Genomic DNA, 56588 nt, shown 5'->3' on the forward strand with positions numbered 1-56588 from the left:
GCTCATGACGTTCGGGAATATGTGCTGCAGGATGATACGCCGGTCGGTGGCCCCGATCGCCATCGCTGCTCGCACGTAGTCGATCCTTGCCAATGCCAGCGTCTTGCCGCGAACCTCGCGTGACATCTGTGCCCAGCCGAGTGCAGACATGACGATGATGACGAAGGCAAGGAAGACATTGGTCGGCGCTGTCACGGGGATCAGCGAAGTCAAGGCCAGATAAAGCGGCACTTGCGGGAAGGCGAGAACGACCTCGACAAAGCGCTGGATCCAGGTATCGAGGACACCCCCGAAGTAGCCTGAGATCATGCCGATCGTGGTGCCGACGATGGTCACGATGGCAACGACCGTCAGGGCGATCATCAGCGAGATACGCGAGCCGTAGATGGCGCGCGACAACACGTCTCGGCCGAACTTGTCCGTGCCGAGGAAATGAACCGGGCCGCCGTCAGTCGCACCGAAGAGATGCCGATTACCGGGGATCAGGCCGAACATGTAATAGGGGTCGCCTTTGACGAAGAGGCCGAGCAGGCGCGGGTGATCGTAATCCGGCCCGACGATCGGTTGGAAGGTGACCGGGTCGAGATCGGTGGTCTCGACGAGCGCGTAGACTCTAGGCAGGAAGACGAGATTGCCGTCCTTGTCGTGAAAGCTGATGACCTGCGGCGGCGCGAAGCCGGTGTCGGTCGCCTTGGGATCAAGCGGCGCGACGAATTCGGCAAAGACCGCCATAAGCAGAAGCAGGATGACGAGGACAAGGCCGCTCATACCCGTCCAGGAACGCTTCAGGCGTCGCCAGACCAGTGCGACGTAGCTTTCGCTGCCGCCTTTGTGCTTGATCTTTTCTTCCGGTGGGGGCGGGGAGTTGCTGAAGGCGAGCATTAGTGGATCCCTCCCTGTTGACGCACGCGCGGATCGAGCAGCGCAAGCAACATGTCGGCGATGATGTTGCCGATGATGAGGGTTGCCGAAAGCACCATCATGAAGGTTGCCGTGACATAGACGTCGCCGACGGCCATGGAGCCGACGATAGCCGGCCCGACTGTGGGCAGCGAGAAGATGATTGCGGTCTCGATTTCACCGGTCAGCATGTAGGGAAGCACGACGCCCTGATACATGATCAGCGGATGCAGCGCATTCGGCACGGCATGGCGCATGACGACCGCGCCGCCGGAAAGACCTTTCGCCCGTGCAGTCTCCACATATTGGGCATTCAGCGTATCGAGAAGATTGCCGCGCATGACGCGCATATTGTAGGCAAGGCCGCCGAAGGTGGCGATCGCAACGACCGGCCAGACATGCTTGACCAGATCGACGAACTTGGCCCATGACCAGGGGGCGCCACCATATTGCGGCGAGAAGAAGCTGCCTATCTCCGAGACATTAAGCTGGAAGACGAGGATATAGACGATGATCAGCGCCATCAGGAAGCGCGGCACGGTCATGCCGAGGAAGGATATGCCGGCAAGCAGATTGTCGATCCAGCTATATTGCCGTGTTGCCGCCCAAATGCCGAAACCGATGCCGAGGATGGAGGCCAGGATGTGGCACACCAGCGCCAAGGCCAGGGTTCGAGGCAGACGCTCGCCGACGACATCGGCGACAGGCTTGTTATAGACCATGCTATATCCGAAATCACCTCTGGTGACGATGCCGCCGACCCAGTTGAAATACTGGACGATCATCGGCTTATCGAGACCATGTTCGCGGCGGTAGGCCTGCGCCTGAGCATCTGCCTGTTCGAAGGACGCGCCGCCCTGGTTCATCAATTGCGAGCGGATGTAATCGGCATAGTCGCCCGGCGGTGCCTGAATGATAGCGAACGTCACCACGCTCAGGATGAAGAGCACTGGAATGGCGGAGGCTATGCGAACGAGCAGGAATCGTAACATCGGACGGTTCGCTTCTCTTGATGCTGTCAGCAGTCTCATTCCATCAGGACGATATGCGTCAGCGGTTCATTCTTGTCCGGCGACAGCGAGTCGCTGGGATGCTTCAGGTTCCCTGCCAGCCGACCTCATGCCGGCTGGCAGGGGAGCTTCATATGGCCCTATTTGATCGGGCCGGCGCTGCCCGGGGCACCCGGAAGCTGATCGGGGAACAGCTCGTATTTGCCCTGCTTGTCCGCAGCCACCCAGAGACGTTCGCGCAAGACGGAGTCTTCTGCCCAGTTGAACAGGAAGATCGGCGTGCCTGGAGGAACGTTGGAGAAGCGCTTGTTGATGATCAGCGCGCCCGGATATTCGGTCAGGCCGATATTGTAGAGGTTCTCGGTCGAGATCTTCTGGAACTTCTTCATCAGAGCCACGCGTTCGTCACTGTTCTGCGACTGCGTGAACTTGTTGACGATATCGACCATCTCCTTTTCGAACGGCATCAGATCGACCTTGCCGTCCGAGCCGGCGCGATGGTTCCAGCTCGTTCGCGGACCGACCGGCGCGAGCTGCTCGGTGTTCTGCACGACCGAGGCGAGCTCCGTGGTGTTGCGCCGAACCATCCAGTCGAAGCGACCGCTGTAGTTGGCGTCGTCACGCTGGTTGCCGTCGAGCGCATTGATGACGACGCGCAGGCCGAGCTTCTCCATCTGGGCGATCACACCTTCGGCCAGGCTCTTGTCCGTGGTGTAGCTGTTGTTGACCAGAAGAGTGAGTTCCACGTCCTTGCCGCCATTGACGCCAGCGGGGAAGTTGACGATGCCGTCGCCGTCCGTGTCCTTGAGGCCGGCCTTCGCAAGCTCGGCTTTGGCGGCGGTGAGATCGAACGGATAATAGACGGTCGAATTGCGGTCGTAAAAACTGCTGCCGGAGGAGAGGCCACCCGGATAGATCGCCGTGAACGGTCCCTTGACCAGCGACTCACCGATTGCCTTGCGATCCAGCGCCATGCTGACGGCCTTGCGAAAGTGCTCGTTGCGGTTCAGCTCGCGTACCGCCTGAGCGCGTGCGTCCGGATTGCCCCAGCCATTGGCGGAGAAATTCATCTGCAGGTTATAGCCGATGAGGCGGGGGCCAAAGGCGAGACGGGCTGGAGCTTCGGGTTGTGCGGCGCGCTTCAGCGAGGCAACGAAGTTTTCCGGCTGTTCGAGGTTCGAAAAGTCCCCGGAGCCGGCAACCGCCTGCACGTCGCGGTCTGCCCAGGTCGAGAGCTTGTAGTGCAGCTCGTTGAGGTAAGGCAGCTGATTGCCCTTCTCGTCGACCTTCCAGTAGTAAGGGTTGCGGCGCATCACGATGATGTCGTCGGAACGGTATTCGACCGGCACCCAGGCGCCCATGACAGGCATGTTCATGAATTCCGGCGGGAACGCATTCTTGAACTGCTCGTAAGTGTTCTTCGAATATTTCGGATGCTGCGGCTTCAGGATATGCGACGGACCGGGGCAGAAGGTGCCGTACGCCATGGCGTAGAGATATTGTCTCGGGAACGCATCCTTGAAGGTCCACTCGACGGTGTAATCGTCGATTTTCTTCAGCGTCGTGCCGGCCCCGAACGTTTCCGGGCTAGCGCCGTTCAGCGGCGAGACGTTATGATCGTTGACCTCGTCTTCCCAGTAGAACATCAGGTCGTCGGCGTTGAAGGGCACCCCGTCGGACCATTTCGCGCCTTCGACCAGATGCATGGTGAGCTTGTGGCCATCCGTCGACCATTCCCAGCCCTTGGCGAGGTTGGGCAGGGGTTCGGTATCCTTGGCTTCGACCTGGAAGAGTGGCGCGGTGCGCGTCAGGCATTCGGAAAGGCCGATGTCGATGCCGCCCCAACCCTGTGTCTGGCCGCCGCCATAGTTCCAGCCCTCCGGCCGGCCACCAATGACGTGTCGCAGCGTGTCGCCGTAGACGCCGATGCCGTCGGGCATGTTGCCGGTCTTAAAGACGAGCGGCTCCTTCGGCAGGCGGTCTTTCACGGGCGGCAGCTTGCCGCTCTTGACGAATTTGTCCGTAACCCAGGCCGGCTCGTGATAGTCCGGTAGCGCCTTGAACTCCAGGATCGAGCTGCGCTCGACATATTTGATCTTTCCTTCCGCCGGGAAGACCGCTGGAACCGGTGGCACTGTCGGTTCGGCCGCATAGGCGCTGATGGCGATCGCCGATGTGGCAATCGTCAACGCGGCTAGAAGGCCGATCGGTCGAAAATGTCTCATCTTTTTCTCTCTCCCTCTTTTGCGTGCGCTCTGTTCGAGGCGCCGCGCTCCTCCAGTACAGGGGAAATAGTCGATTTGCGGCGGTGGATCTCCGCTGAAATCCCCGCCGCATTCTCATTTCCCGAACTCTGCCTGCATCAACCAGCTTGTTTCAGGGCGGCTTTTTCTGCCCGCAATTCCTCGATCGAGCGGACATTGCGGCTTGCCGCGCCCTTCCAGTCGCGCGTCTTGACCTTGCTGCGCGACAGCCGGTCCTTGGCCCCATCAACCGCATGTGCATATTGCGGCAGCCAGCGAGCTTCGGCGACGACCATCTCGTCGACCATCTGCCAGACCTCCTCCGGCGTGGCGATGGCACCGACCAACGGGTCGTGCAGAACGGCAAGCTTCAACAGGTCGATATCGCCACTGATGGCGGCGTGCACCGACATGCGCTGGACATTGATGGACGACATGCAGGTTGCCGCGCATGCCTCGGGCAAGGTGATGCCCGCCACCATGTTGATACCGAAACGATCGACGAAGCCAGGGGATTCGATGATGGCATCATCAGGTAGATTGGTGATGACGCCATTGTTCTTGACGTTGAAATGGCCGCGGTAGACACGGTTGGTTTCAAGCGCCTCAAGGATATGGCTGGCATGCTCGTTGGAGCGCCTGCTAACATCGATCGGCTGCGAGGCGCCGTCGAGGATCTGCTGGAATTCCGTCTCGAACCAGTTGCGCGTCTCGGTGGAGTAGCGCAGATAACCGCCGGTTTCGCCATGGATCCAGTCGGACATATCGATCCACTTGTTGATCTCGTCCGGCCGCTTGCGATACCAGGGCAGGTATTCGGACAGGTGACCGTTGCTCTCCGTCGAATAGACGCCGAACCGCTTAAGCACGTCGATGCGTAGCTTTTCCTGCTGCGAAAAGACCGGATGCGCCTCGAAGGCGGCGATCAATTCGTCCTTGCCGATCTTGCGGCCGTTGAGGCGCAGATCGACGAACCAGGTCTGGTGGTTGATGCCCGAGCAGATATAGTCGAGCTCACTCTTGTCCTTCGCGCCGAGCACTTCGGCGATCTGTTCGGCACCATGCTGGACGCCATGGCAAAGACCGATCGTGTCGACCTTGCCGTATTCGATCGCCGCCCAGGTGTTCATCGCCATCGGGTTGGCATAGTTCAGGAATTTGGCGCCGCTCTCGGCAACGTCGCGGATATCTTTGCAGAAATCGAGAATGACCGGAATGTTGCGCTGACCATAGAGAATGCCACCGGCGCAAATGGTATCGCCGACGCACTGGTCGATGCCGTACTTCAGCGGAATGCGGATATCCTCGGCATAGGCCTCGAGGCCACCGACCCGCACGCAGCTGATGATATAGCGCGCGCCTGCGATCGCCGCGCGGCGATCCGTGGTCGCGGTGACGCGGGTCGGCAGCTTGTTGGCCTCGACGATCCGGTCGAGGATCGCCTTGATCATCGTCAGATTGTGCTCACTGAGATCGGTCAGCGCGAATTCGACGTCGCGGAATTCCGGCACGCACAGAATGTCGGTAAACAGCTTTTTCGTGAAGCCGACGCTGCCTGCGCCGATAATAGCGATTTTGAAACTCATGATCCTCACCTTCAAGTCGGTCGAACAATCAGCGGCGGGGGAGCCGGCAGCATCTCTGCCCTATGATCGTATCGGTTACGAAACGGGCCGAAATTGCGGTTTTTTCTCCAATCGCCGGTCCTCGTCGGCGGTCAAGCGCTGTTTTCTGACGGGATTATGCCTATAATTACGGAGGCGAACAGAGAACTATTATGCTTTCAGGGGTAATTTTGTGCTGCAGGAATTGATCGACAATGGACAGGTCATGCGGACGGTTTCCTTACCGCGCGGACGCCACCGGCTGCATGCCATGCCGACGAGCGCCGGCTATGAGATCCGGCGGGACGAATCCTATGATTGGGATGGGCGCCGACGCGGCCAGACGCCGTTTACCGTGCTTCAGCACACGATCAGCGGCACCGGCCGGCTGCGCTATGAGGGCCGCAACTATCGTGTGAATACCGGCGAGACGCTGCTCGTTCTCGTGCCGCACAATCATCGCTACTGGTTGGAGAAGGGCGAGCGCTGGGAGTATTTTTGGATATCGATGAACGGCGAAGAAGCGTTGCGCATCCATCGTCTGATTCTTGCTGCGGCCGGTCCGGTGTTGAAGCTGCAGCAGGCAACCATCGATCATCTTGCCGATTGCAGCCTGCGGCTCGTCAAGGGCGCTCAGACGCCTGCCTCTGCCTCGGCTGTCGCCTATGAGGCGGCGATGGCGCTCTATGACGATGTCTTCGGTTCGCATGCCTTTGCCGCCGATCGCTCTGCCATGCAGATCGTCATCGACCATATCGATGCCAATCTCGACAAGCCGCTTCCTGTCGATGAGCTTGCCAAGGTGAGCGGCCTCAGCCGCGCCCATTTTTCTCGCGTTTTTGCCGAGAGCGAGGGCGTGCCGCCGGCGGAATTCGTGCTGCAGCAGCGCATGCAGCGCGCCGCGAAACTGCTGACGAAGGCTGCCTTCATTCCGGTCAAGGAAGTAGCGATCATGTCGGGCTTCGATGATGCCAACTATTTCTCCAAGGTATTTCGCCGTATCTACGGCATCAATCCGACGGAATTCCGCACGACCGGCATGTATGCCGCGGTGCGCAATCCGGTCGAGGAGGGGAAGAACGGCCGAAACCGATAGGCGGCGGCAAGGAGGCCACAGTCGCTATCGCTTACCCGGAAAGGAGAAATCCGCCAAACGGTCGCATTGCGCGTCGGCGACGAGGCAGTATAGATATCGCCCCGCGGTATCATGCCTGCCTTGCCGCGCCTGATTTCCAGTCACCATCTGTTCGCCACCCGATGCGACGGGCTTAATCGATAGGATTGAATATGCGTTCTGTTGTCGCCTTCAACGAATCCTGGACGTTTCAAGAGGGGTTTTCGCCCGCGTCTGCCGGCCGACCGCAGGATGGGCAGCGTGTCACGCTTCCGCATACCGCTGTCGAACTGCCCTTCAACTATTTCGACGAGAAATCCTATCAGCGCGCCTTCACCTATCAGAAAATAGTGAACTGGGACGAGACGTTTGCCGGGCGCGAGATATCGCTGATCTTCGATGCGGCCATGGCCGATGCCGTCGTCTATCTGAACGGCGACGAGATCGCGGCACACAAGGACGGCTACACGCCGTTCGAGGCGCGCTTGACCGGCCGTCTGCGTCACGGCGAGAACCTCGTCACGGTCAAGATCGATGGCAGCGAGAACCCCGAGATCCCGCCTTTCGGTGGCCGGATCGATTATCTTACCTATGCCGGGATTTACCGCGATGTCTGGCTGAAGCTGACCGATCCCGTATCGATCGCCAACATCAAAGTCGAGACGGGCGATGTTCTTTCCGATCTCAAATCCGCGACCGTGCGCTGCGATATCTCCAATCCGCAAAATCTTGCTTTTAAGGGAAGGGTGACCGTTACCCTGCGGTCCGCTGATGGCGTGGCCATCGCTTCGGGGCAGGCTAACACCTCCGGCGAGAGCGTGACGCTCGGCTTCGATCGCCTCTCGGGCCTTTCGCTTTGGGATCTCGACAATCCCGTCCTCTATTCGGCCGAAGTGGAGCTTGCGAGCGATCAGGGGGCGGATCGGCACGCCGCGACCTTCGGTTTCCGCATCGCGAGCTTTACCGCCGAAGGTTTTCTGCTGAACGGCAAGGCGCTGAAACTGCGCGGGCTCAACCGCCATCAGGCTTTCCCTTATGTTGGCTATGCGATGGGGCGCTCGGCCCAGGAGCGCGATGCCGAGATCATGAAGCGCACGCTGAAATGCAACATCGTCCGCACCTCGCATTATCCTCAGTCGAAGTGGTTCCTGGATCATTGCGACCGTATCGGCCTTCTCGTCTTCGAGGAAATCCCCGGTTGGCAGCACATCGGTGACGAGGAATGGCAGCAGGAATCGATCCGCAACGTGCGCCGCATGATCGAACGCGACTGGAACCATCCCTCGATCGTCATCTGGGGCGTGCGCATCAACGAATCCCAGGATTCTCACGATTTCTACGCCGAGACGAACCGGCTGGCGCGTGAACTCGATCCGACGCGCCAGACCGGCGGCGTTCGCTACATCACCGAGAGCGAGATGCTCGAGGACGTCTACACGATGAATGATTTCATCCTCGGCAATGAGGAACTGCCTGGCGCCAACCGGCCGCGCACGCCGCTCCGGCCGCAGCAGGAAAACACCGGCCTTTCCAAGGACGTCCCCTATCTGATCACAGAATTCGGCGGCCATATGTATCCGACGAAAATTTATGATCAGGAGCAGCGGCAGGCCGAGCATGTGCGCCGGCATCTGGAAGTCCTGAATGCCGCCTATAGCGATCCGTCGATCTCGGGCGCCATCGGCTGGTGCATGTTCGACTACAATACGCATAGCGATTTCGGCTCGGGTGACCGCATTTGCTACCACGGCGTCACGGACATGTTCCGCGAGCCGAAATTTGCCGCCTACGTCTATGCCAGCCAGTGCGAGCCTTCCGAAGAGGCCGTCATGAAGCCGGTGACGATCTGGGCGCGCGGCGAGCGCAATATCGGCGGCGCCCTGCCGCTTATCGTTCTGACCAATTGCGATGAGGTCGAGCTGCGTTACGGTTCGCTGACCAAGCGTCTCGCTTCGGACAGGGAGACTTTTCCGCATCTGCCGCATCCGCCTGTTGTCTTCGATCACCGTTCCTTCACGCCGGACGAGCTTGGCGTATGGGGTATGGAATGGGAGGATGTGCATTTCACCGGCTACATCGGCGGCAAGCAGGTGGCGGAGCTGCATATGGTCGCAAATCCACTGCCGACCTCGCTTCAGATCGAAGCCGATGCCGATACCATGCGCGCAGGCGAACGCGATACGGTGCGCGTCATCGTGCGCGCGCTCGATCAGGCTGGCTCGCGGCTTCCCTTCCTGAATGATGTCGTCACCATCAAGGTCGATGGCCCGGCCAAGGTTATCGGGCCGGAAACGGTAGCATTCCAGGGTGGAACCACGGGTTTCTGGTTGCAGGCAACGGGAGAGGCTGGCGCCATCAAGCTCGAGGTCGCCTCGCCGCGTTTTGCCAGCCAAAGTTTGAGCCTCGCTGCAAAATAAAGCGCCGAAACGGGCGATTGCAGATAGTCCTGTGATTGCCCTGTCCCATCGCGGACTGGGATCGGATACGCCGATGTTCGCAGTCAGGCAGCTGAGCCGGCTGTTTCTCCGGTGGTTTGCGGAATCGACTGCAATAGTGTCTGTCTTGCCGAGGCAAGATGCGTGCGGCAAGCGGCGTCGATCCGTTGCGGATCGCGCGATTGCAGCGCTGCGATGTAGTCGAGATGTTCGGCCACGGCGCGGGCATTGCGCTCGCGGGCGAAGGCCTTGTTCCATTGAAAGTGATAGTGGAAGACGATGGCGATGACATCATAGAAATCGGCAATGAAGCGATTGCTCGAGGCGCGGTGGATGAGGAGGTGAAACTTCTCATCAAGGCGCGAAAAATCGCGGTAATGCGCGTCGAAATCCTTGAGCAGTTCACGATGTTCCCGCTCGATCGCCTTGAGATCATCCCAGGCGCGATGATTGGCAGGCAGACGGCCGAACTCGGCCGCCGAATGGAGTTCGAACATTTCCCGCACGTCGGCGAGTTCGAGCGCGAATTCGCTGGTGAAGCCCTTCAGGATCCAATGGCTGTTCGGCCGCTTCTCGATCAGCCCGAAGCGGCTGAAGCGAATGAGAAATTCGCGCACGACGGAGGTGCCGGTGCCGATTTCGCGTGCCAGTTCCAGTTCGTTGATCTGCATGCCGGGCTGGGCTTCGTCGGACATGATGCGCATCATGAAGCTGCGCTCGATGATGTCGTGCAGTGAATCGGTTTCCTCCTTCGGGAAGAAATCTGCCTGGTTCGGCAGGCGCAGAACCGTCTTTTGCCGCTTGTTCCAGAGAATGATGCCGGCGTCGCTGAGACGCATGAGGATTGCCCGCGCCGTGCTGCGGCTGACGCCGAGTTCGGCTGCGATTTCTGGTTCGCTCGGCAGCTCAGTGCCGAGCTTCAGGCGTGCTGCGTAGCGATTATACGCCTCCTTGAAGAGCGTGTTTTGCCTTGCCATTTCCCCCTCGCTTGTCGCCGCCGCTCTTTGCCGGCGGCGCTGTCTGAACCATGATCGAATGGCAGTCAATTGCAGGAGTGTTATGCCGGAACCGTGCGGACCGCTTTCCTCCGGGGCGGTGACGATTTCCTCGTTGACACCAAAATGTTTATTGTAGATAAAAAACAAAATCAATTGGCGCCGGACGTCGGAATGTCCGATAAGGTCGATGAGGGAGGAATTGAACATGGTGACGCGTGAAGCCCGCGACCCGAGCGCAATTCACTCATGCCAGCGATAAGTAAATCCGCAAATTGACGATAGTTGTCCGTCAAGCCATAGGCGGCGAGCATTGAAATGACCGTCATCACAAGGGAGAGGTGATGAAGACGAGAACAATCGGCAGGACGGGCCTTGAGGTCACCGAGATCAGCTTCGGCGCTGCTGCGCTGGGCGGCCTCTATCGTGCCTGTCCGCGCGACCAGGCGATGGAGACCCTACAGGCTGCCTGGGATAGCGGCATCCGCTATTTCGATGTTGCGCCCTGGTATGGCTTTGGCCTTGGCGAGCGCCGCGTCGGTGATTTCCTGCGCGATCAGCCTGAGGACAGCTATGTGTTGTCGACCAAGGTCGGCCGCCTTATGCGCCCGGTACCGACAGACAAGGTGCCCAATTACGGCTACGTTGACCCGCTGCCTTTCGATGCCGACTATGATTACTCCTATGACGGTATCATGCGCTCGGTCGAGTTCAGCTATGCGCGCCTTGGGCTCAATCGCATCGATATTCTCTATGTCCACGACATAGGCGGCTATACTCACGGCAAGGCCCTCAACGAGCATCACCTCGGCCAGCTCCTGGGATCCGGGTTGAAGGCGCTGGAGCAGCTGAAGTCGTCAGGCGCGATCAAGGCCTATGGCCTCGGCGTCAACGAGGTGCCAGTCTGCCTGGACGTGATGCGTGCGGCCGATATCGACTGCATTCTCATGGCGGGGCGCTATACTCTGCTGGACCGTTCCGCCGTTGCCGAGTTGCTGCCGCTCTGCGAGAAGACGGGAACGTCGCTGGTGGTGGGCGGCGTCTTCAATTCCGGTATTCTGGCGACAGGCCCGGTGCCTGGCGCACATTTCGACTATCTGCCGGCAACGCCGGATATTTTGGCCAAGGTAGGGGCGATGGAAGAGATCGCTCGCAAGCATGGCGTGCCGCTCGCCCAGCCGGTGATTCAGTTCCCGCTGCGCAGTTCTTGCGTGGCCTCGGTCCTGCTCGGCACGGCGAAGCCGGAAAGTCTTATCCGCAATATGCAGCTCGTAGAGCCCCGGCTCCCCGACAGCTTCTATGCGGAATTCGAAGCACTGACCCTCGTCGCGCCTCCGCTGGGAGACGAGGCGGTCCGGGTCTAGAGCAATTCCCGGAAAACTGCGCAGCGGTTTTCCCGGAATTGCGTGAAACAGCAGATGGAGCGGTTTTGCGATTCCGTGAGACGCTGAACCGCTTCAACAGAGAGCTATCGGGCCGTCGCAAAAGGCGGCATCGAAGAGGAGGAAAGCCTGTTTTGGCGTCGGTGGCCTTTCCGCCGCGCGATGCGTGACGCCTCAAGGCGTTGCGGTACCGAGCCGTAAGCGTTCAGCGGCCGGTGTGCAGGAAGCAGAGCGCGTTGAGAGGAGAAGCAGATGAAAATTACCAAGTCACTTCTGTCCCGCCGCACCTTTGCCGGCCTTGCCGGCGCTGCCATTATCGCAATGGCGATGCCCGTGCAGTCCTTCGCAGCCGACGTGACCATTCCGATCATCGTCAAGGACACGACATCCTTCTACTGGCAGATCGTTCTCGCCGGCGCCCGCCAGGCGGGCAAGGATCTCGGCGTCAAGGTGCCGGAACTCGGCGCACAGTCGGAATCCGACATCAACGGCCAAATCAGCATTCTGGAAAACGCTGTAGCCGGCAAGCCGGCTGCCGTGGTCATTTCGCCGACCGAGTTCAAGGCGCTCGGCAAGCCCGTGGATGAAGCCGCCAAGTCCGTGCCGGTCGTCGGCATCGACTCTGGCGCCGATTCCAAGTCCTTCATCTCGTTCCTGACCACCGACAACGTCCAGGGCGGCCGCATCGCCGCTGACGGTCTTGCCGCTGCAATCAAAGGCATGACCGGCAAGGAAGAGGGGGAGGTCGCGATTATCACCAGCCTTCCCGGTGTCGGTTCTCTCGACCAGCGTCGTCAGGGTTTCCTGGAAGAGGTCAAGAGCAAGTATCCGGGCCTCAAGGTCGTTGCCGATAAATATGCGGACGGCCAGGCCACCACCGGCCTCAACATCATGACCGACCTGATCACGGCCAATCCGAAGCTCGTCGGCGTCTTCGCCTCCAACCTGATCATGGCCCAGGGCGTCGGCCAGGCCATCGCCGAAAACAAGCTCGGCGACAAGATCAAGGTCATCGGCTTCGACAATGACGACAAGACCGTCGGCTTCCTGAAGTCCGGCGTTCTTGCCGGCCTCGTTGTGCAGGACCCCTATCGCATGGGTTATGACGGCATCAAGACGGCGCTCGCCGCTTCCAAGAAGGAAAAGGTTGCCGCCAATGTCGATACCGGCGCCAACCTCGTCACCAAGGCGAATATGAGCGATCCGAAGATCGACGCCCTGTTGAACCCGAAGGTCAAGTAAGGCTTGAGGCCGCGCCCGCGAGATTGGGCGCGGCCTTTCCGTCTGACCGCCTCCTTGAGGCGGCCGCGCGGCCATGCGAGAGGGAGGAGACCTCATGACGAGCCTTGAAGAAATCAGCCATCGGCACGACGACACCGTTAAAACGGAAGCCAGTCGCATTCCAGCTGGCTCGCCCATTCTCGAACTCAAGGGGCTGCAGAAGCGCTATGGCTATGTCGAGGCGCTGAAGCCGGCGACTGTCACGTTTCTGGCCGGAGAGATTCATGCGATTGTCGGCGAAAACGGTGCCGGCAAGTCGACGCTTATCAAGCTCCTGACCGGCGTGATCACAAGGACGGCCGGCGAAATCTTCTGGTGCGGCCATCCGGTGGCGCTTGCAACGCCCAATGAGGCAATTGCCCGCGGTATCAATGCCGTGCATCAGGAAGTGGTGCTTTGCCCGCATCTGACGGTCGCAGCCAATCTCTTCCTGGGCGATGAAGTCAATCGTTTCGGCCTGATGCGCAAGAAGCAGATGGTGACGATGGCGCAGACGGTGCTCGACGATCTCGGCTTCGGATTGCCGGCCGGCGAACTCCTCAGTTCTCTCACAATCGGTCAGCAGCAGCTGGTCGCAACTGCAAGAGCCGCGATGCGCGGCACGCAGTTTCTGATTTTCGACGAGCCGACCGCCTATCTCACCCGTCAGGAATCGGCGCAATTGTTCAAGCTGATCCGCCGCCTGCAGGGCGAGGGTGTGACGATCGTCTATATCAGTCATCGCATGGAAGAGGTGTTCGAGCTGGCCGATCGCGTCTCCGTGTTGCGCGACGGCACACATGTCGGCACCCGCGCCATCGCCGAAACCAACGACGACGAGCTGATCAAGCTGATGATCAATCGTTCCATCGAGCAGATCTACCATAAGGAGGAGATTCCGCTCGGCGACACCATCCTCGAGGCGCGCGGCCTTTCCGGCCCTGGCTTCGAGAATGTTTCGATGAGCGTTCGTGCCGGCGAAATAGTCGGCCTTTATGGCCTGATCGGCGCCGGCCGCAGCGAATTCGCTCTCGGTCTTTATGGGCGCCAACCGCTCTCCGCCGGGGAAATCCACTGGCAGGGACGCAAGGTCGACATCCGCAACGAGCGCGATGCGATGGAACTCGGCATTGCGCTGGCGCCGGAAAGCCGGCGCGATCAGGGGCTCTGCCTCAACCTGCCCATCGGGCTGAACATCAATCTGCCCGTCTTCAGACGGCTGAGCCGTGGTCCGATCATCAACAACAAGAGCGAGGCAGTTAACGCCGACAAGCAGATCCGCGACCTCAGCATCAAGACGCCGAGCCGACGGGTTCTGGTCTCCGCCATGTCCGGCGGCAATCAGCAGAAAGTGGTCATCGGCAAATGGCTGAGCCACGGCGCCAAGCTCTTCATCTTCGATGAGCCGACCGTGGGCGTCGATGTCGGGACGAAGGCCGAGATCTATCGGCTGTTTGCCAAGCTGCTTCGCGGTGGTGCCGGCATTATCGTCATCTCGTCCTATCTGCCAGAGGTCTACGAGCTCGCCGATCGTCTGCACGTCTTCCGCCACGGCCAGCTGGTCGCCAGCCATGATTTCCATGCTGCAACGCATGAGGAAGTCCTCGGCGAGGCGATCGGCGTCTGAACAACAAACAAGTCGAAAGAGGAGAACAAAAATGGCCGCGAATACGACAGAAGGCCCGACCGTTGCGCCGCGGCGAAAGATGAACATCCTCTTCAGCTTGACGCTGATCCTGCTGCTTCTCGCACTCTGGGTTGTTCTCGGCTTCTGGACCGACAAGTTCTGGACGCCACTCAACATCACCAACCTGATGCGTCAGGGCTCGATGACGGCCATTCTTGCGCTCGGCCAGACCTTTGTCATCATCACGGCGGGCATCGATCTTTCCGTCGGCGCGATCGTCGGCTTCTGCACCGTCATCGTCGCCTGGTTACTCCACGCCGGGTTTCCGGTTTGGGCCGCTATCCTGATAACCCTGATGTTCGGAGTGTTGATTGGCGCATTCCATGGATTCGGCATCGTGCGCATGGGTCTGCCACCCTTCATCATCACGCTGGCGACGCTGACGTCTCTGCGCGGCATCGGCCTGCTGATTACCAACGGTGCGACGATCAATATCGTCAATGACGATTTCACCAATTTCGCCGTCTCGGACGTCTTTGGGATCCCGAGCCTGTTCTGGATGGTGATCCTGGTGGCGATCCCGGCCGTCATCTTCCTGCATCTGAGCCGCTGGGGCCGCTATCTTTTCGCCGTCGGCTCCAATCGCGAGGCTGCCCGCCTTTCTGGCGTCAACGTCAATTGGATGATCTATCTCGCCTACATCCTGTCGGGAACCTGTGCCGCCTTCGTCGGCGTTTTGCTCGCATCGCGCATCGCCATCGGCAATGCCACCCAGGCCGATGGCTGGGAGCTGCAGGCGATCGCCTCGTCGGTCATCGGCGGAACCAGCCTGTTCGGCGCGGTCGGCTCCGTCTACGGTCCGCTGATCGGCGCCTTCATCCTGGCGACCATCAACAACGGCGCCAACCTGCTGAACCTGAATTCCTTCTGGCAGCGCATCATCACCGGCGTCCTGATCATCGTGATCGTCTATTTCGACCAGCTGCGGCGCCGGCGGCTTTAGTCCGTCCCCCGGTTGGGGCGCCGGTCCGTTCTCACGCTGGCGAGGGGCGAGCCCTTCGCCAGCTGAAGTTCCGCAACAGATTGCGCAGCGGCTTTTCGACCAGCTCGTAGGCAAAGACGCCGAGCAGGGTTCCCAATATCAGGCTGATAAAAGCGACGACATCGGAAGGGATCGGTGTCCTCGCCACGAGCTTTAGGATCACCGAGATTGCCAGCGTATGCCATAGGTAGATGGAGTAGGAGGCGTTGCCTAAATAGGTGAGCGGCGGAATCTCCTGCAGCCTGCCGCTGCGCTCTACCGAGACCATGCCCAGCACCAGCGCTATGGCGAGCGGCCCGCACGTCAGCTCGTTGAATTCGAGACCGAGAATCTCGATAGCGGCGAAACCGGCAATCGAGGCAACCATGAGAGCAAGACCCAATCCAAATCCGGGAATGGTCCCTTTCAGCCAGAGCTGTCCTAGAACCGCACCTGCGACGAATTCGAGAATGATCGGCCTGGTATAGGTGACAAGCAGCGGCGATTCCGGGTGGGTGATGGCGCCGACGATGACGAAGGCGGCAAAGACGCCGATCAGGCTGCCAAGGCGCAGGCGCCGCGGCAGGAACAGGCAGGCCGCAAAGATGACGTAGAAGAACATCTCGAAGTTCAGCGTCCATCCCTGCACCAGAATCGGCCATATTTCTCCATTGCTTGCGCTTGGCGAGCGAACGGGAATGAACAGCAGCGAGCCGAAAATATGGCTTGCCGTCAGCTTCATGCTCGGAAACAGGCCGACAACTGCGCCGCCGATCATGATGGCCGTCACGATCCAGTAGGACGGCGCGATGCGTTGCAGCCGGTCGAGGACGAACTGAAGCGGCGTCACCGGGCGGCGTTCGCTCATGGTCCACATGATGAAGCCGCTGATGACGAAGAAGATGTCGACGCCGGCTGCTCCGATGCGGAAATGGCCGCCGCTGCGCTCGGCTGCATGAAACAGCACTACGGCGAGCGCTGCGAAGGCGCGAAGATATTGGATGCCATGAAGCGTTTTCATCGGCTCGTCTGCGGCCCCCAGTTTGATGGGGGAGCAAATTCCATCCGCTGTTCGGCATGCGGCGGTGCGCTTATCGGCGCGCGCGTTCGCATGGAGAGCTTTCCTGCCGTGAAATAGAACAGGAAGGAGCCGACATGGTATGGATTGAGAATATCGATCTCCACGAAGGACCGGATCAGCAACAGGGTCGCGACACCCAGGAGCACGTAGGATTCATCGTTTCTGATGTCGCTGAGGAAGCGGTTGATATGGCCGATGAAGGCCGTCAACAGGATCGAGGCAAGCAGGAATACGCCGATAAGGCCTGTTTCCACAGTCGTTTCGATATAGGTATTGTGGAAATGGAAGCCTGCGCGCGAGGCGATGTAGAACTCTTCCCACAGTCGCTCCGGCTCGGAGAAGCCCTGGACCCAGTAGGCCTGATAGCCGACCCCGAAGAAGGGGTTTTGCTGCGCTGTCGCGATGCCCTGCTGCCAGAGATAGGTGCGCCCAGTGAGGGTGGAATCCTTGCCGAAGGCGCCGAGGATGAGATCAACCGCACCGAGATAGACACCGGCAACGGCGAGCACGGCGCCTGATATGGCCACGGTCGCAAACAGCGTTTTGCGCTGCTTCGGCGACAGGAACAGGATGACGCGCAGGCTGACGCACAATACCACGACCAATCCCGTCGTCAGCACCGATGTCGCCGATGCCGATGCGAGCAGGCAATAGGCCGACAGTAGGCCGGCAACACCTGCACCCAGCATCCAGATTCGCCGCTCGCCCAAAACAAAAACGGCGGCAAAGGCGAAATATATGCCGAGCGAGGCATAGAAGCCGAGCTGGTTCTTGGAATCGAAGGCGCCGACGAAGCTGTAGGTTCCGTCTATGGGGTCGTAGGCATAGTAGCCGAACAATATCGAATAGATGAGCACGATGCCGGTGCCTGCGATCGCGCCGCGCGCGAGCGTGCGGATATCGAGCGTTCGCATTGCGACCAAGGCGCAGAAGATATGCGTCGTATACTGGATCGCGGCTCGCGCCGTCGTGGAAGGAACCACCGACCAGAAGATCGACAGGCAAGTGAATACACCGAAGGCGAACAGCCAGAGCTGTCTGTGATAGCTGCCGAGCACATTCCGGTAGTCGATCATGACAAGCGGAAACCACAGCGCGTAGTAGAGCAGGATCGAAGGCTGGCCGAAGCGGGAAGAATAAGCAAAGACGAAGAAAGACAGAGCAGTCGCCACCATGCCATAGGTGGCGTTGCTGCCTGGACGGACAAAGATCGATTTGGCTATCCGCATCGACTTTCCCTATCGCATGGCAAGACCGGTGCTGACCTTGATGAGGTCGCCCGGCAGTACCTGCGTATTTTCCTGGGCCTGGATTTCCTTCGTCTGGCCGTTGTCGCCCCGAATGATCGTATAGACGACATTCACACCTTGCCCGCTGGGATCGAGGTTGCTGGTATCGGCAGATTGAGCGACCGCTTCCTGCATGAGAGACTGGCTGGTGGAAAGCTTCAGCTGCAGCGTTTCGAGCTTTGCATCCGTATCCTGCATGTCCTGGGCCAGAGAACTCTGCCAGTCGTTGTGCAGGGTAATCTCGTCCTGGTTGGCCTTGTTGATATCCTGCTTGGCCTTCAGTGCAGCCGTCTCGGTATCAAGAAGGGTAGCCTCCAGATCGGAGGCGCGCTGCTCGGCGGAGATGCGGCGAGAGGCGAGCTCCAGACCTCTTTCGGCAAGGCTTTCGACCTTGTCGCGGTCGGCTTTGGCCAGATCCAGCTGGCGGCTCTGGGTTTCGTTCTTCTTCCCCAAAGCCTCGACCTCGTTTTGCAGAAGGGTCTTCAGGTCATCCAACGATTGCATCTGGGTCTTCATACGCTGGCTGCGCGTCTCCATCAGCGCTTTTTCGCTGGCGAGCAGGCCTGTTGCCTGCGGCAATTGCTTGAGTTCAGCCGGGATCTCGATCTCGTCCTTGCCGGTCAATTCGGCCAGAAGGCGTGCCTTGCGCATCAGCAGCCGCCCGCGCTCGGCCATGTAGACCACGGCGTCGCCCTTGGCGGTGATGAAATCGCGGGCGAAACGCTGGCCGGCGTCGCCGCGGCGCATGCCCCCGCCAAGGCTCACGGCCTTGAGCACGGTCAGGTTCGGAACAAAGGGAAATTCTCCCGGATTCTGGACCTCTCCGGAAAGGTAGATCGGTCGAAACTGCGACATTTCGACGGAGGCCGAGGGCCGATCGCGCAGGCCGAACTGCTTCTGCAGGCCGACGCCGATGGCTTCGGCGATCTCATCCGTCGTCTTGCCCATGGCAGGCAGATCACCGATGAAAGGGATGGAAACTGAACCGGAAGGGCCGACCGTATAATCGCCCGAGACCACCGCCCAGTCACGGATGGTGCCCTCGGCGGTCTGCCATTCGGCGACGCGCACATGCAGCTTGTCCATCACACCCAGATGATATCCGGGCAGGTTTTCGGCGTAGGCTGCACCCGATATCGCGCAAGTGCCGAGGACAACGAGAGCCGAATATCGGACCGACGTGTATATGCGAGCAAGCCTCTTAGAAGGCTGAAATTCAATCATGCAGGATCTTCCCTGTTAATAGATCGCAGTCCCGTCAGTACGGGAAACCGCAGGACACATCCTGCGGTCACTGCAGGTCGTCATCAGTAGCTGCCACGTGACAGGCAGACGGCCGGGATGGTTTTGGCGATGATCATCATGTCGCTGCTGAGCGACCAGTTCTTGACGTAATGCGCATCGAAGGCCACGCGGCTTTCATAGGAGACGTCATTGCGGCCGCTGACCTGCCAGAGGCCGGTCAGGCCGGGGCGGGACTGCAGATAGTAGATCGCCGAAGTCTCATAGAGCTCGAGCTCGTCTTCCACGACGGGACGTGGACCGACGACACTCATCTCGCCGCGGATGATGTTGATCAACTGCGGCAGTTCGTCGAGGCTCAGCTTGCGCAGCACGGCGCCGACGAGGGTTACTCGCGGGTCGTTCTGCAGCTTGCGCGTGGCACGCCACTCTTCCATAGCTTTTGGGTTGGCTTGCAAGTGAGCCTGAAGAACCTTGTCTCCGTTGACGACCATTGTCCTGAACTTCAGGCAGCGGAAGCTTTTGCCGTTGTGACCGATGCGGCGGTGGCCGTAAAAGGCCGGACCCCGATCGGAAAGTTTCACCAGCAACATCAGCATCAGGAAGAGAGGGCTGATGAAAACCAGTGCAGTCATTGCGGCGGAGACGTCGAAAACGCGCTTTAGTACTCCACCTGTGGGCGGAAAGACATCGCTTTCCGTAGCGCTGAAAAAAGCCGATGCGGCCGATCTCGTCGCAGACTTCATAGAGAAAACTCCATTCATGTTGGCGAATTGGTCGGAAATTCTCGGACGTGTAATTAGAGCTTTGATGGCAGGAGTGTAGGCGGTGATTTTGACTTTTTAATCCAAACTTTTGTAGCGATATGGCATGGCGGTATATTGATACCTCATCATTAGTGGGTCCATTTAAATCAGCGATTTTCTATATATGCGGTCTACTGTATCGAGCTGCGTATAAAGCCTGTGCCGACAGCTCATTTGCGTCGCCAATGATGCTTTTCGAGAATTTTATAGGTGTCGAAGGGCAAGCTATTCATTATCTTTGGCTTCTCTAGCCTTCCCGTCGCTTTCGATGCCGCAAGTGCACACTTGATTCATCACCTGGATATATTGCACTGCAATAATATATTGCGGCGCACATTACTGACGGCTCTCACTCCCGCACTTTGTAATAAAAGTTGATTGAATTGCGACGAAAGCCGCGACCTCGAAACGGCCGGTAGGTATCCATGAGATTGTGTCGTTTGGGTGAGGCACTCTATGGATGAAGGCGGGAAAACGAACAAATTCAATTGTAACTATAATCGACGCGTAGTTTTAACGAGCCTGGCGCTAGGATCGTGTCAATTCGTAACGGATCATCGTGACTTGGTTGAATCTCAATGAATCATAAAATATATTTGACCTACAGGTCTGATAATGGAGGAAAGACCTTGATCGCATTTTTTCCAATGGCTGGGCGGGCGAGGTAACATTATGTATGCGCCGCGCGTTTTCATCAGCATGCTGGGCACGCTGGTCGTATTTGCCATCGCGACTTACTTTCTGACGAACTCTCTTTCGACGACCCTCATCGAAACGGCCATCTGCGCTGTGCTTCTGCAGATCGGTTATTTTCTCGGTGTGCTCTACCTCGTTTGGAAAGAGCGAAAGGCCCAGCTTGCGTTATTGAACGAGAATAAGGCTGCAGCGCCGATTGCCGAAGACACGAGCGTCGGCGGTATGCCGGCACCCGGCCTCAAGCGTTCCGAACCATTCAACCCCTGACGGACGCACCCAGCCATATCTTTTGCCGGCCGACAGGTTGCCGGATCTAAGCCATGTCCTAAGTCTCCGGCAGAACCATTGGAGGCTGACGTGACCGACAGTGCAGAAACGAGTGTCTGTGTAATCATCGCTGCAAAGAATGCCGGCGACACCATCGGGCTTGCCATTACATCGGCCCTTCGGGAGCCGGAAGTCGCCGAAGTCGTCGTTATCGACGACGGTTCGACAGACGGTACTGCGGCGATTGCCGCCCGAGCGGATGATGGCAGCGGCAGGCTCATAGTCCGCGAATTCGAAAAGAACCGTGGCCCCGCCGCAGCGCGCAATCACGCCATAGAAATATCCACGGCTCCGCTGATCGGTATCCTCGACGCCGATGATTTCTTTTTCCCCGGGCGCTTCAAGTCACTGCTTGCAGATGACGACTGGGACTTCGTTGCCGACAACATCGCTTTCGTCAGCGCCGATACCGTACCGGAGGCGCATGCCAGGCTCGACCATTTCGATGCGAGGCCACGATTTCTCGATCTCGTCGCCTTCGTCGAAGGCAATATCTCCAAGCGTGGCGTCCGTCGCGGCGAGATCGGCTTCCTGAAGCCGCTCATGCGCCGTTCCTTTCTGGAGGCACATGGTCTGCGCTACAACGAAGCGCTGCGACTGGGGGAGGACTACGATCTCTATGCCCGCGCACTCGCCAAGGCCGCGCGCTATAAGATCATCCACAGCTGCGGCTACGGCGCGGTGGTTCGTGGCGATTCCCTCAGCGGCCGGCACAGAACCGAGGATCTGCGGCGGCTTTACGAAGCGGATCGGGCGATCCTTGCGAAAGGCGGCCTGTCGTCGCCTGATGCCGCCGCGATCCGCCGCCATGAGCGGCATGTTCGTGATCGCTACGAGCTACGGCATTTCCTGGACATCAAATCACAGTCGGGCCTCGCGGCGGCGGCGAGCTACGCGCTTGGCCACCCCTTTGCCATCCCGGCCATAGCAGGCGGGATCCTTGCAGACAAAACCGAGCGCTTCCGCAAGGGCGTTTCGCCGATCGCGCATTCGGGAGAAAACGGCCTGCGTTATCTTCTGCAGGCCGCTCCTGAATAGAGGTATCGCGATTTACAGATAATCGCGGCGCACGCCTTCGATGACATTCAGGAGGCGCTCCTTGCAGGCCGCAAGTGCGCCGTCCTTGCTCAATTGCGGCTTTGCCTTGCTCGCCTGCCAGAGAGCAAGCGTCGAGGGCATGGCGAGCGCCTGTTTCGCCATCACCCGAAGCGTGGTCTGCTCGGGGTCGGCAAGCAGGACGGTTTCCCCGTGCCGCCGCTTTTCGATATCCGCCGTCGCTTGCTGATTGCGTTCGAAGCCGACGCCCCAGAACTTGGCACCCTTGGCGATCGCTTCGGCACGGGTGGAGACGGGAATGTGCTTCGGCGCATAGGTGACGCCGAGCGAACGCGCCCAGTCGTTCCATTTGAAGCTGTTGATCGAGCGCGAGGAACTGACCGCAATCCACGGAACGCGGAATGCGTCGGCAAGGATGGCGCCATGCATGGATTCCGCCACGATCAGCTCGGATGTCGCAATCTCGCGGATCACGGCTTTCGCCTCGCCGCGAGGGTCGAGATAGGAAAGCCCGACGGTCTTGCAGATCTCGGGCCAGATACCGGCGGCAGCGGATTCCCAATGCGGTATGAAGGTGCGCCGGCCTGATTTCGACAGGTTTTGGAATTCCGGCATCTCCGTCACGAGCACGGCCGGGTCGACAATGCCCATTTCGACCGGCAGGCCGGCCTTTTGCGCCGTCAGCGGGCCACGAACGCAGCGGACGTCCCATTGCGACCGGTCACCCATGTCGGGAAGCGAGCCGTAGCCGAAGCCGCTGCCGATGACGAGCTTGCGCCCGTCGGCGGGCAGGATCTCCGTGTTGAGGACGGTGCCGACACCGACCAGCATGGTCTCTTCATGAACATTGCGAAGGCCGGGAAGCAGGAAGTCCCAGAGCCAGAGATTGAGGTCGTCACCGAAATTGCCATGGGTGGATTCCCAGTGGAACGGCTTCATGAAGGACTCCTTGCTGATCCAAACGATAGCGGGGGCATGCCGCAATATCTTCGATGCGGCATGAGCAGCCTATGCTGCGCTGCAAAATCTAGGGCGCGAGTTTGCCGACGGCAAGCTGCATGGCGCTTTGTAAAATTCCCGGGTCGCGCAAAGCCCATTTCGCCAGCAGTGCGATCTGCGGCATGCGCCGGCTTTTCACCTGCCGTGCCTGGCTCCAGAGCGCCTGGCGGCGGGCACGGTTCTTATAGAGCCTGATGGCGGCGACATCCTGCGGCCGTCGCGAAAATCTCTGCTCCAGCGTATTGAGTGCCGTCCAGGTGTTGAACTGCTGGCGCAGGAACTGCGGCGAGTCATTGTCGATACTGTGAAAGATATTCACGCCTTCGCCGCGCAGCGCGCCGGCGTCTTCGCACAGCAGCACGCGCTTGGCAGCAAGGATGCAGTCGCAGAAGAAAAGCACGTCTTCTGCCGCCAGCCGCAATGTCGGCTCGAAGCGGATCTTCTCGAAAAGCGGGCGCCCGATCACCATGCAGGACATGTGCAGGAAGCTCCAATCCTGCAGCATGACGCTGGCGATATTGGGGATCTCGACCACGGTCGGCCTGTCCGACAATCGCACCGTATCGGCCGATTTCCCGATTTCCGCGATGCTGAAATGATAATAGAACTCCTTGCCGCCATCGATGGAGTCCCAATAGCAATCGGCGTTGTAGTGGGTCAGCGTGCCGAATGCATTGCTGAGGTGCTCCGGTGCCCATTCGTCATCGGAGTCGAGGAACGCCACGAACCTGCTTTCGGCGGGCACGTTGTTGAGGCCGGTGTTGCGTGCGCCTCCTGGTCCCGCATTGCTCTGGCGGATCACCCGGATGTGCTTTCGCTCCTTGCTGCTCAGCGATTGCAGCTCTTTTTCTGCCGGAAGCGGTGATTCATCGTCGACAATGAGAATATCGAAATCCTGAAATGTCTGCTGGGATATCGATCTCAAGGCGCGCTGCAGAACGCCGGTTTGCTTCTGATAGAACGGAATAACAATCGTGATTGACGCCATTTTCCCGCCTTTACGGTTTCGATTCAGGGGCTTGTGGTGTCGTCTCTTGCGGACGTAACCAGCGGCTTTTCGGCTGCATCAACCGCCATTCTCCGGTTGCCTAACCGGCAGTGAATGCCGCCGTGACGCCATCAGGTAGCGCCGATTCGATGCGGAGCAATGTTGAAGAGCGAGATTTTCTGGAACTTTATTCACACAAGGCAGAGATCACCGAACTGCGCGTCGCTGAACCATGATGACGTATTGCGCGCCGGGATCGGACGTTGCTGCATCCATGAGGGGAGAGATGTGAAGAAACTTTCCCACAAGGATTGCAGCTTTGTCGCATTTTGGTCATTCTTCACACTCCGAAATCTGCTGCGCTGCAAAAAATCTTCATCCTCCGGCAAAAAAATCAAGGTGGGCTGAACGCTTCACCCAACAGCCGGCGTCCGGATATCGAATGACGCCTAAATGCCTTTCACAGCAAGGCTTTTCTTCGATCTAAATCGATTGTTTCATCCTGGAGGCGGCGCAACACGGCGTTCCCGGCACCTGCTTGCACGCCATTTTCCGCTCATTTTTGCTGCGCTGCCATATTCCCTTTCCAAAGAGCGCCCTAGGTTATCGTCTGCGAGCCTTGCTCTGCTCTCATTGAAACGGCTGCGAGGGGGGATGCGGCCCGAAGAAGGGGTGACAGACATCGTGAATGTGACTGCCAGCGTGTCTTCGCGGATAAATCTCATGCGTATCGTGCTTATCTCGGGCATCATCTTTGTCCATATACCGTTCGATACACATAGCAGCCCGTTCAGTGGTGCTTACGGCCTTTTCGATTGGCTGCGAGTATTTCTGCGTGACAGTTTGTTTCGAGTTGGAGTTCCCTGCTTGAGTGCGATCTCGGGTTATCTGTTGTTTCGTAATGGATCGACATCGATAGAATATGGAAAGACGATCCAGCGGAAGACGAAGACAGTTATATTGCCGTTTCTCCTCTGGAATTGTGCTTTCTTTCTATTCGTCCTGATCCTTCAATATTACGGAATCGGAGATGGATATCTGCCTGATCTGTCGGAGGCCAGCCCACGTACACTATCGACGCTTCTATTCGCGGTCGACGGCACGCCGATTAATCTACCGCTCTATTTCCTGCGCGATCTGTTCGTCTGCATTATTATATCACCTCTTCTGGCGTTTCTCATTCTGCGGGCGCCGCTAGTGACCTTGGCCTTTCTGCTTCTACTTGCAGCCTGGCCGATATCGCTCGGTATCGTGTTGCGGAATTCCATTCTGTTCAGCTTCAGCTTCGGCATCTATCTCAGCCTTTATCGTGTCGATGTCACGGTCATGGATCGCTACGCCGCTCTGATCGGACCTACATTCATCGCGCTTGCCGCTCTTCTGGCAACTGCTGCGTACGTGAATGGCCCGGGCCTGCCGTTGTGGCTGGAGGTATGCCGCAATCTGATGGTGGTTGTCGGTATTCCCGGTTTTTGGGCGCTGTCGGCGATCTTGATCCGCAGCCGCGTCGGGCAGGGCCTTGCGGCAACCGGTAGTCTCAGCTTCTGGATCTTCTGCGCCCATTATCCGCTGCTTTTCTGCCTCTGGGTTCTTTGGAACCGCGGCGGCAGCGAACTCTATCCGATCTTCTATCTTCTGGCGGTAGCACTCGCCTTGCTGCTGCTGCCCCTGACCAATGGCATGGCGCGCAACGCCCTGCCAAGCTTCTACAACCTGCTGACCGGCAGCCGGGTGCGCCCGCAAATCGGCGCCCTCGCAGTTCAGAACTGCACCGCCGAGGATCGGCGTGTGCGTTCCAAGCAAAGGTGATGCCATGACGACATCGAAGAAAAACTACGTGCAAGGACTTGGTCTTGCTGCAATCGCTCTCATGAGCGGATGCTTCCTGCCGCAGGCAGCATCCGCAGAGGATGCGCAGCAGTCGGGCGCGTCCTTCGTCGACAATTTCGAGCGCATCGATACCGGACGCTGGTACATCTCCGATGGCTGGAACAATGGGCCGCACCAGAACTGCACCTGGTCGCGAAAGCAGGTGAGCATCAAGGACGGCATGCTGCAATTGCAGTTCGTCCAGTCCAAGACTGGCGAGCGCAACTATGCCTGCGGCGAGATCCAGACGACCAAGCGTTATGGCTACGGCACCTACGAGGCGCGCTATCGCACGGCCACCGGGCCTGGCCTGAACTCCGCCTTCTTCACCTATATCGGCCCGACCGACAAGAAGCCGCATGACGAGATCGATTTCGAAGTGCTCGGCAAGAATTCCGGCCAAGTTCAGCTCAACCAATATATCTCCGCCAAGGGCGGTAACGAGAAACTGGCACCGGTTGCCGGTGGTGCCGATCAAGGCTTCAACGACTACGCCTTCATCTGGGAGAAGGATCGCCTGCGCTATTACGTGAACGGCAAGCTCGTCCAGGAGGTAAAGGATCCTTCGAAGATACCGTCGAATGCCCAGAAGATTTTCTTCAGCCTCTGGGGCACCGATACGCTGAGCGGCTGGATGGGCAAGTTCGCCTATAGCGGCGAGCCCGCAACCATGCAGATCAAGCGTGCTGCTTTCACGGCCGCAGGCGAGAAGTGCCTGTTCCCGGAATCGATCACCTGCAAGATCAATTGAATCTGGCCGGTCGCGGGGCGCCGCTCGCGACCGATCGCAATGTCGCCATGCAACACCAGCCACACGAGGCGCCCGGCTTTCGCCAGGCGCAGAAGCGGAAATTTTGATGCTGCATATTCTTTATTTCGTCCACGATCTTGCCGATCCCGCCGTGCGCCGACGGGTGCTGATGCTGCAGGCGGGCGGGGCACTCGTGACGTTGGCGGGTTTCCGGCGCGAGGATAATGCGCTGGCCACCATCCATGGTGTCGAGCCGATCGAGCTCGGCAGGACGCAGGATGCCCAGTTTGCCCAGCGTGTTGCCGCAGTCGCCAGATCGGCAGCGAAATTACGCAGCGCGTTGAGTTCGGTCGCAAGGCCTGACGTTATCATCGGCCGCAACCTCGAGATGCTGGCGCTGGCCAATCGCGCCAAGTCCGTCTTCGGCGGCGACATGCCGATCGTCTATGAGTGCCTTGACATCCACCGGCTGCTGCTGCGCGACGATGTGGTGGGTGGCGCGCTTCGTGGCGCAGAGCGCCATTTCGGCTCGCAGGCGGCGCTGCTCATCACCAGCTCTCCTGCCTTCGTCGAGCGCTATTTCCGCCCGCGCTCCGGCCTGCGCCTGCCCATCATGCTGCTCGAAAACAAGGTGCTGGCGCTCGAGCCAGCTGCACGCGCCGCTGCACCGAGCGCAAGGCCGCCGGCTGCAGGCAAACCATGGAAGATCGGTTGGTTCGGCGCGCTCCGTTGCCGCAAGTCTTTGGCATTGCTCGACGATTTCTCTCGCCTGATGGAAGGTCGTTTCGAGATCGTCCTGCGAGGCAGGCCCGCTTATGCCGAGTTCGAGGATTTTGATCGCCTCGTGCGCGATGCGCCCTTCATGCATTTTGCCGGCGCCTACAAGAACCCTGAGGATCTTTCGACGATCTACAACGACGTTCAGTTCTCCTGGGCGATCGACTTCTTCGAAGAAGGGTTGAATTCAAGCTGGCTGCTGCCGAACCGCCTTTATGAAGGCGGCCTCTATGGCGCCGTGCCGATCGCGTTCGATGGCACCGAGACGGCAAGGTTTCTCGCAAGCCGAAAGATTGGGCTTACGCTTGATACGGCCGACGCCGCACATCTCGCCGCGCTTTTGGGTAGGATGGACGAGCAGCGCTATCTCGCAGCTTTCGAGGCCGTGGCATCCCAGGACAGCAAGCAATGGATGACCGATCGTGCCGACTGCCAGGGACTGGTGCAGCGGCTGGCATCCCTCACGCGCGCCAATGAGCCGTTTGCCGAAGTACAGACCCTCCCACAACTGCATCGCAATAGAGGTGGATTGCAATGACGACCGGAAGTTCAGGAGATATGCGCTGCATAATCGTTATTCCTTGTCTCAACGAGGAAAAGCATATCGAGCCGTTGATCGGTAAACTCGGCCAGGCGCTGGATGATCTTGACGCCCGGATCGTCGTCGCCGATGGCGGCAGCACCGATCGCACGCGCGAGATCGTCGGGGACATCGCCGAGAGAGATCCGCGTGTCCTGCTGCTCGACAATCCGAAACGGCTGCAGAGCGCCGCGATCAATCTCGCCATGGAAGTCTTCGGCGAGGACTACGAATACTTCATCCGTATCGACGCGCATGGCGACTATCCGGTCGATTATTGCCAGACACTGGTTCAGGAAGCCGGCGCGACCGGCGCGGATTCCGTCGTCGTCGCCATGCGCACGATGGGCTTCAGTGCCTTCCAGAAGGCAACCGCGGTGGCGCAGAATTCCAAGCTCGGCAACGGCGGTTCGAAGCATCGCGAGGGCGCCAAGGGGCATTGGGCCGAGCATGGGCACCATGCGCTGATGCGGGTTTCGGCCTTCCGCTCCGTCGGTGGCTATGACGAGACCTTCAGTCACAATGAGGATGCCGAGCTGGATTACCGGCTGCACAAGGCCGGCTATCGTATCTGGCTTACGGACAAGACGGCCATGACCTATTATCCGCGTGCCAGCGTCCCGACGCTCTTCAAACAATATCTCGGCTACGGCCGCGGCCGGGCGCGCAATATTCTCAAGCATCGCAGCATGCCGAGCCCGCGCCAGATGCTGCCGCTGGCGGTCGTGCCGATCTTCATCGGCGCCTTCCTGGCCGTTCTCAATTGGATTGCGGTCATTCCCGTCGGCCTCTGGGCCGTGGCCTGCATCGCCTACGGCTTCTGGATCGCCCTTGGCCACCGGAACCCCTATGGGCCGCTCGCGGCCATCTCCGCCATGGTCATGCATTTCGCCTGGTCCATGGGCTTCTGGATGGAGGTCTTCAGCTTCCGCAATCGCAGGGTCGCGTCATGATGCAGGTCCATCGGCGCCCGATAAAGATCGACATCGCAGTATGCACCTATCGGCGGGCAGAGCTCGATCAGACGTTGCTGTCGCTGGCGGTGCTCAGCGTTCCTGCCGGCGCGATCATCCGGATCATCGTTGCCGACAATGATGTCACGCCGAGCGCGCGGGACCGTGTCGAAGCCATGCGTTCGGCGGTGCCCTTTGAGATCCTCTATGTCCATTGCCCGGCATCGAATATCTCGATTGCCCGCAATGCCTGCCTGGATCACGCAAGCGGTGACTTCCTAGCCTTCATTGACGACGACGAGACGGCTTCGGAGGACTGGCTGACGGAAATGCTCGTCATGGCCGATACCACCGGCGCCGATGCCGTCCTCGGTCCCGTCCAGGCGGTTTACGCAAACGTTGCTCCCGCCTGGATGCAGCGCGGCGATTTCCATTCGACCTTACCCGTCTGGGTCTCGGGAGAAATTCTGACCGGCTATACCTGCAATGTGTTGCTGCGCCGTGGCGCGCCCTCGCTTGCCGGCCGGCGCTTCAATATCGCGCTTGGGCGCAGCGGCGGCGAGGATACCGAGTTCTTCAGCCACATGCACAGGGCCGGCGGCAGGATCGCCTATGCCGAAGATGCGCTGGTCTATGAGCCCGTTCCCAACGGACGTGCGACGATATCCTGGCTGTCGAAGCGCCGGTATCGCATGGGGCAGACGCATGGTCGCATGCTGCTGGAGGCAGCTGGCGGTTTCGGGCGCTGGCGCGCGATCGTGCTTGCGGGCACGAAATCCGCTTACTGCTTTGCTGCCGCAGCGCTGCTTTCAGCGTCTCCCGTCAAGCGGCATCGCTATGGCCTGCGGGGCATCATGCATGCCGGCGTCGTCAGCGGCCTCTTTGGAGTTCGCGAAATCGAGCAATACGGAAGTCTGGAGAAAGCACCGCAATGACGGATTTCATCCCCGATGTCAGTTTCGTCATCGCTGCCTACAATGCCGAGGACACGCTCGAGCGTGCCATCGACAGCGCTCTGGCCCAAGGTGCCGTCAGCATGGAAGTTATCGTCGTCGACGATTGCTCGACGGATGGTACGCGCGAAATTGCCGGTAACCACCCGGATCCGCGTGTTCGCCTCGTCGCTATGCCCCGCAACGGCGGCCCGGGTGCTGCTCGCAATGCCGGGCTCGATGCAGCCCGCGGCCGCTGGGTGGCCGTGCTCGATTCCGATGACGCCCTGCGCCCGGATCGCATGGCGCGGCTGATCGCCAGGGCGGAAAGAGCCGAGGCGCAGATCGTGGTCGACAATCTTGACGTCATTCGCGAGGATATCGGAACGACGGCGACCATGTTCCCCGAGCCGATGCTGGCGCGCATGCCATTGCTGACGCTGGCAAAATTCATTGCCTCCAACATGATTTTCCAGTCGGAGCATAATTTCGGCTACATGAAGCCGATCTTCGAGCGTGCCTTCGTCGAGAAGCATCACCTGCGCTTCGACGAGACGCTGCGGATCGGCGAGGACTATATTTTCCTGGCGTCGGCTCTGGCGAGAGGCGGCGTCTGCGTCGTCGAACCGACCGCAGGCTACCTCTACTACATTCGCGAGGGATCGATCTCGAGGGTGCTCAGACAAGACCATGTCGAGGCGATGCTCGCAGCCGACACCAGATTCTTTGCCGAGCATCCCTTCGGCGCTGCAGCCCTTGCCGCACAACGGCGGCGCACGCGCAACCTGAAGGATGTCATCGCATTCCTGAAGCTGGTCGACAGCATCAAGGGACGCGAATTGCAATCCATGCTGAAGATCGCGTGCCTCAACCCCCGCGCGGTGCGTCATCTCAGCATGCCGGTTTTTGCCCGTTTTCGTCGGTTGGCCACGTCTCTGCGGAGCCGCCGTCAACCGCCGGCGCCCACCCCTCAACTTTCCTCCCCCCTGCCTAATATGGGCGCAGGCCCTCACTCTAACAAAGGATAGAGCCATGGACCCCAAACATCGTGTCAGAAAAGCAGTCATCCCGGTTGCTGGTAACGGAACGCGCTTCCTGCCCGCTACCAAGGCGATGCCAAAGGAGATGCTGACGATCGTCGATCGTCCGGTCGTGCAATATGCCGTCGACGAAGCCATCGAGGCCGGCATCGAGCACATCGTCTTCGTCACCAGCCGTAATAAGTCGGCGATCGAAGACCATTTCGATGATACGCCGGAGCTGATTTCCTCGCTGCAGCGTGCTGGCAAGAGCCATCAGGTCAGCGAGTTGGAGCGCCTCCTGCCTCGGCCGGGCTCCGTGAGCTTCACTCGCCAGCAGGCTCCGCTCGGCCTCGGCCACGCCGTCTGGTGTGCCCGCGACCTGATCGGCAACGAGCCCTTCGCGCTGCTTTTGCCCGACATGCTGTGCTACGGCATGCGTGGCTGCATGGCCGGCCTGATGGATCTCTATAACGAGGTTGGCGGCAACATCGTTGCCGTCGAGGAGTGCGCTCCGGAAGAGACGTCGAAATATGGCATCATCGGCAAGGGCGCGGCGGTTCGGCATGGCTTTGCCGTGACCAAAATGGTCGAAAAGCCGCATCCGTCCGAGGCGCCTTCAAACTTTTACCTCAATGGTCGTTATATTCTTCAGCCCGAGATCTTCGATATTCTGGCCCGCCAGGAGCGCGGCGCCGGTAATGAGATCCAGCTGACCGACGGCATGCTGCGTCTCTCCGAGACGCAATCGTTCCATGCTCAGGTCTATAACGGACGCACGTTCGACTGCGGGTCCAAGCATGGCTTTATCGAAGCGAACGTCGCTTTCGCGCTCGCTCGCTCCGATATTGGCGGCTTGGTCTATGACTCGATCCGCAACCTGGTCGTCTCGCACGAAGCGCAGATGACCGCCGCTTAAGCCTGTTCACATTTGACCTGCGGCCGTGAGGGTCGCAGGTCGTGGCTATTGTTCATTCAGGCTTCTCCGACAAGGTGGTCGCCATGCATCAGAAGAATTTCACTTTCCATAGCGCTCTTCCCCAAGGAGAGTCGCAGGATAGTTTCATCGACCTCGATCGGCTGATGGCGATCGTGACCCGTCGCATCCGCACCATCCTCCTTACCGTGGCTGCCTGCGTCATTCTGGCCGTGGCCTATTTGCTGACCGCGACGTCGAGCTACACGTCGATGACGCAGATATTGCTCGACGAAAGCATGACGAAATATGCCGAGGATCAGCCACCGGCCGCCAGCGGCCAGCAGGCGGACATGGAAATCGCAAGCGCTGTCGAAATCCTCAAATCGAACGAGATGGCTTTACGCGTTGCCGATACCGGTGGTCTTGCCGACAACAACACGCTGCTCAATCCGCCACTATCGCCGGCAGCCTTGCTGAAATCCGGTGTCGGCCTCATCGTCAGCATCTTTACGCCGGGCCGCCCGCCAATGACGCCGGAAGAGCAGCGTGAGGCCCAACGTCAGAAGGTTGCTGCCGTTTTGCAGGACAACCTCAAGGTCGAGCGCGTGACGCGAAGCTCGGTTGTCGCGGTTTCCTACAGCTCGACCGACAAGCAGCTGGCCGCCAAGGTCACGCGTGCCTATGCCGATGCCTATCTGACCGACCAACTGAACGCCAATTTCGACGCGACCGAACGCGCGTCCGTCTGGCTGCAGGAACGTCTGAACGATCTGCGTCAGCGCTCGCAGGAGGCTTCGCTCGAAGTCGAGAAATACAAAGCCGACAACGGCTTGACCTCGACCGGCGGCGAGCTGATGTCGGAACAGCAGATTTCCGACTTAAACAAGCAGTTGATCATCGCTCAGGCCGATTCGGCCAGCGCCTCCGCGCGCTACAATCAATACAAGTCGATCATCGACCAGGGTCCGGACAATGCCGTCAAGAACGCAACCATTTCATCCAGCCAGACCGATAATTCCGTCTTGCAGGATCTGAAGACACGCTATCTCGCGGTCCAGAAGCGCGAGCAGGACGTCACGCAGAATTTCGGCGCCAATCATCCGCAAGCCGTGGCACTCCGCGCCGAGCGGCAGGATATTACGCGCCAGATCTATCAGGAGCTCCAGCAGCTCACCGCCAGCTACAAGAACGAATATGACGTGGCGCAATCGCGAGCGTCGTCGCTGCGCGAAAGCATCGAAAACGTCGTTGGTAAGAATTCCGAAGCCAACAAGTCGCTGGTTCATTTGAACGAATTGAACCAGAAGGCGACGGCACTGAAGAGCCTTTACGAATCCTACCTGGGCCGTTTCGAACAGGCGACCCAGCAGCGCTCTTTCCCGATCGCCAAGGCGCGTGTCATCTCGGTTGCCGGCGTACCCACTGCGCCCTCCAGCCCGAAGAGGACGCTTATCATGGCGCTTTCGGTCATCCTCGGTCTGATGGCCGGCTGCGGATTGGCTGCCCTCCAGGAGTTCCGCGATCGCTTTTTCCGTGTCGAAGCGGATGTGCGCATGGCTCTCGGGCTCAAGTTCCTCGGCTATCTGCCGCTGCTCGGCCAACAGAGCAAGAGCAAGAAGAAACCGCGCAAGCCGAATGCAGGACCAGTGCCAGCAACCGCGGAAGAGCCGGAAAACGGCGTTGCCTTCGAGCGTATCATGCGTATCTCGGTCGAAGCGCCGCGCTCGATCTTCGCCGAGACCTTGAGGAACGCCAAGCTCGCCAGCGACATCATGCTACAGGGCCGCGCCGATCGCGTGATCGGCGTCGTTTCGGCGTTGCCCGGCGAGGGCAAGTCGACGACGGCCGCCAATTTTGCCGCCCTGCTCGCCAGCAGCGGCAAGCGCACACTGCTTATCGATGCCGATTTGCGCAATCCGGGCCTCAGCCGCACGTTGAAGTCGCCGCCGCAGGCCGGCTTGATCGAGGCTGTGCTTGGCGAGGTTCCTTGGACCAATGCCGTAAAGGTCGACCCGCGCACCAAGCTTGCCATCCTCCCGGTTGCTGTGCGCGATCACCTGCTGCACACCAGCGAGCTTCTGTCCTCGCAGGGCATGCAGCATCTCATGGAAAATGCGCGCAAGTTGTTCGACTACATCGTCGTCGATCTTGCACCTCTTGGTCCCGTCATCGACGCAAAGGCCTTTGCGCCGCAGGTCGATGCCTTCCTGCTGGTTGCCGAATGGGGTGCGACGCCGACCAATCTGGTTCGCGATATTCTGGAGCAGGAGCCGCAGATCAATTCGCGGATCCTCGGCGTCATCCTCAACAAGACCGACATGTCGGAATTGCCGCGCTACAGCGATTTCGGCGGGACGGAGCGCTACCGGCAGAAATATGTGAGCTACTACACCGAGGCGCAGCCGCGCGCCCAGGTGGATGCTTAGTCTGCCTATGCCTTGCCGGCTTTGAGCCGGGTTCTCGCCAAGGCATGTTCGCGCCAGATCGTGAATATGCCTGCCGCAACGACGATGAGCGCGCCCACAATCATGGGCGCGCTCAGCTTTTCGCCGAATATGCTGACACCGATAATGGCGGAGAGCACAAGCTGCAGATAGGTCAGCGGCTGGATCACCACCGCGTCGAGCAGGTCGTAGGCGCGAATGAGGAAATAGTGGCTTGAGACGCCGGTCAGGCAGAGAATCCCCATGAAGATCCAGTCATGCGGCGCGAGCGTCGTCCAGAAGAATGGGCCGATGCAGCTCATGGCGACCGCGCCCACCACGCCCGTATAGAAAAAGCTGGTCATGGCACCGTCGTCGCGGCTGACATAACGTGTGAGGACGACATAGAACGAAAACAGTAGTGCGCCGGAAAGGGGCAACAGGAAGCGGACATCGAAGACGCCGCTCTCCGGTTTCAGGATCAGCAGGACGCCGACGAAGCCGAAGCAGATCGCCAGCCATCGCCGCCAGCCGACCTTTTCGCCAAGGATCGGTATGGACAGCATGGCCACCATCAGAGGCCCGGAGGAAAAGATCGCCTGCGAATGGGCCAGTCCGACGATGACGAAGGACGAAATGGCGACGACGATCTGTGCGGCGAGCAGCAGACCGCGGGCTATCTGCAAGACCGGGCGCTTGGTCCTTATGTTGCGTCGCAGGCCGCCCGGTGCGCGCGAGGCCATCGCGATGGCAAAAAGCATGAAGGCCCAATAACGGATCATCGCCACCAGAAGCGGCGGATAGGCGCTGACGAGGTGCTTGGATATGCCGTCCTGTATGGCGAATATGCTGATGGCCAACAGTGTGAAGACGTAACCGGTACTATTGGATTTCATTATTTTTGACGGAAGAAGATGTGGGGGGCTCGGAGGCGCCGGAACCCGGCGTCGCGGTTACATTAGCTTATTCATCGGCTAGTCATAGGCTTCATATCTGACTTTCGGATTAGCCGAGCAGCCGCGCGTCAGCCTTTTTTACGAGCCTCGACGAAAGCACTGAAACCTTCGATGAACGCCGCGAGATTGTGCTTCACCTTCTCGTCGACGATCGCGCCGTCGGCGTCGAAGACGCTGCCGGCCCGCGACACCATCAACCGGCCGCCAAACCAGGCTTCGGCACCGAGTGTGCGCAGGACCGTCAGCCAGGCATTCTGGCTGAGGATGGTGCCAAAATTGCCGGGCGAGGCGCCGAGGACGGCGACCGGCTTTCCGCCGAAGACCTGAGCGATGTCGGTCGAGGGGCGGCTCATCCAGTCGATGGCGTTCTTGAAGACGCCGGGAAGCGAATTGTTGTATTCCGGCGTGAACAGGATCAGCCCATCGGCTGCGATGGCCAGATCCTTGAGCTCGCGGACCTTTTCCGGAATGCCGTCCGCCGCCTCGAGATCGGCGTCATAGAGCGGCACGCCGTGGATGGTGCGGGCGATCAGCTCGACGCCGCTTGGCGCCAGCTCGACGGCGGCGTGGAGCAGGGCCGTATTGAAGGAGCCTTTGCGCAGGCTGCCAGAAATGCCGAGTATCTTCATCGCTTCCCCCATTTGCCGTTACAGGGAGACATTTATGGTTCGACGCCCTTCGTCAAGTTCCAAGAGCGATCTTACGCTGCGAGCAGCGACTTCAGCTTGACGGTGCTTGCCGCCAGAGCATTGTGATCCGGATGCGCGCGGGCTGCAATCAGCATTTCGGCGAGGCGGATATCGCGCGCGATGGCATTGCCGCGGCCGATGCCGCTTGCGGCAAGAAGCCGGCCGTCAATGCCCAAATGAAACAGGATGAATGCCCCGTCATCAAGGTCGCGCCGGACATGAGTGACCGCCTCATCCGCAAGGCCGGCAATCTGCAGCGTCAGGTCATACTGGTCGGACCAGAACCACGGCACGGCGGATATTTCGGCGCCTTCTCCCAGCATGTTGGCGGCGGCCAGATTTGCCTGCTCCTGTGCATTGCGCCAGGATTCGAGGCGAATGCGCCTTCCGCTATAGAGTGCGAGCGGGAAGGAGCAGCAATCGCCTGCCGCATAGATGTCGGCAATGGAGGTTTCTAGGCGCTCGTTGACGGCAATGCCGTTGTCGATGGCCAGCCCCGCTTCCGCGGCAAGCGCGACATTCGGCAAGGCGCCGATGCCAACGAGCAGCAGATCGGCAGAGATCATTTCGCCGTTAGCCAAACGAACGACCGCCTTCTCGGCTTCTTCCGCGATGGCTTCGATGCTCTGGCCGCAGCGGATCTGCGCACCTTCCTGACGATGGCGTTCGGCAATCGCCTCGGCGATTGCCTCCGGCACGCCGCGCTTCAACACGCGCGGCAGGCCTTCGATGACCGTGACGTCGGCACCGCGCATGCGCGCCGTTGCCGCCAGCTCAAGACCGATGAAGCCGCCACCGATGATGGCGATATGCTGACCGGGGTGAAGCGCGGCATGCAAAGCCACCGCATCTGCATGGGTCCGCAGCATGCGGATGCGGTGGGAGGCGCTGTCGACGCCGGGGAAACTCCGTGCCGAGGCTCCGGTTGTGAGCAAAAGTTTGTCGTAACCGAGTGTTTGTCCGCCAGCGAGGCTGATCGTTTTCGTGACAGGATCGATCGCCGAGACCGTCGTACCGAGCCTGATGTCGATCGATTGCTCCCGGTATCGCTCCAATGTGGCGACGAATTTCGGTTCCGGCGCTTCACCCGATCCGCCTTTCGAAAGGGGCGGACGTTCGTAGGGGGCGAGCGGCTCGGTGCCGATGAGGGTGATGTCGCCCTCAAATCCCTTTTCACGAAGCGCGAAGGCGGCACGGGCACCGCATTCTCCGGCCCCGACGATAACGAAATGCGCCATGCCTGCCTCCTCAAAGCCCGATGAAGACGGTGCCGTCCTCGACCTTGACCGGGTAGGTCTGCAGGTTGACGCAGACCGGTGCACCCTTGGCTTCGCCTGTGCGATAGTCGAAGCGGCCATTGTGCTTGGGACATTCGATGATGTTATCCATGACCAAGCCGTCGGCGAGATGGATCTTCTCGTGGGTGCAGAGGCCATCCGTGGCGAAATAATCGTCCTCCGGGCTGCGATAGACGGCGAAAGTTCGCCCGTCATGATCGAAACGGATGACATCCTCTTCGTCGATCGCATCGGCGGCGCAGACTTCGATCCAGTTGCTCATGTTTTCCTCTCTTTGCATGTCCGGTTTATTGAGCGGCCGCGGCCGGAGGTTCGCCGTGGAACTCCTCGCGATAGGGCCGCGCCGTCGGCGGCAACTCGCGCTTCAGGAAATAGTCCTCGTTGCGCAATTGCCGCAGGAATGCCGGTATCATCTCGCGATAGCCGGACCACATGGATGGGTTCGGCGCCGGCAGGTCGTGCTTGATCATTGCATGCAGCTTCGGCAGCGCATGATAGGGCACCATCGGGAACATGTGATGTTCGACATGGTAGTTCATGTTCCAGTAGATGAAGCGGCTAATCGGATTCATCATGACGGTGCGGCTGTTCAGCCTGTGGTCGATGACGTTGTCGGCAAGGCCGCCATGCTGCAGCAGGCCGGTCAGGACGTGATGCCAGGCGCCATAGAGTCGTGGAAGACCGATCAGCATCAGCGGCAGGATCGAGCCCATGGCGATTGCCGTTGCAATGGTCACGACATAGACGGCAAACCAGATGCGGGCGATGCGAATGGCCTTCGGCTGCTCCATCTCGGGGATAAAGGTCTTTTCCGCGGCGCTGACGACGCCGCCGGCATTGCGCAGCATATCTACGATGGCGTGCCAGGCATCGAGGATGCCGAAGAAATTCAGGACGAGGCGAAAGAGATCCGGTGGCCGCATAACGGCAATTTCCGGGTCGCGGCCGACGATAACGGTATCCGTGTGGTGGCGCGCATGGCTCCAGCGCCAGGTCACCGGATTGCGCATGATCATGAAGCAGGCGATCTGGTAGACCGCGTCGTTCATCCAGCGCGTCTTGAACGCCGTGCCATGGCCGCATTCATGCCAGCGGCTATCGGAGGCTGAGCCGTAAAGCACGCCATAGGCCAGGAAAAAGGGGATGCAAATCCACGATCCCCAGAAATAGACACCCAGGGCAGCGAAGACCGCCATGCTGCCGAGCCAGATGATGGTGTCGCGGATCGCCGGCGCGTCTGAGCGCTGCATCAGCGCCTTCATGTCCTTGCGCGGCACATCCGTATGATACCATTCGGCGGCCGCGAGTCCGGTTTCCACTGCCAGCCTGCCGCTCACACCGAGCAGATCGTAGTCACGCTTGATTATCGTTGTCATCCATGCCTCCCGCGATGTGCAACAGCACACCGCCCTCGATGCCAGAAACGATAGATCGACTTTTCGCTTGCCTCAATGCATGAATGATGGAATCTATCAAAACATATCAAATTCTGATGTCATCAATGATGGCATATCTCAGGAGCAGCCATGCGTCGGCCCACCATATCGGATCTTGCCAAGGCATCCGGCGTCAGCGTCGCCACGATCGATCGCGTGCTGAACGGACGGCATCGTGTACGCGAGGAAACGGCACGGCGTGTCTACGAAGCGGCGCAGGAAATCGGCTATCATGCCGTTGGTCTCCTGCGTCAGCGGGTCTTCGAAGACCTGCCCGCAATATCGATTGGGCTTCGTCTTGCAGAAGCCGGTTCAGGCCTTCTATCAGGCATTTGCCAGGGAGATCGCCACGGCCGCGCAGGCGGTCACTACAGCGCGGATCAATGCCCATATTGATTTCGTAGCCGCCTCGACTCCGACTGCGATTGTCGAGAAGCTGAAGATAGTCGCCGCACGCAGCCAAGCGGTTGCGCTCGTCGCGCCGGATTACCCGGCGGTCACGGCTGCAATCGAGGAATTGAAGGAAAAAGGCATTCCGGTCTTTTCCTTGCTGTCCGATTTCTCCACCACGGCGCGCCAGGGCTACATCGGTGTCGACAACCGCAAAGTCGGGCGCACGGCCGCCTGGATCATCGCGCGCTCGGCGCGGCGCCCGGGCAAGGTGGCCTGTTTTGTCGGCAGCCATCGCTTCCTTGGTCATGAGCTGCGCGAAATCGGCTTCCGGTCTTATTTCCGCGAGAATGCGCCGGAATTCGAGGTGCTGGACACGCTCATCAATCTCGACACGCCGGAGATCACGCATGAGGCGACGCTTGATCTTCTGCAGAAACACCCCGACCTCATCGGCTTCTATGTTTGCGGCGGCGGCATGGAGGGGGCTATTTCGGCCATTCGAGAGGAGCGGCTGTCCGGCAAGCTGATCGCCGTCGTCAATGAGCTGACGCCGGAATCGAAGGCAGCACTCGCCGACGATGTCGTTGCCATGACGATCGGCACGCCGCTGCCCGCACTCTGCAACGAACTGATGAGCCTGATGATCAAGTCCGTCGAGAGCGACGAGGCTGTCGTTCCCGGACAAAACTTCCTGCCATTTGAAATTTTTCTATCGGAAAACATCTGACTGGGATGATTGAATTCCATCATTTTGCCGATAATTCTATCAGGAATGATGGCTGAAGCCGATGGAACAAGGCCCTGAATCTCGCTAGTCCTTCGCAAAGCAGGCGCGGCGGATTGGACTATCTTTTGCGGCCGGACGCCTTGAGGAGGAGTGCCCATCATGAGTTCCATTCGTTTCGCGCTCAATCATATGTGCGCGCCGTCCCTGAACCTGGAATCGTTTTTTGCCGCCGCAAAGGAGCTCGGCATCGACAGCGTCGAGATTCGCAACGATCTTGCCGGAAACGCGATACTGGATGGCACGCCTGCAAAAGCCGTCAAGGAACTGGCCGAGCGCCAGGGGCTTACAATCATCTCCATCAACGCGCTGCAGCGCTTCAACGAATGGAATGATGAGCGCGCCCGAGAAGCGGCGGAGCTCATTGATTATGCGCGCGATTGCGGCGCGAAAGCCCTCGTTCTTGTTCCGGTCAATGACGGCAGCGGCCGTGAGCCGGAGGTGCGCCGCGCCAATCTCCGCAACGCGCTGTCGGCCCTGAAGCCGATGCTGGAGGCTGCCGGCATTGTCGGTCTAGTCGAGCCGCTCGGCTTCGAAATCTGCTCGCTGCGCCTGAAGAGCGAGGCGGCTGCCGCGATCGAAGAGCTCGATGCGAAATCCACCTTCCGCCTTGTGCACGATACCTTCCACCACCACCTCGCAGGCGAGGCCGCGACTTTCCCTGATCTAACGGGTCTGGTGCATATTTCCGGTGTCAGCGATGCCGACGTTTCGGTTGCGGACATGCGTGATCCGCATCGGGTTCTGGTCGATGCCAGCGACCGTCTCGACAATGTCGGCCAGTTGCGGGCACTGCTTTCCGCCGGTTACGCCGGCCCGGCTTCGTTCGAGCCCTTCGCACCGACGGTACACGCCCTGAAGGAGCCCGTGGCCGCGATCAAGGAAAGCATGGCCTATATGACGGGCAAGCTCTGAGTTTTGCGGGTTGTCCGCGGGCAACGGCGCTTCACTCAACCGTGGGAATGGGCTTCCGCGTGATGCGGGCCATGCTCCGAGGGAATGAGGTGCAGGTTGCCGAAGCGGACGCCACGCTGGGTAGCCAAACGATCGGCAAAGGCCTGTATCTCATCGGCCTTGCCTTCAGCACCGAGACCTCAAGGCAATCATGTCCGTCGATATGGACATGCAGGGTTGAGACCGAAAGATCATTGTAGTCATGTCGCGCCGTCGTCAGGCGGCGCGACAGGTCGCGAGTTTCATGCCTGTAGATATAGGTAGGCGCTGCACAACGTTTCGCATGGCCGTCTATGCATGCGTAACGGCATTGCGGACAAGATCGCGCGGCGTTTTCGAACGGCTGGAATAGCCAGGCTGCGCGCTGATCTTGTCGATCGTCTCGAGAAGATCATCATCGATGGTGATGCGCTGCATCTCCCGATCCTCTTCCGTGCCGTCGGCTTTGAAGCAGAATAGAGGAAATTTCAGCCAGTTTTGCAATGGTGCCCGACTTATTGCCGGCCGCGGAAACGGCGCTGATAGGCGGGGTCGTAGAGCGAGCTTTCGCGAAAATCGCTGGCAGCGAGCGATGGCCCGACGAAGATCAGGGCAGTGCGCTCGATCGGCTCGGCCGCCACTTTCTCCTCGATCGTGGCAAGCGTGCCCCGAACGATCCGCTCGTCGGGCCAGGAAGCCTTGACGACGATCGCAACCGGACAATCGGCGCCGTAAAGCGGCGTCAGGTCCTCGACCACCTTTCCGAGCGCGTGGATTGCCAGATGGATGGCGAGCGTTGCGCCGGTCGCGCCGAATTTCTCCAACGTCTCGTTGTTAGGCATCGGCGATGCGCGGCCGGAAACGCGGGTCAGAATCAGGCTCTGGGCGACGGCCGGTATGGTCAGCTCGCGTCCGAGCGCAGAGGCTGCAGCGGCGAATGCAGGAACGCCGGGCGTCAGCGTATAGTCGATGCCGTGCTGCTCAAGCCTGCGGATCTGCTCGGCAACAGCACTCCAGACGGAGAGATCGCCGGAGTGAAGGCGTGCGACATCCTCGCCGGCTGCCGAAGCTTTTAGATATTCCGCCTCAATCTCGTCCAGCGACATCGGAGCCGTGTCGATGATGCGGGCGCCAGGCGGGCAATATTGCAGCAGTTCCGGCGAAACGATCGAGCCGGCATAGAGGCAGACGGGGCATTTGCCGATCAGATCGCGGCCACGCACCGTGATCAGGTCGGCTGCCCCGGGGCCTGCGCCAATGAAATGCACTGTCATCGCTCTACCTCATTCTGAATTATGGCTTGGTCCACGACCATTGCGTCACTGGCATGGCCGGCCGCCAGCCGGTCATGCGGCCGACAGGTGCTGCGCGCGCAATATCGATGCGGGTCAGCGAGCCGCCCCGGCGTGCCTGTTCGGCAAGCAGAAGGGCTTCCATTTCGGTCGTGACGGCATTGGCAACCAGCCTGCCGCCGCTTTTCAATTGGCCGATCGCGGCATCGAGCACGCCGGCGTCGCTGCCGCCGCCGCCGATGAAGATGGCATCCGGCGTCGGCAGTCCAGCAAGCGCATTCGGTGCCTCTCCCTCGACAATAGTCAGGCCCGGGACGCCGAAATTCGTTGCGTTGCGGCGGATCCGCGCCGCGCGCTCGCTGGAGGCCTCGATGGCGATGGCGCGCAGCGAGGGATCGGCCAGCATCCATTCGATGCCGATCGAACCGGAACCGGCGCCGATATCCCAGAGTAGCTCGCCGTGGCGCGGTGCCAGTGCCGACAGCGTCATGGCACGGATTTCCCGCTTGGTGATCTGGCCGTCATGGTCGAAAAGCTCGTCGGCCAGGCCGGCGCTCAGGGGCAAAATCCGGGCGGTTGCTTCGGCCTTGACCTCGACGCCGCAGATATTGAGATCGTTGATATCGGAAAGGGCGAACTCGGCGGCGCTCTGGCGGGAGACCTTCTCATGCGGGCCGCCAAGTGCTTCCAGAACCGTAAGCTCGGATGGAGCAAACCCTGAGCTTTGCAACAGGGCCGCCAATTCGGCAGGACCTTTGCCATCGGATGTCAGCGCCAGGATCTTTCTGCCGGGATGCAGATACGGCCGTATGAGATCGACGGGTCGGCCGTGCAGCGAGAGAACCGTGATGTCCTGTAACGGCCAGCCCAGGCGGGATGCCGCGAGGCTGAACGAAGATGGTGCTGGAATGACGGACATCTCATCGGCTGGAATACGCCGCGAAAGCGTCGCGCCGACGCCGTAGAAGAAGGGGTCACCGGAGGCGAGAACCACTGTCGGCTTGCCGCGCCGGGCAAGAACGGCTTCGACGGATTTTTCGAATGGCGAAAGCCATTGATGTGTTTCGCCCGTGATCACCGGGCTCATCAACTCGATATGGCGCGCCCCGCCGAAGACGACCGGTGCCTCGGCGATCAGCCGCTTGGCTTCGTCGCCGAGGCCAGCTGGACCGTCTTCGCCGATGCCGATAAGAGTGAGCCAGCGTTGAATGGAAGGTATCTCAACCATGGGCAAGGTCCGCATACTGATCCTGGGCGGTACGACCGAGGCCCGTGCTCTGGCGGCGTCGCTTGCCTCCCGCGCCGATCTTGACGTTGTCCTGTCGCTCGCGGGCAGGACCGCCGATCCGGCGCCGCAGCCCGTTCCGGTGCGCAGCGGCGGTTTCGGCGGCGCGGAGGGTCTTGCTCGTTATCTTCAGGATGAAGGGATCGATCTGTTGGTCGACGCCACCCATCCTTTCGCAGCCCGCATCTCCGCCAATGCTGCGCAAGTGGCTGCTCAATGCGATGTGGCGGCTTTTGCGTTGCGCCGTCCGGCCTGGGTGCCGGTCGAGGGCGATGACTGGCTCTCGGTGCATAGTGTTTCGCAGGTCGTGGCCGCGCTCGGCACTCTGCCCTTGCGCGTTTTCCTGGCGACTGGCAGGCAGGAGGCGCATCTGGCCAATGCGGCGCCGCAACACCAATATTGGGTCCGCAGCGTCGATCCCGTGGAGCCGCCTTTGACGGTGCCCTATGTCAGCTACATCACCAGCAGGGGCCCTTTCCGATTGCCGGACGAACTGGACTTGCTGCAAGGGCATGGGATCGAGGTCGTCGTCGCCAAGAATAGCGGCGGCGATGCGACTTACGGCAAGATCGAGGCGGCAAGGGACCTCGGCATCAAGGTGATCATGATCGAGCGCGCGGAGACTACCGGTTTGCCAGTGGTCGAAACAGTCGATGCTGCGCTCCAAAGGGTCGATCATCTCGTATCTTCCCTGATGAAACGCGGCGTATAGACGAGATCCGGGCGCCCTTCTCGCGCAATGATGCGCGTCTCGGCCGAGCCGATGATGACGCAGGTGGCCATATCTGCTTGAGAGGCTTCAGCATCCGCAAGCCGCGCCACCGTCATGCGTTCGTCAGGGCGGCCGGCGGCGCGCCCGAAAATGACCGGCGTATCCGCAGGCAATATGTCACGCAGAATTTCGAAGGCCTTACCGAGCTGCCAGGGCCGCGCCTTGCTGATCGGATTGTAAAGCGCGATCACGAAACCAGTCTCGGAGACTGCTCGAAGCCGGTTCTCGATGAGCGGCCAGGGCTTCAGATTGTCCGACAGCGAAATCGCACAGAAATCGTGACCGAGAGGAGCGCCGATACGGGCCGCGACCGCAAGCATGGCCGTAATGCCCGGCACGACGACGAGGTCCACCTTGCGCCATTCCTCCGGCCCGTGATCGATCGCCTCGCACACCGCCGCCGCCATGGCAAACACCCCGGGATCCCCGCCGGAGACGACGCAGACATTTGCTCCCGCCGCTGCACGCTCTAGCGCCGCCTTGGCGCGGTCCAGTTCTTCGCGGTTGTCTGAGGCATGACGGATCTGGTCGCTGCGTAGCGTCAGTCGGTCGAGATAAGGGCCGTAGCCATAGAATTCATGCGCATCCGCAACCGCAGCCAGCGCTTCCGGCGTCGTCTGCTCAGGCTTGCCGGGACCCGTGCCGATGACATAGAGACGCCCGCTCATGGCCGTCCTTCCCAACCCGGAACCAGAACCAGTGAGAAATAGGGAGCTTCGGCATCGTCGCGGCTGGCAAGCGGCGCCATCGTGCCGTTCGCCATCGTGCCGCGCTCCACATAGATGGCTTCGTTCAGCCGGCCGGCAGCATCAAGCGCGCGGCGGATCTTCGGCAGGTTGCGGCCGACTTTCATGATCACGGCCGCCTGCGTGTCGCCAAGGCGGCGGGCAAGCTCGGCTTCCGCCATGGTTCCGGGCAGGACGGACAACACGTCGTCTCCCTGCACCATCGGCAATCCGGCCAGAGACCAGCAGCCGGACATGGCCGTCACGCCCGGTATGACTTCGGTCGGGAAGCGATCGGCAAGGCGCACGTGCAGATGCATGTAGGAGCCGTAAAAGAGCGGATCGCCTTCGCTGAGTACGGCAACCGTCTTTCCTTCCCGCAGGTGTGCCGCCACCATTTCGGCCGAGGCGTCATAGAAGGCGGTGATCTGACTTACATAGTCCGGCGCACACTTATCGATCTCCGTCGTGACGGGATAGTAGAGCGGCAGGAGCGTTACGTCCGCCTTCAGCAGATCGCCAACGATCGTGCGTCCGTTGCCGTTCTTGCCCTGTTTGGCAAAGTAAGCGACGACATCGGCGCGCTCCAAGGTCTTGACGGCCTTGACCGTTAGCAGCTCCGGATCGCCGGGACCGGTGCCGACGCCAATCAACTGGCCAGAGGAAGACGTGCTCATAGGCCCGGCCTCGCCAGTGCATTGACGGCCGCTGCCGTCATCGGGCTACCGCCGAGCCGTCCCCGCACGATGGCAAAGGGTACGCCGTAGGAATTCTCAGCCAGCGCGTCCTTCGATTCGGCCGCGCCGACGAAGCCCACAGGCATGCCGATGATGGCGGCGGGTTTCGGAGCGCCGTCGCGCAGCATTTCGAGAAGATGGAAAAGGGCGGTCGGCGCGTTGCCGATGGCAACGACGGCGCCGGCAAGGCGTTCGGTCCACAGATGCATGGCAGCGGCTGAGCGCGTGTTGCCGATTGTCGTCGCGATTTCTGCCGTGCGCGGATCCTGCAACGTGCAGATCACCTCATTCTCCGCCGGCAGACGGGCGCGGGTAACTCCACGAGCGACCATCTCGGCATCGCAAAGAATCGGCGCGCCGTCGGACAGCGCCTTGCGGGCAGCGGCGACGAAGTCGGGCGAGAAATGGAAATGCTGCGCTGCTTCCACCTGTCCGCAGGCATGGATCATGCGGATCGCAACATCGGCCTCGGCGTCGGAAAAGCGCTTGAGATCGGCTTCGCTGCGGATGATCGTGAAGGAGCGTTCATAGATCGCTTCTCCCTCGCGGATATAGTCATAGTCAGGCATTTCTATCCCTGTCGTAAAGCCGTCGCGATTGCGTCCCGGCCGAGCCGTTTAAGACACTGGTGCGTCGATTCGCCAGCAACTTTGTTGTTTCGTACCAGCTCGCCCAGCCGAGCCAGCACCGATTTCAGATTTTCTTTGCCGATATGCACCGTGGGTTCGGCCGAGGCCGATCCATCCAGGACGATCCCATGGCCCGTTGGAATACCGACGACGGCGAGCGCTGTCGGAGCAGGATGGGCGCATCCCTTCGGGCAGCCGGACAGGTGCAGTTCGAAGGAACCGTCGAGCAGCTCGGGAGCGAGAGCAACACAATCTAAGGCGGCCTGCTTAGTGGCGTAGTGTGCGGATGCGCAGGCTCCAGCGCCCGAGCAAGGAATGATGTGATTTGCCGGATCGTCGCTGCGCGTTTGAAAACCGCAGGAAGCAGCTACCGTACGAACGCGCTCGAGTTCGTCGGCCGCAAGGCCCAGCAACAGCATGCTGTGTTCCGGCCCGGTGCGGATTTCGGAGACGCCGTTCTCTTCGGCAACGGCAAGAAAGCGTGCGAGATCTTTTGCGTGGATCTGGCCGAAGGATGGGCGCAATCCGAGCGCGCGACCGTTCCTCCCCAGTGAGATGATCCCGATGGGGGAGGTGGGTGGCCTGGCTGTCGTCTGAGCATGGGCGGTCACGTCCGGAAATTGCCCTCGCAGGTCCGCCGGATCAAGGTCGCGACCGCGGGCGCGAGGTCCGAGGAGGCTCAATCTTTTCAACAACGCGACCACGCCGGCAATCGCCTCGTCGCGAGGCAATGTGGCGAGCGGCGTTGCCGTTGCATCCGTTCCTGCGATCGCGAGCGTCCATAAACAGCCTGCGCCATCATCGGGTTTGGTCGCCTTAAGCCGGATATCCGCCGAAAGTCCGTCCAGAGCGAGCTGACCGCCGCCATCGATGATGATCGCGAGCTTCGCCGCCAGAATCGGTTTGGGAGCGAGGTCGTCAATGGTCTCCTGCAGGCGTTCCGCAAGACTGCGGGCACTCGCCATTTCCAACGGATCGAGGCCGCTCAGCGGTGGGATCTCAATGGCAACGCCGTTTTGAACGACGATACCGGCGCGTTCTATATCGGCGGCAAGCGCCTCCATGCTCTGCAGGATCATGCCGCGCAGTTGCAGATTGCCGCGCGCAGTGATCTCGATCAGACCGTTGCCATGTTTTTCGGCCGCAGCGGCGAGTGCGCGAAATTGGGCAACCGTCAATCCAGGGGTCACCGGCCGCAGCCGCACGAGGAGACCATCGCCGGTCTGCATCGGCTCGCTCAGCGAGGGGCAGGCGCCGCGAACCATGGCCGGCGAAGGCGAGGCGTCGACGAGACCTTCAGCTAGCTCTTGCGAGAAGCACGCCGGTTCATCCATCGTCTGTCCGTTGGTCGCAACCATGAGACTGCCCTTCATAAGGGACACTTCCTTGCATAAACCGGATCGGCGGGCAAATGATTTGGCTCAGCGGCAGCTCATGCCCGATCGTCGAAATCATCCCCCTTGCGCAGCAGGTAGATGTCCATGATCCACCCGTGTCTCGCGCGGGCTTCTTCCCGTGTCGAAACAATGCGCTCGGAAACATCAGCCAGCCTACCGGCGATGATGATCTCGTCCTTTGTACCGAGATAGGCGCCCCAGTAGATATAGGCCTCGGGATCGTCGATCTTGCTGAAAGCCTGCTCGCCGTCGAGCATGACGACCGCCGTTTCAGCAATGCCGGGAAAACTCTCGGCCAGCCGGCGTCCCGTGGTGATCTGCACCGGCTTGCCGACGAGATTGAGGGCGATGCGGTGGCTTGCGGTCAGTGCCTGGATGCTGGTGATGCCTGGAATGACGCTATAGTCCAGCGCGACGTTACCGCGCGCGACGACACGTTCGATGATGCGCAGCGTGCTGTCGTACAGGCCGGGATCGCCCCAGACCAGGAAGGCCGCGCTCTCGTCTTCCGTCAGATGCTCAAGGAAAAGCCGTTCGTAAATGGCTGAAATCTCTTCATGCCAATCGTCGACGCCCTGCACATAGCTGCGGTCGGCGGTGCGGCGCGATGGCACGTCGTAGCCGATGAAACCGGTAGTTTTGCTGGTGACGTAGCGCTGGCAGATATCCCTGCGGACATCGGCGAGCTCTGTCTTTGCCGCGCCCTTGCTGGGAATGAAGATGACACTGGCGGCATTCAACGCATTGATCGCCTGCACCGTCATATGCTCGGGATTTCCGGTGCCGATACCGACGATGTAAATGTGCCGCATATGCTTGTCCTTGTTTTCAGCGCTGTTTGCCGGAAGCAACGGGCCGTTTCAAGAGGAGCGTCGCCAGATCGGCTTCTCTGGTTCATGATCGCCGATCGAAGGCCCAGCGGTTGACTGTATAAGCGCGCGGCGACGAGCCGAGCATGCGCCGGAACATTGTGGTAAAGGCCGCCACGCTCTCATAGCCCGCTTCGAGCGCGACATTGGTGACGGGAGCCCCGCCGGCCAGCCGTGGCAGGCAGGCGAAAACGCTTGCCTGCTGGCGCCAGGTCGTGAAGCTGATGCCGGTCTCCTTGCGGAACTGGCGCGTGAAGGTCCGCCGGCTCATGGCAAGCTTTTCGGCCCAGTCATCCAGTCTGGCGTTGGGCGAAGGGTTGGCGACGTATTCGCGGCAGAGCGCTGTCAGGCGGCGGTCGGAAGGGAAGGGCAGGCCGAGCGGACGTTCCGGCAGCGTGGCGATCTCTTCGACGAGCAGCGACAGGACCAGCTTGGCCTTGCGATGGCTGACAGGCGCCTCCCGTAACCGTATGGCTTCCAGCAACAGGCTGCGGGCGAGGTCCGTGACCTCGACGACGCGCGGAACCTCATCCTTCGGAGGCTGATTGCGCGGCGTGACATAGACGGATTTCATGCTGACGTCGCTTAGAATCTCGATCGAATGCTCCAGTCCTACGGGGATGAACAGCGCGTGCCCCGGAGGTACCATCCAGCGCCCCCGCGCCGTCATGATCAGGGCGACGCCGGCAAAGATGCAGAGCAATTGCGTGCGGCGGTGATGGTGCCACGGAACGGTGTAACCCTGTGGCGGCTCGGCGCTGTGGACGAGCACATCCGCATCGGATTCCTCCATCCAGCGCATGCTCTGGACATGCAGGTCGTCGAGGGTGGCCAGCAATTGTTTCGGCAGTTTTTCCATAATGGCCCAATCGAGAAACTATTGGACCAAAACACGAAAGAAGGTCACCCACAAGCCGTGTAAAAGGCGGATCGAACAATTTGGTCGGTGGGAATCGCCGGCGCTGGAAGGAATCTCCATGGTTGCGGCGTTTTCGGGTGCGCAAACTCGATTTGAGAAGACGACGATCTCGGTCGTTATTGCGGTCGGCACCTGCCATCTGCTGAACGACATCATGCAATCGCTGCTGTCGTCGCTCTATCCGATGTTCCGAGAGAATTACGCGCTCGATTTCGTGCAGATCGGGCTGCTGACGATGATGTTCCAGATCACCGCTTCGCTGTTGCAGCCTGTTGTCGGCATCGTCACCGATAAATGGCCGATGCCCTATTCGCTGCCTGTGGGCATGGTCAGCACATTCGCGGGCCTCCTGCTGCTCGGCTATGCCGGAAGCTTCACCATGTTGCTGGGCGCTGCCTGCCTGATCGGTTTCGGCTCGGCCGTCTTCCATCCGGAAGCCTCGCGCGTCGCGCGTCTGGCCTCCGGCGGCCGTCATGGCCTCGCCCAGTCGCTGTTTCAGCTCGGCGGCAATGCCGGTTCGGCAATCGGGCCGCTGATTGCCGCATTCTTCGTTCTTCAGCACGGCCAGAAGAGCGTGGCATGGCTTTCGGTGCTGGCCGTTATCGGCTTCATCGTTCTGAGCTGGGTCGGCACCTGGTACGTCAACCATCGCCGCCAGCAGGCCAGCCGTCCCGTGCCCAACCGTACCTTGCCGATCGCGCGCAGCAAGGCGATGTGGGCGCTTGCGATCCTCATCCTGCTGACGGCGACGAAGAACGTCTACATGGCGAGCATTTCGAGCTATTTCACCTTCTATGTCATCGACAAGTTCCACCTCGACGTTCGCGATGCCCAGCTCATGCTCTTCCTGTTCCTGGGCTCGGTCGCCGCCGGAACGATCATGGGCGGCCCGGTGGGGGACCGCCTCGGCGCACGCTTCGTGATCTGGTTCTCCATCCTCGGCGTCATTCCCTTCGCACTGCTCATGCCCTATGCGGATCTGTTCTGGACCTGTGTTCTGACCGTCATAATCGGGTTGGTCTTCGCTTCGGCATTCCCAGCGATCGTGGTGTTCGCACAGGAGCTGATCCCGGGTCGCGTGGGATTGATCGGCGGTATTTTCTTCGGTTTCGCCTTCGGAGCAGGCGGACTTGGCGCGGCAGCGCTCGGGGATTTTGCCGATACGCACGGCATTTCCTTCGTCTATACGATCTGCTCTTACCTGCCTCTGCTCGGTCTGTTCACGATCTTCCTACCCCGCATTCCCAGGCATTGATTGGTATCGGCGGGCGATGAACTCGACTCTCATGCGGACATATGAGCCCCCTTCTCCCCAGCGGGGAGAAGGTGCCGACAGGCGGATGAGGGGGAAGCTGCGAGCGGGAAAGTGCCTGATTTCAAGGAGGCTTGGCCCCCTCATCCGACCTTTCGGGCCACCTTCTCCCCGAGGGGAGAAGGAGGTTGCACCAACGACCGACCTCATATGCGATTCTCCTGCCGCTTGCAGGGAGAGGAGATTATTCCCATAGGTGTAAAAAGGGATGGCGGATGAGGCGTGCCTAATCAAGCGTAGCGGCTGACGGCGAGATCGGTCGCGTCGATATCAGGCTTGCGGCCGCTGACGAGATCGCTGATGACGCGCGCCGAGCCGGAGCTCATCGTCCAGCCAAGCGTGCCGTGTCCGGTGTTGAGGAACAGCCCCTTGATCTTCGTTGGCCCGATCACCGGCGTTCCATCCGGCGTCATCGGCCGCAGGCCGGACCAGAAGGAGGCCTTGGCGACGTCGCCGCCGGGGAAGAGGTCGGTGACGGAATGCTCGAGCGTTTTGCGCCGGGCAAGGCCGAGATCGTTGGTGTAGCCGGAGATTTCAGCCATGCCGCCGACGCGAATGCGATCGCCGAGGCGGGTGATGGCGATCTTGTAGGTCTCATCCATCACGGTCGATTCCGGCGAGCGCGATGCATCGGCGATCGGGATCGTCAGGGAGTAGCCCTTAACCGGATAGACCGGAAGCTTGATGCCGAGGGGCTTGAGCATGATCGGCGAGTAGCTGCCGAGCGCGACGACGACAGCATCGGCATCCATACGACCACGGTCGGTGACGACGCTGCGCACCTGACCGCCCTGAACGTCGAGCCCCTTGATCGCGGTGCCGTATTGGAAACGGACGCCGAATTCGACTGCCTTGGCGGCGAGCGCGTTGGTGAACTTGAAGCAGTCGCCGGTCTCGTCCTTCGGGGTCAGCAGGCCGCCGACGATCTTTTCGCGAACATGCCGCAAGGCCGGCTCGACACGGATGCAGCCCTCGGGATCGAGCACTTCGTAGGGAATGCCGTCGGCCGCCAGAGCCTTGACGTCCTTGGCGGAGGCGTCGAGCTGCTGCTGCGTGCGGAAGAGCTGCAGCGTGCCCTGCATGCGTTCGTCATAGGCAATGCCCGTCTCTTCGCGGACGGCAGCCAGCGAGATGCGGCTGTAATCGGCAAGGCGCAGCATGCGGCTCTTGTTGATCGCGTAGCGTTCCGAGGTGCAGTTCGACAGCATCTTCACGAGCCATGACAGCATCGCGCCATCGACCTTGGGGCGCAGGATGAGCGGCGCGTGATGCATGAACAGCCATTTGATCGCCTTCATGGGGATGCCGGGAGCCGCCCATGGCGAGCAATAGCCGAAGGAGACTTCACCCGCATTGGCAAAACTCGTTTCCAGCGCCGGCCCTTGCTGACGGTCGATGACCGTGACTTCGTGGCCTGCCTTGGTGAGCTGATAGGCGGATGTGACGCCGACAATGCCGGCACCCAGAACGACGACTTTCATGATGTCCTCAGTAAATTGAGCAATGGGAAGGTCAGCGGTATTGCCGATGGAAGCGATGGCCGAGACTGGTCAGGATTTCATAGGAAATCAAGCCGGCGTCCCGGGCGATATCATCGATGGTTTGATGATCTCCCAGGACCTCTACGAGGTTTCCGAATGACAGGGTTCCTTCGGGCAAGGCGCTGATATCGATTGTCGTGCTGTCCATCGACACGCGGCCGACGATCGGCAGCCGCACGCCGTTGTAATAAACCGAACCACGGTCGCTGAGGCTGCGGGGAAGACCGTCGGCGTAGCCGGCCGCGATCGTCGCAAGCCGGGTCTCGGTCTTCGTCACATGCACGCCGCCATAACCGACGCGCGTGCCGGCCGGAACGGTGCGCGTCTGCACCACAGCGACATCGAGGCGAACGACGGGCTCCATCGGATTTGGCACGCCGCTGGTCGGCGCGCCGCCATAGAGCGCAATGCCCGGCCGCACCAATACCCCATGAAAATCGCCGCCAAGGAAGATGCCGCCGGAATTGGCGAAGGAGAGATCGTAACCGGGGAATTCTTCCACGACGCGACGCATCTCTGCAAGCTGATCGGCATTCTGCACGCAATCGGCCTCGTCGGCAGAAGCGAGGTGGCTCATGATGAACAGGATGTCGAGATCGTCGACAGTTGCCAAATAGGCTGCGACGGCAGCTCTGTCTTCCGGAGGTATGCCGAGCCGCGACATGCCGGTATCGAACTGCAGGACAGCGGGAAGCTTGCGTTGCAGGGAACGAGCGGTTTCCGACCACTGCTGCAGCTGATCGAACGAATTGATGACGGGGATGACGCCACCTTCCACGCAAGCAATTTCGTTACCGGGCATTAGGCCGTTCAGCACGAAGATCGATGCATCGCGTGGCAGGTGCGGACGCAGCCGCAGCGCTTCAACGAAGTGGGCGACAAAGAAGTGCCGGCAGCCCCTTCCGTACACGGCTTTGGAAACCTGGTTTGCGCCAAGCCCATAGGAATCCGCCTTGACGACAGCAGCTGCGCGCGCTGGCGCAACAATTGAGGAAAGCTTCTCGTAATTCCGGCGCAAGGCGGCCAGATCGACCGTCAGATAACCGCAAGCACCTCTGTCGATCGTCAATTTTGACGTTCGCGAATCCACTACACCGCCGTCCATGTCCGCCCTCATTCTTCCGGCGCGAGATTATTGAAATGATCGTGAAATTACCCATCAAACAGTGATTGATTGTTGTGTAGTTGCATTGATATTGAAACGATCGACGAATTTTTGAAAGAATCCACATGGCCGCACTCGACGCGATCGATCGCAATATTCTTCGGCTGCTGCGCCTCGATGCCCGGGTCAGCAATGCCTGGCTGGCGGGCGAGGTCGGGCTGTCGCCGTCCGCCTGCCTGCGGCGCATCAAATTGATGGAGCAGGCAGGCGTGATCCGGGGCTATACGGCACTCGTAGACACGTCGCAGGCCGAAGCGGCGATCGCCGTCATCATCAACATTACGCTCGAGCGGCAGACGGAGGATCACCTCGATCGTTTCGAGGCGGCGGTTCGCAAGCATCCGGAGATCCGCGAGTGTTTTCTGATGACGGGCGGGTCCGATTATCTGCTGCGTGTGGAGGTCGCCACTGCCGGAGACTTCGAGCGCATTCACAAGGATATTCTCTCAACCCTGCCGGGGGTGCTGCGAATCCATTCGAGCTTCTCGATCCGCAACGTGCTTGCGACGCGGCCGAAGATTCAGCGTTGAACAGGCCGATGCGCGTGGCGCATGCGGCCGCGTCACACGGTTCCTGCTCAGCCCTGATCCCAGCCAATGCCGGTCGCAGCATGGACCTCGCAGATCAGTCCGTTCGGATCATAGCTGATATTGACCTGGCCATTCAGTTCTGCCGCCAGCAGGCTTTCGATCAGCCTTGAGCCGAAGCCCTTGCGTGTCGGTGGTTCGACCATAGGCCCTCCTGTTTCCTGCCAACGCAGGACGAGCCGTTCCGTCTCGCCGGTTTCCAGGGACCAAACGATGGCGACGCGCCCGTCAGGCGCCGAAAGCGCGCCGTATTTGGCGGCATTCGTCGCCAGCTCGTGCAGCGCAAGCGATATGGAGACGACAGTTCTCGGCGCGAGCTTGATCGACGGGCCGGAGATATTGAACTTCTCCTTGGGATAGGGTGACAGCGCCTGGCCGATGACGGCAGAGCTTCCTGTTCGCCGTCGCTTATTGACGCAGACGTGATGCGGCGAGCCGCAGCGGCTGGTGTTCTTCACGAACAGATAGCCGGCCGCGGCGCTTCCTTACTCCGCCCGGAGCAGCATACCGAACAGATCGCGCGGATCGTCCGGGTCGGCAATGATATCCAGTTTCTGGAAGTAATCCGTACCTGCCAGCTTTTCGCGCACATAGCGCAAGGCGGAGAAATCCTCGATGGCGAAGCCGACGCTGTCGAACAGGGTGATCTGCGTGTCGCTGCGTCGGCCCTGCGCGCGGCCGTTCACGACCTGCCAGAGCTCGGTTACCGGATAGTCCGGGTCCATCTGCTGGATTTCGCCCTCGATGCGGGTTTGCGGCGGATATTCGACGAAAGTATCGGCACGCAGCAGGATATCGCGATGCAGCTCGGTCTTGCCGGGGCAGTCGCCGCCGATGGCGTTGATATGGACGCCGGCGCCGACCATGTTGTCGGTCAGGATCGTGGCAAACTGCTTGTCGGCCGTGCAGGTCGTGATGATGTGGGCGCCTTCGATGGCCGCCTGCGCCGTTGTGCAGGGAACCAATCGCAGGCCTTTTCCGCCAAGGTTGCGCACGGTCTTTTCCGTGGCCCTCGGATCGATGTCATAGAGACGAACCTCTTCGATCCCGAGGACCGCCTTCATCGCCAGAGCCTGGAATTCCGCCTGCGCGCCATTGCCGATCAGCGCCAGGATGCGAGCTCCCGCCGGTGCGAGATGGCGGGCCGCCATGGCCGAGGTGGCGGCAGTGCGCAGCGCGGTCAGCAGCGTCATTTCCGTCAGCAGCACCGGGTAGCCGGTCGACACTTCCGCCAGCAGGCCGAAGGCGGTCACGGTCTGCAGCCCCTGCGACATATTCTTCGGGTGCCCGTTTACATATTTGAAGCTGTAGACCGCGCCGTCGGACGTCGGCATCAGTTCGATGACGCCATCATGAGAGTGGGAGGCGACGCGTGGCGTCTTGTCGAAAAGATCCCAGCGGCGGAAGTCCGCCTCGACGGCCTCTGTCAGTCCGACGAGCATGGCTTCTATGCCGACATGATGGACGAGCCGCATCATGTTCTCGACGCTGACGAAGGGGATGAAAGCTTTTTCCGACGGAAGCAGTGCGGGCATTTTGGTGTCCTCGATCAGATTATTCCCAGCAGGGTAACAAGCAGGCCGATTGACTGAAATCTCAAAACTGTGCCAGTTCTGGTATCGTGCTGTACAGATTGTATAGCTGCTATTGTGAAAATGACAGAGTCTGGATTCTAGAATGTCCGTTGCCAAATATATTCCCGATGATCTCGATCGACGCATTATCGGTCATTTGCGTGCCGATGGCCGCGCCTCGCTCTCCAAGTTGTCGGATGTTTTGGGCGTGGCGCGCGGCACGGTGCAGAACCGGTTGGATCGCCTTATCGAGACCGGGACGCTGATGGGCTTCACCGTGCGGGTGCGGGAGGATTATGACGAACAAACCGTCCATGCCGTCATGATGATCGAGGTGGTGGGAAAATCGACCACGCAGGTTATTCGCAAGCTGCGAGGCTTGCCTGAGATCTATTCGCTTCACACCACGAACGGCAACTGGGATCTCGTTGCCAATATCCGCGCGATCAGCCTTTCGGATTTCGACCGCGTGCTGCGCGAGGTCCGCATGATCGACGGTGTCGCCAACAGCGAGACTAGTCTGCTGCTGAGTAGCCTCTGACGGCTTGAATCTCGAAAAGTCGTCAATCGAAACGGCCCCGTCCGCGCCGGCCCCGCTTCACGGGCGGCGGGCGCGGAATATGCGTTTCCAGATGGTGCCGCCGAGAAATCGGTTGAACACGATGAAATAGGCAACGATGAGTGCGAACAGCAGAAGGGCCGGCAGGCCGTGAAGCTGAAAGCCGTCTTCGGTCTTGCCGCCGAAAATCGATGCAATGATATAGCCAAGAACAAAGAAGGCGGTCAGAAAGTCGAAGATGGCGGCAAGTACGATGCGCCATGTGGCTGGCTGCGTCTCGGCATTTGCGTCAGGCATGGTCGGGTCCCATCGTGTCTGTGAAAGATGTCTGCGAGAACGTACGGACGATTGGCTGGCAGATCGCAGCAACGATACATCCGATGCGGCGGCTTTTTGTCAACCGCCGAAGCTGCCATTTCCATCGCTATGGAGCTGGCG

50 protein-coding genes and 2 pseudogenes (1 of these 52 only partly in view) are annotated in these 56588 nt (G+C 60.2%); 22 read left to right on the forward strand and 30 right to left on the reverse strand.

What is annotated here, in order from left to right:
- The 4 genes from GA0061102_RS07230 to melA form a co-directional block, all read right to left on the reverse strand.
- Nucleotides 1-882 carry the 5' portion of an ABC transporter permease gene (locus tag GA0061102_RS07230; protein WP_092845402.1) on the reverse strand. It extends 246 nt beyond the left edge of the window, so the window shows 882 of its 1128 coding nt (coding positions 1-882); it begins with the start codon at nt 880-882; its stop codon lies beyond the left edge, outside the window.
- On the reverse strand, nt 882-1892 hold the full coding sequence (locus tag GA0061102_RS07235; RefSeq protein ID WP_092845404.1) for an ABC transporter permease: 1011 nt from the start codon (nt 1890-1892) through the stop codon (nt 882-884). Before GA0061102_RS07235 ends, GA0061102_RS07230 begins: the two co-directional genes overlap by 1 nt.
- Nucleotides 1893-2050: 158 nt before the next feature.
- A complete protein-coding gene (locus GA0061102_RS07240; RefSeq protein WP_092845406.1) occupies nt 2051-4135 on the reverse strand; it encodes an ABC transporter substrate-binding protein in 2085 nt (694 codons plus the stop codon).
- 137 nt (nt 4136-4272) lie between these two features.
- On the reverse strand, nt 4273-5739 hold the full coding sequence (gene melA, locus GA0061102_RS07245; protein ID WP_092845408.1) for an alpha-glucosidase/alpha-galactosidase: 1467 nt from the start codon (nt 5737-5739) through the stop codon (nt 4273-4275).
- A gap of 244 nt (nt 5740-5983) precedes the next feature.
- Between melA and GA0061102_RS07250 the strand changes: the two genes are divergently transcribed.
- Nucleotides 5984-6853 carry a helix-turn-helix domain-containing protein gene (locus GA0061102_RS07250; RefSeq protein WP_425348521.1) on the forward strand — a complete coding sequence of 290 codons (870 nt, stop codon included), beginning with the start codon at nt 5984-5986 and terminating at the stop codon, nt 6851-6853.
- Between the two features lie 191 nt (nt 6854-7044).
- The gene (locus GA0061102_RS07255) at nt 7045-9288 is read left to right on the forward strand and encodes a glycoside hydrolase family 2 protein (protein ID WP_092845412.1); all 2244 of its coding nucleotides are present in this window, start codon (nt 7045-7047) and stop codon (nt 9286-9288) included.
- Between the two features lie 83 nt (nt 9289-9371).
- Here the strand turns inward: GA0061102_RS07255 and GA0061102_RS07260 are convergent, their stop codons facing one another.
- Entirely contained in the window at nt 9372-10283 is a 912-nt protein-coding gene (locus GA0061102_RS07260; protein ID WP_092845652.1) for a GntR family transcriptional regulator, read from the reverse strand.
- Nucleotides 10284-10645: 362 nt separating this feature from the next.
- Between GA0061102_RS07260 and GA0061102_RS07265 the strand changes: the two genes are divergently transcribed.
- The 4 genes from GA0061102_RS07265 (at nt 10646) to GA0061102_RS07280 (ending at nt 15573) form a co-directional block, all read left to right on the forward strand.
- The gene (locus GA0061102_RS07265) at nt 10646-11665 is read left to right on the forward strand and encodes an aldo/keto reductase (RefSeq protein WP_092845414.1); all 1020 of its coding nucleotides are present in this window, start codon (nt 10646-10648) and stop codon (nt 11663-11665) included.
- Nucleotides 11666-11935: 270 nt separating this feature from the next.
- The gene (locus GA0061102_RS07270) at nt 11936-12925 is read left to right on the forward strand and encodes an ABC transporter substrate-binding protein (RefSeq protein ID WP_092845416.1); all 990 of its coding nucleotides are present in this window, start codon (nt 11936-11938) and stop codon (nt 12923-12925) included.
- A gap of 94 nt (nt 12926-13019) precedes the next feature.
- Nucleotides 13020-14570 (forward strand): sugar ABC transporter ATP-binding protein, encoded by a 1551-nt coding sequence (locus GA0061102_RS07275; RefSeq protein WP_092845418.1) that lies wholly within the window; start codon nt 13020-13022, stop codon nt 14568-14570.
- A 31-nt stretch (nt 14571-14601) separates the two neighbouring features.
- Nucleotides 14602-15573 (forward strand): ABC transporter permease, encoded by a 972-nt coding sequence (locus GA0061102_RS07280; RefSeq protein WP_092845420.1) that lies wholly within the window; start codon nt 14602-14604, stop codon nt 15571-15573.
- 31 nt (nt 15574-15604) lie between these two features.
- On the opposite strand, the gene GA0061102_RS07285 is transcribed toward GA0061102_RS07280, so the two are convergent.
- The 4 genes from GA0061102_RS07285 to GA0061102_RS07300 form a co-directional block, all read right to left on the reverse strand.
- Nucleotides 15605-16612: an acyltransferase family protein gene (locus GA0061102_RS07285; RefSeq protein WP_092845422.1), complete on the reverse strand. Its 1008-nt coding sequence runs from the start codon at nt 16610-16612 to the stop codon at nt 15605-15607.
- Nucleotides 16609-17901 carry an O-antigen ligase family protein gene (locus GA0061102_RS07290; RefSeq protein WP_092845424.1) on the reverse strand — a complete coding sequence of 431 codons (1293 nt, stop codon included), beginning with the start codon at nt 17899-17901 and terminating at the stop codon, nt 16609-16611. Before GA0061102_RS07290 ends, GA0061102_RS07285 begins: the two co-directional genes overlap by 4 nt.
- A 9-nt stretch (nt 17902-17910) precedes the next feature.
- A complete protein-coding gene (locus tag GA0061102_RS07295; RefSeq protein ID WP_092845426.1) occupies nt 17911-19185 on the reverse strand; it encodes a polysaccharide biosynthesis/export family protein in 1275 nt (424 codons plus the stop codon).
- Between the two features lie 83 nt (nt 19186-19268).
- Complete coding sequence (locus GA0061102_RS07300) at nt 19269-19949, reverse strand: sugar transferase (RefSeq protein WP_092845428.1); 681 nt, start codon at nt 19947-19949, stop codon at nt 19269-19271.
- 732 nt (nt 19950-20681) lie between these two features.
- On the opposite strand from GA0061102_RS07300, the gene GA0061102_RS07305 reads away from it, so the two are divergent.
- Nucleotides 20682-20972 (forward strand): exopolysaccharide production repressor protein, encoded by a 291-nt coding sequence (locus GA0061102_RS07305; RefSeq protein WP_092845430.1) that lies wholly within the window; start codon nt 20682-20684, stop codon nt 20970-20972.
- 90 nt (nt 20973-21062) lie between these two features.
- The gene (locus GA0061102_RS07310; protein WP_092845432.1) at nt 21063-22070 is read left to right on the forward strand and encodes a glycosyltransferase family 2 protein; all 1008 of its coding nucleotides are present in this window, start codon (nt 21063-21065) and stop codon (nt 22068-22070) included.
- 12 nt (nt 22071-22082) lie between these two features.
- On the opposite strand, the gene GA0061102_RS07315 is transcribed toward GA0061102_RS07310, so the two are convergent.
- Both GA0061102_RS07315 and GA0061102_RS07320 read right to left on the reverse strand, forming a co-directional pair.
- The gene (locus tag GA0061102_RS07315) at nt 22083-23027 is read right to left on the reverse strand and encodes a polysaccharide pyruvyl transferase family protein (RefSeq protein WP_092845434.1); all 945 of its coding nucleotides are present in this window, start codon (nt 23025-23027) and stop codon (nt 22083-22085) included.
- An 88-nt stretch (nt 23028-23115) separates the two neighbouring features.
- On the reverse strand, nt 23116-24075 hold the full coding sequence (locus GA0061102_RS07320) for a glycosyltransferase family 2 protein (RefSeq protein ID WP_092845436.1): 960 nt from the start codon (nt 24073-24075) through the stop codon (nt 23116-23118).
- 453 nt (nt 24076-24528) lie between these two features.
- Between GA0061102_RS07320 and GA0061102_RS07325 the strand changes: the two genes are divergently transcribed.
- The 8 genes from GA0061102_RS07325 (at nt 24529) to GA0061102_RS07360 (ending at nt 34301) form a co-directional block, all read left to right on the forward strand.
- Nucleotides 24529-25884 carry an acyltransferase family protein gene (locus GA0061102_RS07325; protein ID WP_245297940.1) on the forward strand — a complete coding sequence of 452 codons (1356 nt, stop codon included), beginning with the start codon at nt 24529-24531 and terminating at the stop codon, nt 25882-25884.
- A 4-nt stretch (nt 25885-25888) separates the two neighbouring features.
- Nucleotides 25889-26695 (forward strand): endo-1,3-1,4-beta-glycanase ExoK, encoded by an 807-nt coding sequence (exoK, locus tag GA0061102_RS07330; RefSeq protein ID WP_092845438.1) that lies wholly within the window; start codon nt 25889-25891, stop codon nt 26693-26695.
- Nucleotides 26696-26801: 106 nt separating this feature from the next.
- Nucleotides 26802-28010, forward strand: a complete 1209-nt coding sequence (locus GA0061102_RS07335; RefSeq protein WP_092845440.1) for a glycosyl transferase family 1 — start codon at nt 26802-26804, stop codon at nt 28008-28010.
- Nucleotides 28007-29005 (forward strand): glycosyltransferase family 2 protein, encoded by a 999-nt coding sequence (locus tag GA0061102_RS07340; protein ID WP_092845442.1) that lies wholly within the window; start codon nt 28007-28009, stop codon nt 29003-29005. Before GA0061102_RS07335 ends, GA0061102_RS07340 begins: the two co-directional genes overlap by 4 nt.
- On the forward strand, nt 29002-29940 hold the full coding sequence (locus GA0061102_RS07345) for a glycosyltransferase family 2 protein (RefSeq protein ID WP_092845444.1): 939 nt from the start codon (nt 29002-29004) through the stop codon (nt 29938-29940). The genes GA0061102_RS07340 and GA0061102_RS07345 overlap by 4 nt, the downstream gene beginning before the upstream one ends.
- Nucleotides 29937-30965 carry a glycosyltransferase family 2 protein gene (locus GA0061102_RS07350; protein ID WP_092845446.1) on the forward strand — a complete coding sequence of 343 codons (1029 nt, stop codon included), beginning with the start codon at nt 29937-29939 and terminating at the stop codon, nt 30963-30965. Before GA0061102_RS07345 ends, GA0061102_RS07350 begins: the two co-directional genes overlap by 4 nt.
- A gap of 4 nt (nt 30966-30969) precedes the next feature.
- Entirely contained in the window at nt 30970-31875 is a 906-nt protein-coding gene (locus GA0061102_RS07355; RefSeq protein ID WP_092845448.1) for a UTP--glucose-1-phosphate uridylyltransferase, read from the forward strand.
- A gap of 83 nt (nt 31876-31958) precedes the next feature.
- The gene (locus tag GA0061102_RS07360) at nt 31959-34301 is read left to right on the forward strand and encodes a polysaccharide biosynthesis tyrosine autokinase (protein WP_092845656.1); all 2343 of its coding nucleotides are present in this window, start codon (nt 31959-31961) and stop codon (nt 34299-34301) included.
- A 5-nt stretch (nt 34302-34306) separates the two neighbouring features.
- On the opposite strand, the gene GA0061102_RS07365 is transcribed toward GA0061102_RS07360, so the two are convergent.
- From GA0061102_RS07365 to GA0061102_RS07385, 5 genes are all read right to left on the reverse strand, one after another.
- Nucleotides 34307-35194 (reverse strand): DMT family transporter, encoded by an 888-nt coding sequence (locus GA0061102_RS07365; RefSeq protein ID WP_092845450.1) that lies wholly within the window; start codon nt 35192-35194, stop codon nt 34307-34309.
- A gap of 128 nt (nt 35195-35322) precedes the next feature.
- Nucleotides 35323-35883, reverse strand: coding sequence for an NADPH-dependent FMN reductase (locus GA0061102_RS07370; RefSeq protein ID WP_092845452.1), 561 nt, complete (start codon nt 35881-35883; stop codon nt 35323-35325).
- Nucleotides 35884-35954: 71 nt separating this feature from the next.
- Nucleotides 35955-37181: an NAD(P)/FAD-dependent oxidoreductase gene (locus tag GA0061102_RS07375; RefSeq protein WP_092845454.1), complete on the reverse strand. Its 1227-nt coding sequence runs from the start codon at nt 37179-37181 to the stop codon at nt 35955-35957.
- A gap of 10 nt (nt 37182-37191) precedes the next feature.
- Nucleotides 37192-37503, reverse strand: coding sequence for a MocE family 2Fe-2S type ferredoxin (locus tag GA0061102_RS07380; protein WP_092845456.1), 312 nt, complete (start codon nt 37501-37503; stop codon nt 37192-37194).
- Nucleotides 37504-37528: 25 nt separating this feature from the next.
- Nucleotides 37529-38617, reverse strand: coding sequence for a fatty acid desaturase family protein (locus tag GA0061102_RS07385; protein WP_092845458.1), 1089 nt, complete (start codon nt 38615-38617; stop codon nt 37529-37531).
- Between the two features lie 150 nt (nt 38618-38767).
- Here GA0061102_RS07385 and GA0061102_RS07390 point away from each other — a divergent pair.
- Together GA0061102_RS07390 and GA0061102_RS07395 are read left to right on the forward strand one after the other, a co-directional pair.
- Nucleotides 38768-39797, forward strand: a pseudogene (locus tag GA0061102_RS07390) (LacI family DNA-binding transcriptional regulator).
- Between the two features lie 159 nt (nt 39798-39956).
- The gene (locus tag GA0061102_RS07395) at nt 39957-40769 is read left to right on the forward strand and encodes a TIM barrel protein (protein WP_092845460.1); all 813 of its coding nucleotides are present in this window, start codon (nt 39957-39959) and stop codon (nt 40767-40769) included.
- Between the two features lie 35 nt (nt 40770-40804).
- Here the strand turns inward: GA0061102_RS07395 and nikR are convergent.
- From nikR to cbiE, 3 genes and pseudogenes are all read right to left on the reverse strand, one after another.
- Nucleotides 40805-41225, reverse strand: a pseudogene (gene nikR / locus GA0061102_RS07400) (nickel-responsive transcriptional regulator NikR).
- A 77-nt stretch (nt 41226-41302) separates the two neighbouring features.
- Complete coding sequence (gene cobM, locus GA0061102_RS07405) at nt 41303-42061, reverse strand: precorrin-4 C(11)-methyltransferase (RefSeq protein ID WP_092845462.1); 759 nt, start codon at nt 42059-42061, stop codon at nt 41303-41305.
- Nucleotides 42062-42080: 19 nt separating this feature from the next.
- On the reverse strand, nt 42081-43307 hold the full coding sequence (gene cbiE, locus GA0061102_RS07410) for a precorrin-6y C5,15-methyltransferase (decarboxylating) subunit CbiE (RefSeq protein ID WP_092845464.1): 1227 nt from the start codon (nt 43305-43307) through the stop codon (nt 42081-42083).
- On the opposite strand from cbiE, the gene GA0061102_RS07415 reads away from it, so the two are divergent.
- A complete protein-coding gene (locus tag GA0061102_RS07415; protein ID WP_092845466.1) occupies nt 43306-44076 on the forward strand; it encodes a cobalt-precorrin-6A reductase in 771 nt (256 codons plus the stop codon). The genes cbiE and GA0061102_RS07415 overlap by 2 nt on opposite strands.
- Here the strand turns inward: GA0061102_RS07415 and GA0061102_RS07420 are convergent.
- The 6 genes from GA0061102_RS07420 to GA0061102_RS07445 all read right to left on the reverse strand — a co-directional run bounded on the left by GA0061102_RS07420 (nt 44040) and on the right by GA0061102_RS07445 (nt 49352).
- Entirely contained in the window at nt 44040-44804 is a 765-nt protein-coding gene (locus GA0061102_RS07420) for a precorrin-3B C(17)-methyltransferase (protein WP_092845468.1), read from the reverse strand. The genes GA0061102_RS07415 and GA0061102_RS07420 overlap by 37 nt on opposite strands.
- Complete coding sequence (locus tag GA0061102_RS07425) at nt 44801-45538, reverse strand: precorrin-2 C(20)-methyltransferase (RefSeq protein WP_092845470.1); 738 nt, start codon at nt 45536-45538, stop codon at nt 44801-44803. The genes GA0061102_RS07420 and GA0061102_RS07425 overlap by 4 nt, the downstream gene beginning before the upstream one ends.
- The gene (locus tag GA0061102_RS07430; protein ID WP_092845472.1) at nt 45535-46167 is read right to left on the reverse strand and encodes a precorrin-8X methylmutase; all 633 of its coding nucleotides are present in this window, start codon (nt 46165-46167) and stop codon (nt 45535-45537) included. Before GA0061102_RS07430 ends, GA0061102_RS07425 begins: the two co-directional genes overlap by 4 nt.
- A gap of 2 nt (nt 46168-46169) precedes the next feature.
- Entirely contained in the window at nt 46170-47600 is a 1431-nt protein-coding gene (cobG, locus tag GA0061102_RS07435; RefSeq protein WP_092845474.1) for a precorrin-3B synthase, read from the reverse strand.
- 59 nt (nt 47601-47659) lie between these two features.
- Nucleotides 47660-48436: a precorrin-6A synthase (deacetylating) gene (gene cobF / locus GA0061102_RS07440; protein ID WP_092845658.1), complete on the reverse strand. Its 777-nt coding sequence runs from the start codon at nt 48434-48436 to the stop codon at nt 47660-47662.
- An 82-nt stretch (nt 48437-48518) separates the two neighbouring features.
- Nucleotides 48519-49352: an AraC family transcriptional regulator gene (locus GA0061102_RS07445; RefSeq protein WP_092845476.1), complete on the reverse strand. Its 834-nt coding sequence runs from the start codon at nt 49350-49352 to the stop codon at nt 48519-48521.
- Nucleotides 49353-49470: 118 nt separating this feature from the next.
- On the opposite strand from GA0061102_RS07445, the gene GA0061102_RS07450 reads away from it, so the two are divergent.
- The gene (locus GA0061102_RS07450; RefSeq protein WP_092845478.1) at nt 49471-50667 is read left to right on the forward strand and encodes an MFS transporter; all 1197 of its coding nucleotides are present in this window, start codon (nt 49471-49473) and stop codon (nt 50665-50667) included.
- Between the two features lie 287 nt (nt 50668-50954).
- Here the strand turns inward: GA0061102_RS07450 and GA0061102_RS07455 are convergent, their stop codons facing one another.
- Together GA0061102_RS07455 and alr are read right to left on the reverse strand one after the other, a co-directional pair.
- Complete coding sequence (locus tag GA0061102_RS07455; RefSeq protein ID WP_092845480.1) at nt 50955-52205, reverse strand: D-amino acid dehydrogenase; 1251 nt, start codon at nt 52203-52205, stop codon at nt 50955-50957.
- Between the two features lie 31 nt (nt 52206-52236).
- Nucleotides 52237-53370 (reverse strand): alanine racemase, encoded by a 1134-nt coding sequence (gene alr, locus GA0061102_RS07460; RefSeq protein ID WP_092845482.1) that lies wholly within the window; start codon nt 53368-53370, stop codon nt 52237-52239.
- 125 nt (nt 53371-53495) lie between these two features.
- Here alr and GA0061102_RS07465 point away from each other — a divergent pair, with 125 nt between their 5' ends.
- Nucleotides 53496-53960: an Lrp/AsnC family transcriptional regulator gene (locus tag GA0061102_RS07465; RefSeq protein WP_092845484.1), complete on the forward strand. Its 465-nt coding sequence runs from the start codon at nt 53496-53498 to the stop codon at nt 53958-53960.
- A 47-nt stretch (nt 53961-54007) separates the two neighbouring features.
- Here the strand turns inward: GA0061102_RS07465 and GA0061102_RS07470 are convergent, their stop codons facing one another.
- Nucleotides 54008-54475 carry a sensor histidine kinase gene (locus GA0061102_RS07470; protein ID WP_342588028.1) on the reverse strand — a complete coding sequence of 156 codons (468 nt, stop codon included), beginning with the start codon at nt 54473-54475 and terminating at the stop codon, nt 54008-54010.
- Between the two features lie 27 nt (nt 54476-54502).
- Nucleotides 54503-55552, reverse strand: coding sequence for an ornithine cyclodeaminase (locus GA0061102_RS07475; protein WP_092845486.1), 1050 nt, complete (start codon nt 55550-55552; stop codon nt 54503-54505).
- Nucleotides 55553-55694: 142 nt separating this feature from the next.
- On the opposite strand from GA0061102_RS07475, the gene GA0061102_RS07480 reads away from it, so the two are divergent.
- Nucleotides 55695-56132: an Lrp/AsnC family transcriptional regulator gene (locus GA0061102_RS07480; RefSeq protein WP_037154240.1), complete on the forward strand. Its 438-nt coding sequence runs from the start codon at nt 55695-55697 to the stop codon at nt 56130-56132.
- Nucleotides 56133-56189: 57 nt separating this feature from the next.
- Here GA0061102_RS07480 and GA0061102_RS07485 read toward each other — a convergent pair whose 3' ends face one another.
- Nucleotides 56190-56447 carry a hypothetical protein gene (locus GA0061102_RS07485; RefSeq protein WP_092845488.1) on the reverse strand — a complete coding sequence of 86 codons (258 nt, stop codon included), beginning with the start codon at nt 56445-56447 and terminating at the stop codon, nt 56190-56192.
- Nucleotides 56448-56588: the final 141 nt, after the last annotated feature.

The sequence above is a fragment of the Martinezella miluonensis genome (genome assembly GCF_900094545.1).
In the GTDB taxonomy this organism is placed as follows: Bacteria; Pseudomonadota; Alphaproteobacteria; order Rhizobiales; family Rhizobiaceae; genus Rhizobium; species Rhizobium miluonense.

Bases quoted from the DNA above. Each gene is read 5' to 3' on its own strand.
- GA0061102_RS07235 (WP_092845404.1), bottom strand. From the start codon at position 1,892: ATGTTACGATTCCTGCTCGTTCGCATAGCCTCCGCCATTCCAGTGCTC.
- GA0061102_RS07240 (WP_092845406.1), bottom strand. From the start codon at position 4,135: ATGAGACATTTTCGACCGATCGGCCTTCTAGCCGCGTTGACGATTGCC.
- melA (WP_092845408.1), bottom strand. From the start codon at position 5,739: ATGAGTTTCAAAATCGCTATTATCGGCGCAGGCAGCGTCGGCTTCACG.
- GA0061102_RS07250 (WP_425348521.1), top strand. From the start codon at position 5,984: ATGCGGACGGTTTCCTTACCGCGCGGACGCCACCGGCTGCATGCCATG.
- GA0061102_RS07255 (WP_092845412.1), top strand. From the start codon at position 7,045: ATGCGTTCTGTTGTCGCCTTCAACGAATCCTGGACGTTTCAAGAGGGG.
- GA0061102_RS07260 (WP_092845652.1), bottom strand. From the start codon at position 10,283: ATGGCAAGGCAAAACACGCTCTTCAAGGAGGCGTATAATCGCTACGCA.
- GA0061102_RS07265 (WP_092845414.1), top strand. From the start codon at position 10,646: ATGAAGACGAGAACAATCGGCAGGACGGGCCTTGAGGTCACCGAGATC.
- GA0061102_RS07270 (WP_092845416.1), top strand. From the start codon at position 11,936: ATGAAAATTACCAAGTCACTTCTGTCCCGCCGCACCTTTGCCGGCCTT.
- GA0061102_RS07275 (WP_092845418.1), top strand. From the start codon at position 13,020: ATGACGAGCCTTGAAGAAATCAGCCATCGGCACGACGACACCGTTAAA.
- GA0061102_RS07280 (WP_092845420.1), top strand. From the start codon at position 14,602: ATGGCCGCGAATACGACAGAAGGCCCGACCGTTGCGCCGCGGCGAAAG.
- GA0061102_RS07285 (WP_092845422.1), bottom strand. From the start codon at position 16,612: ATGAAAACGCTTCATGGCATCCAATATCTTCGCGCCTTCGCAGCGCTC.
- GA0061102_RS07290 (WP_092845424.1), bottom strand. From the start codon at position 17,901: ATGCGGATAGCCAAATCGATCTTTGTCCGTCCAGGCAGCAACGCCACC.
- GA0061102_RS07295 (WP_092845426.1), bottom strand. From the start codon at position 19,185: ATGATTGAATTTCAGCCTTCTAAGAGGCTTGCTCGCATATACACGTCG.
- GA0061102_RS07300 (WP_092845428.1), bottom strand. From the start codon at position 19,949: ATGAAGTCTGCGACGAGATCGGCCGCATCGGCTTTTTTCAGCGCTACG.
- GA0061102_RS07305 (WP_092845430.1), top strand. From the start codon at position 20,682: ATGTATGCGCCGCGCGTTTTCATCAGCATGCTGGGCACGCTGGTCGTA.
- GA0061102_RS07315 (WP_092845434.1), bottom strand. From the start codon at position 23,027: ATGAAGCCGTTCCACTGGGAATCCACCCATGGCAATTTCGGTGACGAC.
- GA0061102_RS07320 (WP_092845436.1), bottom strand. From the start codon at position 24,075: ATGGCGTCAATCACGATTGTTATTCCGTTCTATCAGAAGCAAACCGGC.
- GA0061102_RS07325 (WP_245297940.1), top strand. From the start codon at position 24,529: ATGCCTTTCACAGCAAGGCTTTTCTTCGATCTAAATCGATTGTTTCAT.
- exoK (WP_092845438.1), top strand. From the start codon at position 25,889: ATGACGACATCGAAGAAAAACTACGTGCAAGGACTTGGTCTTGCTGCA.
- GA0061102_RS07335 (WP_092845440.1), top strand. From the start codon at position 26,802: ATGCTGCATATTCTTTATTTCGTCCACGATCTTGCCGATCCCGCCGTG.
- GA0061102_RS07340 (WP_092845442.1), top strand. From the start codon at position 28,007: ATGACGACCGGAAGTTCAGGAGATATGCGCTGCATAATCGTTATTCCT.
- GA0061102_RS07345 (WP_092845444.1), top strand. From the start codon at position 29,002: ATGATGCAGGTCCATCGGCGCCCGATAAAGATCGACATCGCAGTATGC.
- GA0061102_RS07350 (WP_092845446.1), top strand. From the start codon at position 29,937: ATGACGGATTTCATCCCCGATGTCAGTTTCGTCATCGCTGCCTACAAT.
- GA0061102_RS07355 (WP_092845448.1), top strand. From the start codon at position 30,970: ATGGACCCCAAACATCGTGTCAGAAAAGCAGTCATCCCGGTTGCTGGT.
- GA0061102_RS07360 (WP_092845656.1), top strand. From the start codon at position 31,959: ATGCATCAGAAGAATTTCACTTTCCATAGCGCTCTTCCCCAAGGAGAG.
- GA0061102_RS07365 (WP_092845450.1), bottom strand. From the start codon at position 35,194: ATGAAATCCAATAGTACCGGTTACGTCTTCACACTGTTGGCCATCAGC.
- GA0061102_RS07370 (WP_092845452.1), bottom strand. From the start codon at position 35,883: ATGAAGATACTCGGCATTTCTGGCAGCCTGCGCAAAGGCTCCTTCAAT.
- GA0061102_RS07375 (WP_092845454.1), bottom strand. From the start codon at position 37,181: ATGGCGCATTTCGTTATCGTCGGGGCCGGAGAATGCGGTGCCCGTGCC.
- GA0061102_RS07380 (WP_092845456.1), bottom strand. From the start codon at position 37,503: ATGAGCAACTGGATCGAAGTCTGCGCCGCCGATGCGATCGACGAAGAG.
- GA0061102_RS07385 (WP_092845458.1), bottom strand. From the start codon at position 38,617: ATGACAACGATAATCAAGCGTGACTACGATCTGCTCGGTGTGAGCGGC.
- GA0061102_RS07395 (WP_092845460.1), top strand. From the start codon at position 39,957: ATGAGTTCCATTCGTTTCGCGCTCAATCATATGTGCGCGCCGTCCCTG.
- cobM (WP_092845462.1), bottom strand. From the start codon at position 42,061: ATGACAGTGCATTTCATTGGCGCAGGCCCCGGGGCAGCCGACCTGATC.
- GA0061102_RS07415 (WP_092845466.1), top strand. From the start codon at position 43,306: ATGGGCAAGGTCCGCATACTGATCCTGGGCGGTACGACCGAGGCCCGT.
- cbiE (WP_092845464.1), bottom strand. From the start codon at position 43,307: ATGGTTGAGATACCTTCCATTCAACGCTGGCTCACTCTTATCGGCATC.
- GA0061102_RS07420 (WP_092845468.1), bottom strand. From the start codon at position 44,804: ATGAGCGGGCGTCTCTATGTCATCGGCACGGGTCCCGGCAAGCCTGAG.
- GA0061102_RS07425 (WP_092845470.1), bottom strand. From the start codon at position 45,538: ATGAGCACGTCTTCCTCTGGCCAGTTGATTGGCGTCGGCACCGGTCCC.
- GA0061102_RS07430 (WP_092845472.1), bottom strand. From the start codon at position 46,167: ATGCCTGACTATGACTATATCCGCGAGGGAGAAGCGATCTATGAACGC.
- cobG (WP_092845474.1), bottom strand. From the start codon at position 47,600: ATGAAGGGCAGTCTCATGGTTGCGACCAACGGACAGACGATGGATGAA.
- cobF (WP_092845658.1), bottom strand. From the start codon at position 48,436: ATGCGGCACATTTACATCGTCGGTATCGGCACCGGAAATCCCGAGCAT.
- GA0061102_RS07445 (WP_092845476.1), bottom strand. From the start codon at position 49,352: ATGGAAAAACTGCCGAAACAATTGCTGGCCACCCTCGACGACCTGCAT.
- GA0061102_RS07450 (WP_092845478.1), top strand. From the start codon at position 49,471: ATGGTTGCGGCGTTTTCGGGTGCGCAAACTCGATTTGAGAAGACGACG.
- GA0061102_RS07455 (WP_092845480.1), bottom strand. From the start codon at position 52,205: ATGAAAGTCGTCGTTCTGGGTGCCGGCATTGTCGGCGTCACATCCGCC.
- alr (WP_092845482.1), bottom strand. From the start codon at position 53,370: ATGGACGGCGGTGTAGTGGATTCGCGAACGTCAAAATTGACGATCGAC.
- GA0061102_RS07465 (WP_092845484.1), top strand. From the start codon at position 53,496: ATGGCCGCACTCGACGCGATCGATCGCAATATTCTTCGGCTGCTGCGC.
- GA0061102_RS07475 (WP_092845486.1), bottom strand. From the start codon at position 55,552: ATGCCCGCACTGCTTCCGTCGGAAAAAGCTTTCATCCCCTTCGTCAGC.
- GA0061102_RS07480 (WP_037154240.1), top strand. From the start codon at position 55,695: ATGTCCGTTGCCAAATATATTCCCGATGATCTCGATCGACGCATTATC.
- GA0061102_RS07485 (WP_092845488.1), bottom strand. From the start codon at position 56,447: ATGCCTGACGCAAATGCCGAGACGCAGCCAGCCACATGGCGCATCGTA.